At 32.7% G+C, this 57,671-nt stretch carries 52 protein-coding genes (2 of these 52 cut by a window edge); 47 read left to right on the top strand and 5 right to left on the bottom strand.

Translation table 11 applies throughout. From position 1 onward, the window contains the following. The 24 genes from L1S47_RS07660 to L1S47_RS07545 all read left to right on the top strand — a co-directional run. A protein-coding gene (locus tag L1S47_RS07660; RefSeq protein ID WP_238882988.1) for a methyl-accepting chemotaxis protein crosses the window boundary here: on the top strand, positions 1-1,479 show its 3' portion. 498 nt of this gene lie to the left of the window's left edge; the window shows 1,479 of its 1,977 coding nt (coding positions 499-1,977); its start codon lies off the left edge, out of view; its stop codon occupies positions 1,477-1,479. A gap of 138 nt (positions 1,480-1,617) precedes the next feature. Continuing rightward, the gene (locus L1S47_RS07655) at positions 1,618-5,193 is read left to right on the top strand and encodes a DNA polymerase III subunit alpha (RefSeq protein WP_238882987.1); all 3,576 of its coding nucleotides are present in this window, start codon (positions 1,618-1,620) and stop codon (positions 5,191-5,193) included. Positions 5,194-5,607: 414 nt separating this feature from the next. Then, positions 5,608-6,567 (top strand): 6-phosphofructokinase, encoded by a 960-nt coding sequence (gene pfkA, locus L1S47_RS07650; protein WP_202766943.1) that lies wholly within the window; start codon positions 5,608-5,610, stop codon positions 6,565-6,567. Positions 6,568-6,659: 92 nt separating this feature from the next. Continuing rightward, a complete protein-coding gene (gene pyk / locus L1S47_RS07645) occupies positions 6,660-8,078 on the top strand; it encodes a pyruvate kinase (RefSeq protein ID WP_238882985.1) in 1,419 nt (472 codons plus the stop codon). Positions 8,079-8,527: 449 nt separating this feature from the next. After that, a complete protein-coding gene (gene nifH, locus L1S47_RS07640; RefSeq protein ID WP_202766945.1) occupies positions 8,528-9,349 on the top strand; it encodes a nitrogenase iron protein in 822 nt (273 codons plus the stop codon). 134 nt (positions 9,350-9,483) lie between these two features. Further along, positions 9,484-9,810: a P-II family nitrogen regulator gene (locus L1S47_RS07635; RefSeq protein ID WP_238882983.1), complete on the top strand. Its 327-nt coding sequence runs from the start codon at positions 9,484-9,486 to the stop codon at positions 9,808-9,810. Positions 9,811-9,826: 16 nt separating this feature from the next. Beyond that, entirely contained in the window at positions 9,827-10,210 is a 384-nt protein-coding gene (locus L1S47_RS07630) for a P-II family nitrogen regulator (RefSeq protein WP_238882981.1), read from the top strand. Between the two features lie 23 nt (positions 10,211-10,233). Beyond that, positions 10,234-11,817 (top strand): nitrogenase molybdenum-iron protein alpha chain, encoded by a 1,584-nt coding sequence (gene nifD, locus L1S47_RS07625; protein WP_238882979.1) that lies wholly within the window; start codon positions 10,234-10,236, stop codon positions 11,815-11,817. Continuing rightward, positions 11,817-13,181, top strand: coding sequence for a nitrogenase molybdenum-iron protein subunit beta (gene nifK, locus L1S47_RS07620; protein ID WP_238882977.1), 1,365 nt, complete (start codon positions 11,817-11,819; stop codon positions 13,179-13,181). Before nifD ends, nifK begins: the two co-directional genes overlap by 1 nt. A gap of 78 nt (positions 13,182-13,259) precedes the next feature. After that, the gene (gene nifE, locus L1S47_RS07615; RefSeq protein WP_238882975.1) at positions 13,260-14,600 is read left to right on the top strand and encodes a nitrogenase iron-molybdenum cofactor biosynthesis protein NifE; all 1,341 of its coding nucleotides are present in this window, start codon (positions 13,260-13,262) and stop codon (positions 14,598-14,600) included. Between the two features lie 13 nt (positions 14,601-14,613). Further along, positions 14,614-17,313, top strand: coding sequence for a nitrogenase cofactor biosynthesis protein NifB (gene nifB, locus L1S47_RS07610; RefSeq protein ID WP_238882973.1), 2,700 nt, complete (start codon positions 14,614-14,616; stop codon positions 17,311-17,313). After that, on the top strand, positions 17,310-17,618 hold the full coding sequence (locus L1S47_RS07605) for a 2Fe-2S ferredoxin (protein ID WP_202766952.1): 309 nt from the start codon (positions 17,310-17,312) through the stop codon (positions 17,616-17,618). The genes nifB and L1S47_RS07605 overlap by 4 nt, the downstream gene beginning before the upstream one ends. 32 nt (positions 17,619-17,650) lie before the next feature. Continuing rightward, on the top strand, positions 17,651-18,682 hold the full coding sequence (locus L1S47_RS07600; protein WP_238882971.1) for a hypothetical protein: 1,032 nt from the start codon (positions 17,651-17,653) through the stop codon (positions 18,680-18,682). Continuing rightward, positions 18,667-19,470, top strand: a complete 804-nt coding sequence (locus tag L1S47_RS07595; RefSeq protein ID WP_238882969.1) for a homocitrate synthase — start codon at positions 18,667-18,669, stop codon at positions 19,468-19,470. Before L1S47_RS07600 ends, L1S47_RS07595 begins: the two co-directional genes overlap by 16 nt. Positions 19,471-19,800: 330 nt before the next feature. Beyond that, a complete protein-coding gene (locus tag L1S47_RS07590; protein ID WP_238882967.1) occupies positions 19,801-20,349 on the top strand; it encodes an RNA polymerase sigma factor in 549 nt (182 codons plus the stop codon). Continuing rightward, a complete protein-coding gene (locus L1S47_RS07585) occupies positions 20,349-21,710 on the top strand; it encodes a DUF4179 domain-containing protein (protein WP_238882965.1) in 1,362 nt (453 codons plus the stop codon). The genes L1S47_RS07590 and L1S47_RS07585 overlap by 1 nt, the downstream gene beginning before the upstream one ends. 143 nt (positions 21,711-21,853) lie before the next feature. Continuing rightward, positions 21,854-22,294: a MarR family transcriptional regulator gene (locus L1S47_RS07580; RefSeq protein ID WP_238882964.1), complete on the top strand. Its 441-nt coding sequence runs from the start codon at positions 21,854-21,856 to the stop codon at positions 22,292-22,294. 125 nt (positions 22,295-22,419) lie between these two features. Then, a complete protein-coding gene (locus tag L1S47_RS07575) occupies positions 22,420-22,785 on the top strand; it encodes a DUF1540 domain-containing protein (RefSeq protein WP_238882962.1) in 366 nt (121 codons plus the stop codon). A gap of 240 nt (positions 22,786-23,025) precedes the next feature. Next, a complete protein-coding gene (gene rlmD, locus L1S47_RS07570; RefSeq protein ID WP_238882961.1) occupies positions 23,026-24,390 on the top strand; it encodes a 23S rRNA (uracil(1939)-C(5))-methyltransferase RlmD in 1,365 nt (454 codons plus the stop codon). Positions 24,391-25,047: 657 nt separating this feature from the next. Continuing rightward, complete coding sequence (locus tag L1S47_RS07565) at positions 25,048-25,848, top strand: ABC-three component system protein (RefSeq protein ID WP_238882959.1); 801 nt, start codon at positions 25,048-25,050, stop codon at positions 25,846-25,848. Next, the gene (locus L1S47_RS07560) at positions 25,832-26,062 is read left to right on the top strand and encodes an ABC-three component system middle component 7 (RefSeq protein WP_238882957.1); all 231 of its coding nucleotides are present in this window, start codon (positions 25,832-25,834) and stop codon (positions 26,060-26,062) included. Before L1S47_RS07565 ends, L1S47_RS07560 begins: the two co-directional genes overlap by 17 nt. Next, positions 26,052-27,665, top strand: coding sequence for a DUF2326 domain-containing protein (locus L1S47_RS07555; RefSeq protein WP_238882955.1), 1,614 nt, complete (start codon positions 26,052-26,054; stop codon positions 27,663-27,665). Before L1S47_RS07560 ends, L1S47_RS07555 begins: the two co-directional genes overlap by 11 nt. Positions 27,666-28,174: 509 nt before the next feature. Next, entirely contained in the window at positions 28,175-31,282 is a 3,108-nt protein-coding gene (locus tag L1S47_RS07550; protein WP_238882953.1) for an ATP-binding protein, read from the top strand. Beyond that, entirely contained in the window at positions 31,279-32,274 is a 996-nt protein-coding gene (locus L1S47_RS07545; protein WP_238882951.1) for an RNA-binding domain-containing protein, read from the top strand. The genes L1S47_RS07550 and L1S47_RS07545 overlap by 4 nt, the downstream gene beginning before the upstream one ends. A 496-nt stretch (positions 32,275-32,770) precedes the next feature. Here the strand turns inward: L1S47_RS07545 and L1S47_RS07540 are convergent, their stop codons facing one another. Then, positions 32,771-33,511, bottom strand: coding sequence for an SDR family oxidoreductase (locus tag L1S47_RS07540; protein ID WP_238882949.1), 741 nt, complete (start codon positions 33,509-33,511; stop codon positions 32,771-32,773). 161 nt (positions 33,512-33,672) lie between these two features. Here L1S47_RS07540 and L1S47_RS07535 point away from each other — a divergent pair, with 161 nt between their 5' ends. Beyond that, the gene (locus L1S47_RS07535; protein WP_238882947.1) at positions 33,673-34,608 is read left to right on the top strand and encodes an AraC family transcriptional regulator; all 936 of its coding nucleotides are present in this window, start codon (positions 33,673-33,675) and stop codon (positions 34,606-34,608) included. A 151-nt stretch (positions 34,609-34,759) separates the two neighbouring features. Next, the gene (locus L1S47_RS07530) at positions 34,760-35,380 is read left to right on the top strand and encodes a hypothetical protein (protein ID WP_238882945.1); all 621 of its coding nucleotides are present in this window, start codon (positions 34,760-34,762) and stop codon (positions 35,378-35,380) included. 123 nt (positions 35,381-35,503) lie between these two features. On the opposite strand, the gene L1S47_RS07525 is transcribed toward L1S47_RS07530, so the two are convergent. Next, positions 35,504-36,073: a TetR/AcrR family transcriptional regulator gene (locus tag L1S47_RS07525; RefSeq protein WP_238882944.1), complete on the bottom strand. Its 570-nt coding sequence runs from the start codon at positions 36,071-36,073 to the stop codon at positions 35,504-35,506. Between the two features lie 214 nt (positions 36,074-36,287). Here L1S47_RS07525 and L1S47_RS07520 point away from each other — a divergent pair, with 214 nt between their 5' ends. After that, complete coding sequence (locus L1S47_RS07520) at positions 36,288-37,220, top strand: oxidoreductase (protein WP_238882942.1); 933 nt, start codon at positions 36,288-36,290, stop codon at positions 37,218-37,220. Between the two features lie 103 nt (positions 37,221-37,323). Here L1S47_RS07520 and L1S47_RS07515 read toward each other — a convergent pair whose 3' ends face one another. Continuing rightward, positions 37,324-37,842: a TetR/AcrR family transcriptional regulator gene (locus L1S47_RS07515; RefSeq protein WP_238882940.1), complete on the bottom strand. Its 519-nt coding sequence runs from the start codon at positions 37,840-37,842 to the stop codon at positions 37,324-37,326. Positions 37,843-37,957: 115 nt separating this feature from the next. Between L1S47_RS07515 and L1S47_RS07510 the strand changes: the two genes are divergently transcribed. The 16 genes from L1S47_RS07510 (at position 37,958) to L1S47_RS07440 (ending at position 49,779) form a co-directional block, all read left to right on the top strand. Continuing rightward, positions 37,958-38,986, top strand: a complete 1,029-nt coding sequence (locus L1S47_RS07510; RefSeq protein WP_238882938.1) for an aldehyde reductase — start codon at positions 37,958-37,960, stop codon at positions 38,984-38,986. 215 nt (positions 38,987-39,201) lie between these two features. Next, positions 39,202-39,606, top strand: a complete 405-nt coding sequence (locus L1S47_RS07505; RefSeq protein WP_238882936.1) for a hypothetical protein — start codon at positions 39,202-39,204, stop codon at positions 39,604-39,606. A gap of 345 nt (positions 39,607-39,951) precedes the next feature. After that, complete coding sequence (locus L1S47_RS07500) at positions 39,952-40,653, top strand: FTR1 family protein (protein WP_238882935.1); 702 nt, start codon at positions 39,952-39,954, stop codon at positions 40,651-40,653. A 283-nt stretch (positions 40,654-40,936) separates the two neighbouring features. Beyond that, positions 40,937-41,071 carry a hypothetical protein gene (locus tag L1S47_RS20570; RefSeq protein ID WP_275297797.1) on the top strand — a complete coding sequence of 45 codons (135 nt, stop codon included), beginning with the start codon at positions 40,937-40,939 and terminating at the stop codon, positions 41,069-41,071. 114 nt (positions 41,072-41,185) lie between these two features. Continuing rightward, entirely contained in the window at positions 41,186-41,509 is a 324-nt protein-coding gene (locus L1S47_RS07495) for a PadR family transcriptional regulator (protein WP_202766969.1), read from the top strand. Further along, entirely contained in the window at positions 41,509-41,856 is a 348-nt protein-coding gene (locus L1S47_RS07490; RefSeq protein ID WP_238882933.1) for a DUF1048 domain-containing protein, read from the top strand. The genes L1S47_RS07495 and L1S47_RS07490 overlap by 1 nt, the downstream gene beginning before the upstream one ends. 9 nt (positions 41,857-41,865) lie before the next feature. Continuing rightward, complete coding sequence (locus L1S47_RS07485) at positions 41,866-42,216, top strand: DUF1048 domain-containing protein (protein WP_238882932.1); 351 nt, start codon at positions 41,866-41,868, stop codon at positions 42,214-42,216. 39 nt (positions 42,217-42,255) lie between these two features. Further along, entirely contained in the window at positions 42,256-42,444 is a 189-nt protein-coding gene (locus tag L1S47_RS07480; RefSeq protein WP_202766972.1) for a cysteine-rich KTR domain-containing protein, read from the top strand. Between the two features lie 67 nt (positions 42,445-42,511). After that, complete coding sequence (locus tag L1S47_RS07475) at positions 42,512-43,273, top strand: ABC transporter ATP-binding protein (RefSeq protein ID WP_238882931.1); 762 nt, start codon at positions 42,512-42,514, stop codon at positions 43,271-43,273. Then, complete coding sequence (locus L1S47_RS07470) at positions 43,274-44,038, top strand: ABC transporter permease (RefSeq protein WP_238882929.1); 765 nt, start codon at positions 43,274-43,276, stop codon at positions 44,036-44,038. Between the two features lie 247 nt (positions 44,039-44,285). Beyond that, positions 44,286-45,101, top strand: coding sequence for a M55 family metallopeptidase (locus tag L1S47_RS07465; protein ID WP_238882928.1), 816 nt, complete (start codon positions 44,286-44,288; stop codon positions 45,099-45,101). A 51-nt stretch (positions 45,102-45,152) separates the two neighbouring features. Further along, positions 45,153-46,001, top strand: coding sequence for a sialate O-acetylesterase (locus L1S47_RS07460; protein ID WP_238882927.1), 849 nt, complete (start codon positions 45,153-45,155; stop codon positions 45,999-46,001). Between the two features lie 52 nt (positions 46,002-46,053). Next, entirely contained in the window at positions 46,054-46,575 is a 522-nt protein-coding gene (locus L1S47_RS07455; protein ID WP_238882926.1) for a PadR family transcriptional regulator, read from the top strand. Between the two features lie 346 nt (positions 46,576-46,921). After that, positions 46,922-47,440, top strand: a complete 519-nt coding sequence (locus L1S47_RS07450; protein ID WP_238882924.1) for a hypothetical protein — start codon at positions 46,922-46,924, stop codon at positions 47,438-47,440. Between the two features lie 234 nt (positions 47,441-47,674). Beyond that, a complete protein-coding gene (locus tag L1S47_RS07445) occupies positions 47,675-48,532 on the top strand; it encodes a chromosome condensation regulator (protein ID WP_238882923.1) in 858 nt (285 codons plus the stop codon). 122 nt (positions 48,533-48,654) lie between these two features. Then, positions 48,655-49,779 (top strand): radical SAM protein, encoded by a 1,125-nt coding sequence (locus L1S47_RS07440; RefSeq protein ID WP_238882922.1) that lies wholly within the window; start codon positions 48,655-48,657, stop codon positions 49,777-49,779. Positions 49,780-49,856: 77 nt separating this feature from the next. Here L1S47_RS07440 and L1S47_RS07435 read toward each other — a convergent pair whose 3' ends face one another. Together L1S47_RS07435 and L1S47_RS07430 are read right to left on the bottom strand one after the other, a co-directional pair. Further along, positions 49,857-51,041 carry a hypothetical protein gene (locus L1S47_RS07435; protein WP_238882921.1) on the bottom strand — a complete coding sequence of 395 codons (1,185 nt, stop codon included), beginning with the start codon at positions 51,039-51,041 and terminating at the stop codon, positions 49,857-49,859. A 189-nt stretch (positions 51,042-51,230) separates the two neighbouring features. Continuing rightward, complete coding sequence (locus tag L1S47_RS07430; protein WP_238882920.1) at positions 51,231-52,208, bottom strand: AraC family transcriptional regulator; 978 nt, start codon at positions 52,206-52,208, stop codon at positions 51,231-51,233. A gap of 230 nt (positions 52,209-52,438) precedes the next feature. On the opposite strand from L1S47_RS07430, the gene L1S47_RS07425 reads away from it, so the two are divergent. The 4 genes from L1S47_RS07425 to ppsA form a co-directional block, all read left to right on the top strand. Next, the gene (locus L1S47_RS07425) at positions 52,439-53,284 is read left to right on the top strand and encodes an SDR family oxidoreductase (RefSeq protein WP_238882919.1); all 846 of its coding nucleotides are present in this window, start codon (positions 52,439-52,441) and stop codon (positions 53,282-53,284) included. A 208-nt stretch (positions 53,285-53,492) separates the two neighbouring features. Next, positions 53,493-53,636: a hypothetical protein gene (locus tag L1S47_RS07420; protein ID WP_238882918.1), complete on the top strand. Its 144-nt coding sequence runs from the start codon at positions 53,493-53,495 to the stop codon at positions 53,634-53,636. Between the two features lie 65 nt (positions 53,637-53,701). Further along, positions 53,702-55,039, top strand: a complete 1,338-nt coding sequence (locus L1S47_RS07415; protein ID WP_238882917.1) for a sialidase family protein — start codon at positions 53,702-53,704, stop codon at positions 55,037-55,039. Positions 55,040-55,264: 225 nt separating this feature from the next. Then, positions 55,265-57,671, top strand: partial view of a phosphoenolpyruvate synthase gene (gene ppsA, locus L1S47_RS07410; RefSeq protein WP_238882915.1) — the 5' portion only. Its footprint extends 197 nt past the window's final position; only the first 2,407 of its 2,604 coding nucleotides appear in the window; the start codon lies at positions 55,265-55,267; its stop codon lies beyond the right edge, outside the window.

The raw sequence follows: 57,671 nt of genomic DNA, 5'->3' as shown, positions 1-57,671 counted from the left end.
GTTGTAAATAGATATGAACCAGAGATTGATAGAATTGTAAATAAAGATGTTATGGAGAATGGTACTGGAGTTATCATAGATTCAAAGGGAAACATTGAAGTATATAAAGATAAAAATAAAATAGGTAAAAGTTTTGGGCAAACTATTGGTAGCAGTGATTTAGTAAAAATTCAAAACAATATGATTAAAGGCAAGGAAGGTATAGAAAACTATAAGCAGGATTCAAAAACTAATATGATAGCTTACGGTTCAATAAAAGAATTAGGATGGTCTTTCGGACTATATTTAGATCAAGAAGGAATACTAAAAGAAGTAAGAAATATGACTGATAGGCTACTTATGGTAGGAGTAATTGCTTTAATATTAGCAGCAATTGTAGCAGTTATAATAATAAATGTAATATCTAAAAAACTTAAAAGAATAAAGAAGCATATTGAAAGTCTTTCAAATGGAGATTTAACCTTTAAAATTGACGAAAAGCATTTAAGAAGAAATGATGAAATTGCTGAAATTGAGAAAGCAATTGGAACTACACAAGGATATATTTCAGATATTATTACTTTAATAAAATCAAATGCTTCAATAATAGATGAAAAGTCAGAAGTGCTCTCAAACACATCTGTAGATTTTGTGGCATCAACTGAAAATGTAGCAAATTCTATTAATAATGTTGCAGAAGGAAGCAAGGGACAAGCAGATAGATTATCAGAAATAGTTGAAGTGGTTAATGAATTTAGTAATGATCTTGATGGAATAACCAGTCAATTTGAAAACATAAATAGAATGACAGTGGGGATTGATAATAAGGCCAATAATTCTAATGTCTCAATGGAAAAGGTAATAAATAGCCTTAAGGAATTGAAAAGCACATTTAATAATTTCAATGAAAAAATACAATTGATGAATAACAATATGCTAAAAGTAAATGAAATGACAGTGATGATAAAAGGAATATCTGAACAAACAAATTTACTTGCTTTAAATGCAGCAATTGAAGCAGCTTCAGCAGGAGAAGCTGGAAGAGGCTTTGCAGTTGTAGCTGATGAGGTAAGAAAGCTTGCTGAAAAGAGTAAGGTTGCTTCAGATAACATCTTTAACATAGCAAATAATATATTAAAGGATACAAATAGTATTTCAACAACCAGTGAAAAGATGAACGATGAGCTTCAAGATCAAGAGGAAGCTATCAATGGTTCCATTGAAGCATTTAGAGAGATATCTTCTTCAATTAGAGAAATAGCGCCTAGAATAAGAAAGGCAAATGAAAATGTTGAATTACTTAATTCTCAAAAAGATATTATAGTGACGAAAAGTATAGAAGTAGCAAATATTTCTCAGGAAATATCTTCTTCGGCAGAAGAAATTTCATCTGCAACCCAAGAAATGACTGCATCATCACAAGAGTTATATGCAACTTCACAAGAGCTTAATGAAATGACTGTAGTAATGAAAGAAAATGTAGATATATTTAAGGTATAATTAAATAAATCATAATAAAAATCAGCTTAGGCTGATTTTTTGCTTTATAAGTATTTTAATTAGTTCGATTTTTGTCTAAAATAGAAGATAGGGAGTTTTTAATGAAAAACTTAAAACTCTAAGAAAGGAAGTGATAGATTGGAAGAGAAGAAATTTTGTCACTTGCATCTACATACAGAATATTCCCTTTTAGACGGATCAGGGAAAATATCTAAGATGATAAATAAGGCAAAGGAATTAGGAATGGAGTCCATAGCCATAACTGACCACGGTGTTATGTATGGTTGTGTGAATTTTTATAAAGAAGCTCAAAAGGCTGGAATAAAAGCAATTATAGGTTGTGAGATATATGTAGTTCCAAAATCTATGCATATAAAAAACGTAGATAGTGAAAATAATACACATCACTTAGTACTTTTGGTAAAGAATGAAGTAGGGTACGAGAACTTAATGAAAATAGTTTCTCAAGCTTCAATTGAAGGTTTTTATTATAAACCGAGAGTAGATCATGATTTTTTAAGAGAGCACAGTGAGGGATTAATAGCTTCTAGTGCATGCTTAGGAGGGGAAGTAAGTTCAGCTTTAAATAATGGGAATTATGAAAAAGCAAAAGAAATAGCTTTAATTTATAAGGATATATTTAAAGAAGGATTCTACTTAGAACTTCAAGATCATGGATTAGAGGAACAAAAGAGAGTTAATTTGGGGTTAATTAAACTTTCTAAAGAAACTGGTATACCACTTATTGCTACAAATGATGTGCATTATATAGAGCAAAAAGACTCAAAATCTCACGACATACTTTTATGCATACAAACAGGAAAAACAGTTGATGATGAAAATAGAATGAGATATGGGTCCGACCAATTCTATTTAAAATCTCCTAAGGAGATGTGGGAGATGTTCTCATATGTTCCTGAAGCATTAGAAAATACCTTAAAGATAGCTGATGAGTGTAATTTTAATTATGAATTTCATAACTCAAAGCTCCCTAAGTTTCCATTGGAAGAAGGACAGGATGCTTTTGAATATTTAAGAGATGTTTGCTTTAAAGGACTTATTGAAAGATATGATGAATTCAATGAATACGAGAAAACATATAATTATGAGAGCTTGAAGGAATATTCTGAAGCGCATCCTAAGGCAAAAGAACTAGTGGATAGATTAGATTACGAACTTCAAGTAATAAATCAAATGGGATATGTGGATTACTTCCTTATAGTTTGGGATTTTATCAGATTTTCAAATGAAAATGGTATTCCAACAGGACCGGGTAGAGGATCAGCAGCTGGTTCCATAGTTGCCTATACTCTAGGAATTACAAAGATTGACCCAATAAAGTATGGATTGATTTTTGAAAGATTTCTTAATCCTGAGAGAGTAAGTATGCCTGATATTGACTCTGATTTCTGCTATGAAAGAAGACAGGAAGTAATTGATTATGTAGTAGAAAAGTATGGAGAGAAAAATGTATCGCAAATAATTACCTTTGGAACAATGGCTGCAAAAGCCTGCATCAGAGATGTGGGAAGGGCTATGAACTATAGCTATGCAGAGGTAGATAAAATAGCTAAGATGATTCCAACAATGCTAGGAATCACCATAGAAAAAGCACTTGATTTAAATCCTGAATTAAAAGCATTATATGAAAGTGACGAGAGAGTTAAAAATCTTATTGATGTAAGTAAAGACTTAGAAGGATTACCTAGGCACTCATCTACACATGCTGCAGGAGTTGTTATAGCATCTAAACCTCTAGTAGAGTATGTTCCATTACAGAAAAATGAAGATAATATAGTAGCCCAGTTTGATATGAATACTTTAGAGGAACTAGGACTACTTAAGATGGACTTCTTAGGACTTAGAACTCTTACTGTAATGAATGATGCAATAAAAATGATTAAAGAAAATAGAGGCGTAGATATTGATGTAGATAAAATAGACTTGGATGACAAAGAAGTTTTTAAGATGTTCGGAGAAGGTAAAACTGTAGGTGTGTTCCAATTCGAATCTCCAGGGATGATAAGCTTTTTGAAAGAATTAAAGCCAGATTCTGTGGAAGATATTATAGCGGGAAATGCTCTTTATAGACCGGGGCCTATGGCTCAAATACCTAGATATATTGAAAATAAGAAACATTCAGATAAAGTAAGCTATATAACCCCTGAATTAGAGAGTATACTTGATGTAACCTACGGCGTAATGATATATCAAGAGCAGGTTATGGAGATAGTTAGAAAGATTGGTGGATACTCTTTAGGACGTGCAGATATGGTTAGAAGAGCCATGTCGAAGAAAAAACATAGTGTTATGGAGCAGGAAAGAAAGAATTTTATATATGGAATTACAGATGAAAATGGAAATGTTGAAGTTCCTGGATGTATAAGAAATGGAATATCAGAAGAGGCTGGGAATAAGATATTTGACCAAATGATGGATTTTGCTAGTTATGCATTTAATAAGAGTCATTCAGCGGCATATTCCATTGTAGGATATCAAACAGCATACTTAATGAGGTATTATCCAGTAGAATACATTGCAGCAACATTGAACTCTATAATGGGAGCTAATGAAAAAGTTGCTTCATATATAAATCTTGCTGAAAGCTTTGGAATAGAAGTTTTACCTCCAGATATAAATGAAAGTTTTTCGAAATTTACTGTTAAGGGCCACACAATTAGATTTGGATTAGCAGCTATTAAAAATGTAGGATATAATGTCGTTGAGTCAATTGTGAAATCAAGAAAAGAAAAAGGTAATTACATTTCACTTCAAGACTTTATAAGCAAGCAAGACTTCTCAGCAATAAATAAGAGGGCAGTAGAAAGTTTGATCAAAGCAGGAGCTCTAGACGGATTTAAAGTTTATAGATCTAGATTGCTTGCAGTATATGAGAAAGTCATGGATTCTGTAGCGGGAGATAAAAAGCGAAATATAGATGGGCAAATAAATCTATTTTCTGGATTAGAAGAAAAAATCGAAAGTCCAGGAGTAACATATCCTCCAATAAATGAATTTAAGAAGAATCATATATTGGCAATGGAAAAAGAAATGACAGGCTTATACTTAAGCGGTCATCCACTAGATGATTATAAGGAGAGTCTAAATCAGCAGACTACAACCACAATAAATAAGATATTAGCCACAAATCAGACTCTAGAAGAGGGCATGGATACAGAAATAACTCCTGTTATGGAAAGTTTAAGTAATAGAGGAATAGAAGATGGGACAAGAGTAGTTATAGGCGGGATAATTAGCGAAGTAAGTAGAAAAGTAACTAGAAATAATACCATGATGGCATTTGTTAAGTTAGAGGATTTAACAGGAATTATGGAGGTTATTGTGTTCCCCAAAACTCTAGAAAAGGTAAATAAATTAATAAATACAGATTCATTAGTTATTATAAGAGGAAGAGTAAGTATTAGTGAAGAAGATGTTCCTAAGTTACTCTGTGAAGATATAACTCCTTTAGAAAAAATAAATTCAGATAAGATTTATCTGAAAGTTGAAAATATGGAAAAAGCTAGAGAAATTAATAAGATATTAAAAATTTTATTAAATGATTTTAAAGGTGAAACACCTCTTTATATATTTGCAGCAAAAGAGAGACAAAGCTATAGATTAGCTAGGGAACTTTGGGTTGATACAGAAAAAGGGGCACTAGAATATTTGAGGAAAAAGTTTGGTGAAGATAATGTAAAGTTAGTTGAATAAATAAGAGAAGGATAGATTGTATATGAATAATATAGCATCTATCCTCTTATTAACCAAAGATTACACAAGACAGAATAATATTACATTTATTGAATTAAAATAAATTTATTTAAATATTACTTATTCATAATAAAGTATAGGGTTGGATAAAATATAGTTAATGAAACTAGTGAAAAAATTTTTTTGTGTTAAAACATTTTAAATTATATGAAAATAACTTGAAAATAATTCAAACATTAAGTAAAATATATTTGACTCAGTATCTGTAGATTTTTTAGGAATTTTGGAGAAATTTATATATTAGACATTATATTGTGAAAAAAATATGATGAAATATTTTTTTGTACAATGGGTGGGCAAAATTTAACATATGTGGGACTTTGTGCGTCCCTTAAGTATAAGGAGGCAAATAAAATGAAGAAAATAGCTATATTAACAAGTGGTGGAGATGCACCAGGAATGAATGCAGCAATAAGAGCAGTAGCAAGAACAGCAATACATAACGGACTAGAAGTAGTAGGAATACAAAGAGGATATGCAGGTCTTATTAATGGAGAACTTACTCCAATGGATAGACGTTCAGTTTCAGATATAATTCAAAGAGGTGGAACAGTTTTAAGAACAGCTAGATGTTTAGAATTTAAAAAAGAGGAAGTTAGAGAAAGAGCAGCTAAAATATTAAAGACTTATGGAGTAGATGCATTAGTTGTTATAGGTGGAGATGGATCTTTCACTGGAGCAAAACTTTTATCAAAACTAGGAGTTAAAACAGTTGGACTTCCAGGAACTATAGATAACGATCTTGCTTATACAGATTTCACTATAGGTTTTGATACAGCATTAAATACAGTTTTAGATGCAATAAACAAATTAAGAGATACTTCAACTTCTCATGAAAGAGTTTCTGTTGTAGAAGTTATGGGAAGAAATTGTGGAGATCTAGCTTTATACGCTGGTGTTGCTGGTGGAGCAGAATCAATAATAATACCTGAAAAAGGATTTGACAGAGATGAACTATGCAGACAAATACTTGAAGGTAAAAAAGACGGAAAAATGCACAATTTAATTCTAGTTGCTGAAGGTGTTGGCGGAGCAGACGATCTAGCTAAATACATTGAAGAAATAACTGGAATAGAAACTAGAGCAACTATATTAGGACATATTCAAAGAGGTGGAAGTCCAACAGCATTTGATAGAGTACTAGCATCTAGACTTGGACATAGAGCTGTTGAAGTTTTACTAGAAGGAAAAACAGCAAGAGTTATTGGATTAAGAAACAATCAAGTAATCGATGATGATATAGATGAAGCATTAGCTATGGAAAGAAAGTTTGATGACCAATTATTTAAAATATCAGAAGCATTATCAAATTAATTTTGGTTTAAGAGCCTAGAGCTTTTTAAATATTTATTTTTTATTTTTATTATTTAATGCATTTTGGAAAAGAAAACGGAGGAATGTTATCTATGAGAAAAACGAAAATTATTTGTACAATTGGACCAGCTAGTGAAAGTGACGAAATACTTTCTAAAATTATCGAAGCAGGAATGAATGCTTCAAGACATAATTTTTCACATGGTGATCATGAAGAGCACGCAGGAAGAATTAATAAAGTTAAAGAATTAGCTAAGAAATACAACAAGCAAATTGCTGTATTACTTGATACTAAAGGACCAGAAATAAGAACAGGAAAATTTGAACCAAGCAAGGTTGAATTACAAGCTGGATCAAATTTCGCAATATATGCTGGTGGAGATGTAGTAGGTGATACTACTAAATGTTCTGTAACTTATGAAGGACTAGCAAATGATGTTAAACCAGGAAACATCATATTAATTGATGATGGTTTAGTTGGACTAGAAGTTAAATCTGTAGAAGGTAATAGAATTGACTGTGTTGTTAAAAATACAGGTTTAGTAGGTACTCATAAAGGAGTTAACGTTCCAGGAGTTTCAATTAAGTTACCAGCAATGACAGAAAAAGATGCAAGTGATTTAAAATTTGGTTGTGAAATAGGTGTAAACCTAATAGCTGCTTCCTTTATAAGAAAAGCTGAAGATGTTTTAGCTATAAGAAAAATATTAAAGGAAAATGGCGGAGACGACATAGAAATATATTCAAAGATAGAAAACCAAGAAGGTGTTGACAATATAGATTCAATCATCGAAGTTTCTGACGGAATAATGGTTGCTAGAGGAGACCTTGGGGTTGAAATTCCAATAGAAAAGGTACCAGCAGTTCAAAAAATGATAATTGAAAAATGTAATGCTGCTTGTAAGCCAGTTATAACTGCAACTCAAATGTTAGACTCAATGATAAGAAATCCAAGACCAACAAGAGCAGAAGTTTCAGACGTTGCAAATGCTATATTAGATGGTACAGATGCAATAATGCTTTCAGGAGAATCAGCTAACGGAAGCTGGCCAGTAGAAGCAGTTGAAACTATGGCTAAAATAGCTATAGAAGCTGAAAAGAAATTAAGCTATGAAATGGCTAGATCTACAGCTAAGAAACATATACCAGCTATAGCAGGAGTTATTTCAAGAGCTGCTTGCAATGCTGCTCATGAATTAAAAGCTGCAGCTATAATATCTTCAACTCAATCAGGTGCTACAGCAAGAAGAATTTCTCAATGTAGACCAGATTGTCCAATAATAGCAGTTACACCATGTGAAACTGTTGCTAAGAAGTTAGCATTAAGCTTTGGAGTTTATCCAATAGTTTCTGAAAAACTAACTTCAACAGATGATATAATGGATAAATCAGTTCAAGTAGTTGAACAAGCAGGAATGGTTAATAAGGGAGAAACTGTAGTGTTAGCTGCAGGAGTTCCAGCAGGAAACATAGGAACTACTAACCTATTAAAAGTTAGTGTTGTAGAATAATTGTTATAGAAAAGCTGTCACAAAATATTTGTGACAGCTTTTATTTTATGAAAAAATATGAAAGTTATATAAATGTTTACATTGGCATAAATATTATATTTGTTAACTTTAACAAAAAAACTAATAAAAAAATTAGAAAAATATCTATTGTAAATGGAAAAATTATATGTTAGCATAAAAAATATAAATAATTCTTGAGAAAAAAACAAAAATATATGACTATTGTTAATAGAATTTGCTTAAAAACTATTAATTATTATTAAAAATATAATTGGGCAAGGAAGTCTGTTTTTTAAAGACAAAGGAGTCTACAATTTTAGTATTTTACTAAATTGCGGACTTCTTTTTTATTTACTCTATTATAGAAAAAAATATAAGATATATAAATTTATTCCATATAATTGGAGGAGTTTATAGATAAATATTATTTTTAAGAGGAGGAAGGTAATATGAGACAAGTAGCTATTTATGGGAAGGGTGGAATTGGTAAATCAACAACAACACAAAACTTAACAGCAGGGCTTGCAACTATGGGAAAGAAGATAATGGTTGTTGGATGTGACCCAAAAGCAGATTCTACAAGATTACTACTAGGAGGACTTGCTCAAAAAAGTGTTCTTGATACTTTAAGAGAAGAAGGGGATGATGTTGATCTTGATTCAATATTAAAGCCAGGATTTGGTGGAATTAAGTGTGTTGAATCAGGTGGACCAGAACCAGGAGTTGGATGTGCAGGCAGAGGAATAATCACATCAATCAATATGCTAGAGCAACTAGGTGCTTATACAGATGATTTAGATTATGTATTCTATGATGTTTTAGGTGACGTTGTATGTGGTGGTTTCGCAATGCCAATTCGTGAAGGAAAAGCACAAGAAATATATATAGTTGCATCAGGTGAGATGATGGCACTATACGCAGCTAACAATATAGCTAAGGGTATTCAAAAGTATGCAAACACTGGTGGAGTTAGACTAGGGGGAATAATCTGTAACAGCAGAAAAGTTGATAGGGAGTTAGACCTATTACAAGCATTTGCTAAAGAGCTTGGAAGCCAATTAATTCATTTTGTTCCTAGAGATAATATGGTTCAAAGAGCTGAGATAAATAAGAAAACAGTAATAGAATTTGATGATACAGCAGATCAGGCAGATGAATATAGAGCTTTAGCAAAAGCAATAGACGAAAATCAGTTGTTCGTAATTCCTAAGCCAATGTCACAGGATAGATTAGAAGAGATATTAATGGAATATGGCTTAATGGATATATAAAAAAAGAAGATATGCAAAAGCCTACGAAAACTTTAAAGCATACCTACAAAATAAAATTTGCAATAAAAGTATACCATGAGTTTAGGTGAAAATTCAATATTTACAAAGTATAAATATAAGGGGGAGTACTTAATATGTTAATGGTTCGTGCTATTTTAAGACCAGAGAGGGTAGGAATTGTCCTTTCAGAACTTCTATCAGCTGGATTTCCTGAAGTTACTAAGATGGATGTGTTCGGAAGAGGTAAACAAAAGGGGATAAAAGTTGGAGATATTTATTATGATGAGCTTCCAAAAGAAATGATTTTACTTGTAGTAAAAGATGAAGATAAAGATGATGTAATAAAAATAATTATGAAAAATGCTAGAACTGGAGAAAAGGGAGCGTTTGGAGATGGAAAAATATTTGTATCTCCTGTAGAGACTGCTTTTACAATTAGCAGTGGAAAAGAAGGCTTATAAAAAGGAGAGATGTTAAATGAAAGAAGTAATGGCAATTATTCGATCAAACAAAGTGAACAAAACTAAAGAATCTCTTGCAGAAGCTGGATTTCCTTCCTTTACTTGCAGAAAGGTACTTGGAAGAGGGAAAAAATCAATTGATATAACATTAATTGAAAGTTTACTAATGCAAGTAGAAATTCCAGTTTCTCCAATGGCTGAAAATATATCTGAAGTTGGAAGGTTGATACCTAAAAGATTATTTACGCTGATAGTTAAGGATGAAGATGTAAAAAAAGTAGTAGATACAATTATAAACGTAAATTCTCAAGGTAATCCTGGAGATGGAAAGATATTTATCATACCAATTAATGAGGCATATAGAATAAGAAATGAAGAGGCTGGAGATGAAGCTATATAAATAAAATATTTGGAGGTGATTTCATGAGTACGTTAGATAAGGTTTTGGATGATTATAGTGCTAAGGTCTTTAAAAATAGAAAAGCACATTTGATAGAAATAAAAGATGACACACAAGAAATAACTGCCAATGCCAGAACTATTCCAGGAATAATGACCAATAGAGGGTGTTGTTATGCAGGTTGTAAAGGGGTTGTCCTAGGTCCACTTAAGGATGTAGCGATAATAACTCATGGACCTATTGGATGTGGGTTTTATTCTTGGGGAACAAGAAGACACAAAGGTAAGGGTGATGAAAATACTCAAAACTTCTTAGAATATTGCTTCTCAACTGATATGCAGGAAAGTGATATAGTATTTGGTGGAGAAAAAAAGCTTAGACAAGCAATTAAGGAAGTTGTAGAAATATTCAATCCTAAATCAGTTATGATATGTTCAACTTGTCCTGTTGGTCTGATAGGAGATGATATCCACGCAGTAGCAGCTGAATCAGAGAAATTGTACGGAATAAAAGTATTAGCATTCTCCTGTGAAGGATATAAAGGAGTATCACAATCTGCTGGTCACCACATTGCAAATAACGGGCTTATAAAGAATGTTATAGGAACAGGTAACTATGTACCTAAAAAATATGCAATTAATATTTTAGGTGAATACAATATAGGCGGAGATGGTTGGGAAATAAGCAGAGTTCTTAAGAAAATAGGTTATGATATAGTATCAGTTATGACTGGAGATGGAAGCTTTGAAGAACTAAGAAATGCGCATGTGGCTGATTTAAATGTGGTTCAATGCCATAGATCCATAAACTATATTGGTGAAATGCTTAAGACAAAGTATGGAACTAGCTGGATAAAGGTGAATTTCATAGGAGTAAAATCCACAATAAAATCCTTAAGAGATATGGCTAAATTCTTTGGAGATCCAGAGCTTATACAAAGAACTGAGGAAGTTATAGCTGAAGAAATTGAAGATATTAAAGATGACATGGATTATTATAAAGAAAAATTAATGGGAAGAACTGCAGCACTATTTGTAGGAGGTTCAAGATCTCACCATTATCAAAAATTATTAAAGGATTTGGGAATGAGTGTTGTACTTGCTGGTTATGAGTTTGCTCATAGAGATGATTATGAGGGGCGTGAAGTACTTCCATCAATAAAAATTGATGCGGACTCTAAAAACATTGAAGAATTGAAGGTTGAAAAAGATGAGAAGAAATTTAAGGTATATCTTTCAGAAGAACAATATGAAGAATTAAAGAAAGAAATTCCGCTAGACTACTATGAAGGTATGATGAAAGAGATGGATAAGGGTTCAGTTGTAGTAGATGATTTAAATCATTATGAAACAGAAGAATTCTTAAAACTTCTTAAGCCAGATATATTCTTCTCAGGAATCAAAGATAAATTCGTAGCACAAAAAGGTGGTATATTATCAAGACAGCTACATTCCTATGATTATAGTGGGCCATATGCTGGGTTCAAGGGTGCGGTGAATTTTGCAAAGGATATAGCAATGGGAATATATACTCCAGCATGGAATTATACAATAGCTCCATGGAAAACTGAACCAACCTTAGAGGGAACTGTAGGAGGTGAGGCGTAATGTTAGATTTAACACCAAAAGAAGTATCTGAAAGAAAAGCATTAAGAATTAATCCATCTAAAACATGTCAGCCAGTTGGAGCTATGTACGCTGCTTTAGGGGTTCATAAGTGTATGCCACATAGCCATGGTTCACAAGGCTGCTGTTCTTTTCATAGAATGTACTTAACAAGACATTTTAAGGAACCAGCAATAGCCTCAAGCTCATCATTTACAGAAGGGGCTTCAGTTTTTGGAGGAGGAAGTAATTTAAGAACTGCTGCAAAAAATATTTTTGATATTTATGATCCTGATATAATAGCAGTTCATACAACCTGTTTATCAGAAACTATTGGAGATGATTTAGGATCAATTCTTCAATCAATAACAATTCCAGAAGGCAAATACATGGTTCATACAAATACTCCAAGTTATGTAGGTTCACATGTGACAGGGTTTTCAAATATGGTTACTGGATTTATAAAATATCTTTCAGTATCAACAGGAGTATCAAATGGAAAGATAAACATCATTCCTGGATTTACAAATCCTGGTGACATGAGAGAAATGAAGAGAATATTAAAACTGTTAAAAACAGAATTTACTATGCTTCCAGATACAAGTGGGGTATTAGATGCTCCAATGACAGGGACATATGATATGTATCCAAAGGGTGGAACTAAGATAGAAGATATAATCAAGCTAGGGGACAGTGACTTAACTTTAGCTCTAGGAGATTTTGCTTCAGAGCAAGGAGCAAGTCAACTAGAAAAGAAATGCGGTGTTCCATATAAAACTTACATGTTACCTATTGGAATACAAGGGACAGATGATTTTGTTATGGAGTTATCAAAATTCTCTAAAAATGAAGTGCCATATGAGTTAGAAGAAGAAAGAGGCCAATTAGTTGATATTATAGTAGATTCACATCCATATTTACATGGAAAGAAGGTTGCTATATACGGAGATCCAGATACTGTTCTAGGATTAACTAGATTCGCATTAGAACTAGGAATGATTCCTAAATATGTTATTACAGGAACTCCAGGAACTGCATTTGAGACTTCAGCTAAAGAGCTATTTGATAAATTCAAGATAGAAGGATGTACAGTAAAAGCAGCTGCAGACCTTTTTGAATTACATCAATGGTTAAAGAATGATAAAGTAGACTTACTATTAGGGGGAACCCATGGAAAATACGTAGCGAGAGCTGAGGATATTCCATTTGTAAGAGTTGGTTTCCCAATTATAGATAGATATGTACACTCATATATGCCAATGGTAGGTTATAAGGGTGCTATGAGACTACTTGAATTAATGCTTAACGCATTAATGGATAGACAAGATAGAGATTGTTCAGATGAAGATATGGAAATGGTTATGTAATTAAGTTTTGAAGGATTTTCAAGGGAGAAAGTCAACCTTGGAGATCCTTCTTTTTATTTTAGTTAAGGGGGGAATTATATGGAGCTAAAATCATTACCCGAAGTATTGGAAGAAAGAAAAGACTTTATTTTCTGTAAAGATAAGAATCATGGAAACTCAATGAAATGCGATAGTGAGAGTGTGTCTGGAGCAGTAAGTCAAAGAGCTTGTGTATATTGTGGAGCCAGGGTTGTACTTAATCCAATAACGGATGCATTCCATATAGTTCATGGTCCAATAGGCTGTGCTAGTTACACTTGGGATATAAGAGGCAGTCTTTCTAGTGGAGATGAGTTATATCGTAATAGCTTTTCTACAGATTTAAGAGAAAAAGATATAATTTTTGGCGGTGAGAGGCGACTTACTTCAGCTATAGAAGGGATAATGGAAAAACATAATCCTAAGGTTATATTTGTATATGCAACCTGTATTGTAGGGGTTATTGGTGACGATGTAGAGGCTGTATGCAAAGGGGCTGAAAGAAAATATGGAATACCTGTAATTCCAGTAAAATCTCCAGGCTTTGCTGGACATAAATCTATGGGATATAAGGCAGCTTGCAATGCACTTATGGATCTTATTGGGAGAGAAAAGTCACCAAAAGTAAAAGGAATAAATATTCTAGGTGATTTTAATTTATCCGGCGAAATGTGGATAATAAAAGACTATCTAAAAAGTATTGGAGTAAATGTAGTTTCTCAGATAACTGGAGATGCAAAGTGTGAAGAACTTAAAAAGGCTGATGGAGCTGAGCTTAATATAGTACAATGCGCAGGCTCTATGACCTATTTAGCTAAGAGAATGGAAAACGAAATGGGAGTTCCTTATATAAAAGTAAGTTTTTTTGGAATTGAGGATACTGTAAGCTCGTTAATGAATATTGCGAATGCTTTAAAAGATGATGAAATTATAAAAAGAACAAAGGAATTCATAAAAGAAGAAGTTAGGAAAATGGATAAGGTTTTTGATAAGTATAAGAAAAACCTAGCAGGAAAAAAGGCAGCTATATATGTAGGTGGAGGCTTTAAAGCAATATCGTTAATAAAACAATTTGAAGAACTAGAAATGGAAACAGTTATAGTTGGAACTCAGACAGGTAAAAAAGAGGATTATGAAGTTATAAGCAGTTTAGTTAAGCCAGGGACAGTTATATTGGATGATGCTAATCCTTATGAATTAGAACAATTTATGAATGAAAAGGGCGCAGATGTACTGGTTGGTGGAGTAAAAGAGAGACCACTAGCTTATAAGCTTGGAGTTGCTTTTTGTGATCACAATCATGAAAGAAAACATCCTTTAGCTGGTTTTATAGGAGCTATTAATTTTGCTAAGGAGATAAATCTTACTATCAATAGTCCTGTATGGAAGTATACAAAATAGAGAGGTGATATGTATGGCAGAAGATTATGTAAATTTAACAGTTAATCCTTGTAATATGTGCATGCCTATGGGTGTGGTTAATGCATTTTATGGTATAAAAGGAGCAATGACAATACTTCATGGCTCTCAAGGGTGTAGCACATATATTAGAAGGCACATGGCAACTCATTATAATGAGCCCATAGATATTGCTTCATCTTCGCTTACAGAACAGGGTACAGTTTATGGTGGAGAAAAGAATCTTATTAAAGGCCTAGAAAACTTAATTAAGCTATATAATCCTGAAGTTATAGCAATAGCGACTACTTGTTTAGCAGAAACTATAGGAGAAGACGTAGCTAGAATATCAAAGACATTTTATGAAACTCATGATAGTTCAAAGGTTAAGTTAATACCAGTACCTTCACCAGGATATGGAGGAAGTCAGTATGAAGGATATTTTAGAGCGTTAAGAGCAATTGTAGAAAATACTGAGATGAATGAAGAGAAAAATAACAAGATTAATATAATAACTAGTCCCATTAGTCCAGCTGATACAAGAGAACTTAAAGAAATATTAGAAGCCTTTGAAATAGATTATATACTTTTACCTGATATAGCAGATAATCTAGATGCTCCACGACAAGAAAAGTATAGTAGATTGCCCTCTGGAGGAACTTCTATAAATGATATAGCACTTATGGCAGGGGCTAAGGCTACTATTGAGTTATCTACCTTAATAAAGGAAAAGTACTCAGCAGGAAAATACTTAGAAGATACTTTTGGAGTAAAAAATTATAGACTAAATATTCCTAGAGGGCTAAGGGATACAGATGAGCTTATTAATTTACTTAAAAGGATAACTGAGAAAGATATACCAAAGAAATATAAGGAACAAAGGGGAAGATATATTGATGCTATGATAGATTCTCATAAATATAATGCTGAGGCTAGGGTAGTTATATATGGAGAACCAGACTTTGTATATTCAACAGCAAGGTTATGTTTAGAGATTGGGTCAATGCCGGTATTACTAGCAACAGGAAGTAAGTGTCAAGAACTTAAGGAATTATTAAATGAAGAATTAAAGGAGCTATCTGAAAAAATATTTGCTGGAGAATATAAGATACTAGATAATACGGATTTCAAAAATATAGAAAAGTATGCACTGGAACTAAATGCAAACTTAATGATAGGAAGTTCAGATGGTAGAAGAATTGAAGAAAAGCATGGAATACCATTAGTGAGAATGTCCTTCCCTATACATGATAGGATTGGGGGACAGAGACTTATGACTTTAGGATATGAAGGGTCAATAAAGTTGATGGATAGTATAACCAATTCTATTCTAGAGGCAAAAGAAAAAAGGTATAGAAAAAGCATTTATAAAAAGTTCTACAAAGAGGAGGGGAAGGTTATGGAGAAAAAATCAAATATAGAATTTGAATTTGAAGCTGTTCAGGAGGAAACAAAAATAAGCATAGAAGAAAAGACAAAAACACATCCATGTTTTAGTTGTGGGTCAGCTCATAAATATGCAAGAATACATTTGCCTATTGCACCAAAATGTAATATTAGCTGTAACTATTGTTTGAGAAAATATGATTGTCCAAATGAAAGTAGACCGGGCGTAACAACAGAAATATTATCACCTATCGAAGCCTTAGAAAAATATAAATATGTTAAATCAAAGATGGATAATTTAACTGTAGTAGGAATAGCTGGGCCTGGAGATTCTTTAGCTAATTTTGAGCAAACTAAAAGGACACTTCAATTAATTAAGAATTACGATAAAGATGTAACTTTCTGTATGTCAACCAATGGGCTTATGCTGCCTTTTTATGCAAATGACTTAGTAGAGCTGGGAGTAACTCATGTGACTATAACAATAAATGCAGTAGATCCTAAAATAGGAGCAAAGGTTTATAAATATGTAGATTACTTAGGGACAAAATATATAGGAGAAGAAGCGGCAGAAATACTTCTAAATAATCAGCTTTTAGGACTTAAGTTTTTAACCAGTAAGGGAATTGTATGCAAGATTAACATTGTAATGTTAAAGGGTATTAATAATGAACATATAGAAGAAGTTGTTAAGAAGGTAAAAGAATGCGGAGCAACGATTACTAATATAATGCAGCTTATACCTGTAAAGGGAAGTGTATTTGAAGACATGCCTTTAGTTAGTAATGTGGAATTGATGAATTTAAGGAAAAAATGCGGTGAGCATATTGAACAAATGTATCATTGTAAGCAATGTAGAGCAGATGCAATTGGTACCTTAGAAAATGATCAATCTATTAAGTTTAGGAATTTTGCATCAAAAGAAGAAGAGAATATTGAAAAACCTGCACTAAGATTTGCAGTAGCATCCAAAAGCGGTATGTTAGTTGATAAGCATTTCGGACATGTATCCGAGTTTTATATTTATGAATACAAGGATGAAATAGTATCACTTATTGAAAAAAGGAAAGTTGATAAATACTGTAATGGAGTAGAAGAGTGTGATGATGAGGAAGATAAAATAACAAAAATAATGAGAACTATTGAGGATTGTAATGGAGTATTAGCTCTTAGAATCGGTGATATGCCATTGAATAAACTAAAAAGCAAAGGAATTGAAGTATTTATAACATATGAAAGAATTGAAAAAGCAGTTAAAAATGCAGCAAAAGAAGTTTCAATCAAAAGTAAAGAAAAAGAGATATCTAATATTAAGGAGGAGATAGTATGATAAGCCCTAAATATCACATATTTGTATGTGCTAGCTGCAGGATAAATGGAACACAAAAAGGTTTTTGCCACTCAAAGGATTCAGTGAATGTAATACAAAGATTTATGGAAGAGGTAGATGAAAGAGACTTATCATCAGAAGTAATAATAACAAATACAGGTTGCTTTGCAATATGTGATAAAGGCCCTATAGTTGTAGTATATCCAGAAGGAACTTGGTATGGTGGAGTAACACCTGATGATGTGTTTGACATTATGGAAGAGCATATTGAAGGTGGACAAAAGGTAGAAAGGCTATTAATATAATTAAAATTTAGTAATAGAAAGGGGAAATAGTCATGAAAAAGAAAAACATTAAAATTATAGATAAAACTCTAGTGACCCTTTCGGAGTTATATAGTGACAAAATAGCTAATAAATTAAATGAAATTACTGAATTAAGTGCTATTTTAAATAACATTGGAACAGATTGTCTTGAGGTAAGCCAGGAAATATTATATCTTGCATTACCATCAGTAAAAAGTAAGAATAAACATTTAATTATAAAAAATAACTTAGATATAAAAGAATATAGCGATTTCAAACTAATAGTCCATGATTATATTATGTTTTCTAATAGTAAAGAACCAGAGAGAAAGATTCATGTAGAGATTGAAATAGCAGACGCAAGAAAAATTGATTCCTTGAAAGATATAGCGGTGCTTAGAGGAAATGTAAGTGGATTTACAGTGAAAGGCTTAGATAATATTACGCTATATGACTATAAAGCAGTATATAAAAAATTAATAGAGTTCTTTGGTGAAGATTTAAATCTATGTCCAGGTAATAGCTATGGCTGTGCATCAGCTATAGCTATAGAGTGGCTAGAGTATGGTGGAAGATGTGTTAGCACAATCTATGGAGGAATTGGAGGAGGTTGTCCTCTTGAAGAAGTATTAGCTGCTAGAAGATTTATATTTAATGATAAATTTCAAGGGAACTTAACACTTTTACCTAAAGCAACAAAATTAATAGAAAGTATAACAAAGGAGAAACCTTCGAATAACAAACCGATAATTGGGAGCAGTATATTTGATTTTGAATCAGGAATACATGCAGATGGAATATTTAAGAATCCTAAAACTTATGAACCTTATAATCCTAAAAGAATAGGAACCGAAAGACATTTAATTATAGGTAAGCATTCAGGATTAGCAGCATTAAAAAAGAAATTAGGACAATTAAAAATAGAATTAAATGAAGATACACTTCCCAATATATTAGAAAACATAAGATTGGATAGTTCTACAAAAGAGAGATCTTTAAGTGATAATGAAATATTAGATATATGTAAACTAGCAGGAGGGTATATACCATGGATGAGGTATTAATTGTTGATACAACCTTAAGAGATGGAGAGCAAAAGGCAGGTATAGCATTTTCTCCTGAAGATAAAGTGAATATTGCAAAGATATTGGATAATAATAAAATTTATCAAATAGAGGCTGGTATACCTGCTATGGGGAATATTGAAAAAAAGTCTATATGCAAAATACTAGAAGATAGAAAATTTTCGAAAATATCAGTGTGGAATAGATTAAATAGAAATGATTTAGTTCATTCAGTAGAATGTAATCCTGATATTATTCATATAAGTGTTCCAGTTTCTGAAATTCAGATAAAAAGTAAGTTAAAGAAAGATAATATTTGGGTAGAAAATAGAGTTAAGGAATGTGTTGCCTTTGTTAAAGAAAAAGGATATGAGGTAACCATTGGATTTGAAGATGCTTCAAGAGCAGATATATCTTTTATGTGTCATCTGATGAAGATTTTAAAATCTATGGAAGTTAATAGAGTAAGAATTGCTGATACTGTAGGAATATTAACACCATCAAAAACAGCTTTAATCATAAATAAAATTAATAAAAATATAGAAATGGATTTGGAAATGCATGCACATAATGATTTTGGAATGGCAGTAGCTAATTCCATAGAAGCCTCAAAAAACGGAGTGAAGTATATAGATTGCACTGTTGATGGAATAGGAGAGAGGGCTGGAAACTGCTCACTTCAAAAATTTCTTAAGGTAATTAAGGAATTTAATCCACTAAATGAAGTATCTTTAGACATAATAGAAGAAGAAATTATGTTTAAAAAATTAGGCATTTATAAAAATTAACAGAATGTTAACAAATATAGTTGCCATTTTTAGGCTATAATATGAATGTTATGGGGATTTTAGAAATTAAAATATCTCATAGCGATTTAGATTATTTAAGAGTCATATGGCAACTGATTCAACTTACTTGCACCGAAAGGTGCTCTTTTTTTGTCCAAATTTAAGTGTTGATATTTATATATATGTAAACTAATAAGAAAATGTAGTTAGTGCACTAACTATATTTTCTTATTAAGTTAAATAAATTTCTATTTTTGGGAGCGTTTTATCAAATTCATGCATCTAATAGATGTAAACTTAGCTAAGGTTTTACAGATTGGAGGAAAAGTAATGCAGACAATACCTTTTTTGAAATACAAGGCAAAAAAAGAATCAAATATTGATTTGATGAAAAAAGGTAATAAAGAAGCTTTTATAAAAGTTATAAAACAGCACGAATTAACTCTATATAGGGTAGCTAAAGGTATTTTAAAGTTAGAAGAAGATACAGAGGATGCAATACAAAATACTATTATTAAGGCATATGAAAAGATATCTACTTTAAAAAATGATGAATACTTTAAAACCTGGCTTATAAGAATCTTGATAAATGAAAGTAATCTCATAATAAGAAAAAATAAAAAGCTGGTGTCTATAGAAGAAATAGAAACTGAGAAATACCACATAGATTCTTATGAAAATATTGATATAACAAGAGCTATAGAAGGATTAAGTGAAAATTTAAGAATAGTTACTTTGTTATTTTATTATGAAGACATATCTATAAAAGATATAGCAAAGATACTTGGTATACCTGAAGGGACTGTAAGGTCTAGGCTTACAAGAGCAAGAAAAGAATTATATGAAATAATGAGGGAAGATGGTGAGGTGGAATTATGATGAATGAAGATTATATTGATAATATAATCAAGCGTAAAATTAATGAAGCTAATATTAAAACACCAGATAATATAAAAAATAAAATAGATTTAACTTTGGAGACTTTACCAGAGAAAAAAAGAAAATCTAATAGAATATATAAGGTAGCAGCAAGTGTAATATTAAGCGTTGGGGTGCTTACGGCTTTTGGGTTTGCAATGCCTACTTATGCGCAAAACATTCCTATAATAGGATCAATTTTTAAATTGCTAGATAGGGGACAATACACAAATTATGATAAGTATGCTTCAGATATTAATGTAACCAAATCAGATAATGGAGTTAGTATTACAATAACCAGCATTGTATATGATGGATTGGACCTAAACATTGCATATAAGGTTGATAGCAATAAGCCTATGAAAGATGAACCTCATTTGTTAGATAAAGACCTAGCAATAAACGGAAAGATAACTACCTTTGGCTCAGGTGGAGGCGGACAATTTTCTGAAGATAAAAAGAGTTACGTAGGAGTTGAGACTTTACATGTATCAAAAAATGAAGTGCCTAAAGAAGTGCAGGACAAGATGTTCTTAGGTGGATATGTAGAGGTGCCAGATAAATTTACACTTACTTTGAATATAAAAGAGTTACTTGGAGATATAAAAGGAAAATGGGATTTTAACTTTCAGGTAACAAATGAAAAAGTTAATGGTAAAGTAAAAGAAATTACATTAAATAAAGACTTAAGTAATTTAGGTAAAGATACTAAGCTTACAAGGGTAACCTTAACTCCAATAAATACTGAAATACAACTAACATCAAAAGAAGATATTATGACCCCAATAATTCACGATGGTGATACTGCGGAAATGGGAAGTGGAATTCAATTCTTATTAATGGATAATAAAGGTAGACAATTAACAAATAAATCAGGAAGTGGCTCAGGACATGATGGAGTATATTATTATTCCTTTAAGTTTAAGGAAGTATATGATGATACAGAATCAATTACTATTATTCCATTTAAGAGTGAGATGGATAGGAAGAAAGTAAAAAGAATTCAATCACCTTTAAATTTAAAAGGAGAAACTAAAATAAATTTAGGTAAGTATGGTGATTTAATAATAGATAAAGTAGAGACAGTAGATAATAAAACAAAGGTACATTATAAATTTAATTATGGAAAATTAGCTATTCTTACTAAGATCATAGATAAGGATACTGGAAAAGAATATGGGGGATATGCAGGAGATAGCTCAGATGGAGACAACGTGGTTATATTTGAAAGTGTATTACCACAAGAGGATAATTATGTAATAGAATGTGATGACTTAGATACATCAGTAAAACTATATGAGGGGATTAAGTTAGATATATAATTTTTTTAGTGCCGTTTAGTTCTAGGGTTTTAAGTTCAATTAATAACTTATTAATGCACAAAATAAGTTTACTATAAAAGCCCTATATACTTGAAAAACTAAACGGTACATTCTATAATTAAATTAGTTCGTACACTAACTAAATGGAGAAAAAGATGGATATAGATAAGTTAATAAATAAGGCATCAAAATTAGTAAGAAACAAAATGAATAATGAGCTTGAAGGTATAGGCTTAACATACGTTCAATGGAGTATAATTAAGGATATTTATACTATTGAGGAAGTTGAAGGTGACATAGAAAAATTAACCCCTTTAGAAATAGGAAAAAGAGTAGGATTAGATAAAGCAACCATGTCTTCAGTTGTAAATAGGTTAATTCATAATGAATGGGTAGAAAAGATAAAAAATCCAATGGATAAAAGAAGTTATTATTTGTTATTAACTCAAAAAGTTAGGTATCACATAGATGAGCTTGAAAAAGTAAGTAGAGAGGTTAATATCAGAGCAACTAAAGAATTAAGTTCCCAGGAAAAAAGACTTTTAGAGAGTTATTTAAAAATTGTAATTGAAAATTTAGAATAAAAATCTCTATCTTGGTTGAAAATATAATATAGGGTTTTATGTTCAAATAACAACTAATTTATTCATGAACAAATTAAGTTGCTTATAAAAACCTATATATAAACAAGATAAGGAGATGCTATCTTATGGGGAAGTTAAGTTGTAATGCCGATAATTGTGTTAATAACGTAGGCGGACTTTGTTCAGCAGATATTATATCAATTAAAGGAAGAGATGCAATGTCCTCATCAGAAACAGTATGTGACACCTTTAAACAAAAAGGAATTATGAATGCATTAGCAAGCATGGGTAACACTAATTATGTCGGGGAAATTGAGCAGATGTTTTCAGATTTTCATGAGATATTAATGACACCAGAAGTACATTGTAACGCTAAAAAATGCATATATAATAAACAAGGTATATGCGGCGCAGATAATTTGTTTATTTATGGTCCAAGAGCCACCAGTGTTCAAAACACTGAATGTGAAACCTTCATTAGTGAAAGGTAGCCTCCTAATATGTATTTGGTGATTGGATCTTAATAAAATATAATGAAGAAGGTAAGGGCTTATATACTGGGAATTAGGCACTTACCTTTTTTATTTATATTAAGAAAGCTAAGAAAGTTAAGAAAAGTTATTGCATGAGATTTTTTTTGTTGATAAGCTATATATATTCCATGATAAATATAAGAAGGAAGAGTAGTTATATAGTGATATAAAAATTCATTATATATAAGGGTGATAGTTTTGGTAGAAAAGAATAAAGAATATATTTTAGAAGTAGTTTCACAAGGATATGAAGGAGAAGGAATTGTAAAGGTAGATGGATTCCCTATCTTTGTAGAAGGCGCGCTTAAGGGCGAAAAAATAAAAGTACTAGTTATAAAGGTTAAAAAGACCTATGCCTTTGGTAAGTTATTAGAAATATTAGAGCCATCTAAGGATAGAGAAACACCAATATGTCCTATTTATAAAAGATGTGGTGGATGTACACTTCAACATATGAAATATAGAGGTCAATTAGACTTTAAAAAGGATAGAGTTAAGGAATGTGTAAGTAAGATAGGAAAGTTATCTGAAGACTTAGTACTTGATACTATAGGCGCAGAATATCCCTATAGATATAGAAATAAGGTACAATTACCTGTAGGACTAATAGATGGAGAAATCCACATAGGATTTTATGCTCCAAGAAGTCACGATATAATTGATCTTAAGGATTGCTATATTCAAGATGAGGTAGCAGATAAGGTAGTGGCATTAACAAAAGAATGGATGAAAAAGTATAATGTTTTGCCAGCTACTATTGAAGGAAAGTATAATCCTAAGGGCGTTCTAAGACACATAATGATAAGAAAAGGCTTCAAAACTGGAGAGGTTATGATAGTTCCAGTTACTAATAGCTTAGAGCTTCCTTATAAGAAGGAATTTATTGAAGTAATGAAAAATAACATAGAAGGCCTAACTTCTATAGTTCAAAATATAAATGATAAAGAGACAAATGTGATACTTGGCATGAGAAATAATACACTATGGGGAAGAGATGTCATTACAGATTATATTGGTGATTTTAAATTCAATATATCACCATTATCATTTTTCCAAGTTAACCCTATGCAAACAGAAACCTTATATTCTAAAGCATTAGAATTTGCAGAATTAACTGGAGAAGAAGTAGTGTTTGATGCTTACTGTGGAACAGGAACCATAACTCTTTTCCTATCTCAAAAGGCTAAGAAGGTATATGGGGTAGAGATTGTTCCTCAAGCAATAGATGATGCATGGAAAAATGCAAAAGAAAATAATGTAGAGAATGTTGAATTCTTTGTAGGAGAAGCTGAAACAGTAATACCAGAGCTTATATCAAAAGGGGTAAAGGCTGATGTGGTTGTTGTTGATCCTCCAAGAAAAGGCTGCGAACAATCTCTTCTTGAAGCTATAGCTAATATATCTCCAAAGAGAATTGTTTATGTATCTTGTGACCCAAGTACGCTAGCAAGAGATTTAAGAATACTTGAGGATATGGGGTATAATTCTAAGAAGGTTCAACCAGTAGATATGTTCCCTCAGACTGCGCATGTGGAATGTGTGGCATTGATAGAGAAGAGATAGGCAAGGATAAAAAGGAGTAAAGGTTTTTTATTAGAGATTTGATTTTAAAAAGAAAATATAAATATCTTATCAAGGGATGGTGAGTTGATGCTTACCATCCTCTATTTTTTGCCTAAGAGGAAATGAATGCTTAGCACGGATTTGATGATGATTTGGTGTGCAGCTATAAATGTAGACATGCCAGAGTTTTGGTTTGAATCAGGAATAGTCACAACTGAGATATCCTTGCCAAGATGAAATTTGTTAAGGCTAAAATCCTCAGCATACTGAGGATTTTAGAACTGGCAGGTGTATGATTGATACTTAAATATTCTGCAGAGTATTGTCTAAAAATATAAGTGAATGTTGAAAAACATTAGGGAAAGATATACAATTATGGTAGTAATGTTATTGATATTGTTATTATCTTTTCGTGGATGTATAAAATGTTAATGGAATAGAATATCAAGAAGTAATCATCTATTGCTTGGTACCTTGTTTATTAATTGTTTTAATACTACAAATGATAAGGTAACCCCTACAGAAAAGACTTTTTCTGTTCAGGAAAGATATATAAAATAAGATACTAATTAGACGAATTTATTAATTACGCAAAAGAGACAGTTAGTAGTAACAAGTTGATGTCACATATTTTTATATTAGTTAGGAGGGCTTTTATTGGGAAAAGTAGAATCAAAAGATACGTATTTAATCGAACGCATTCCAATTACAAATAACATGGATAATGCATATTTATTGGAAGTTGGCGGTCTATGCCCTCTATGTGGTAAATACATGCTGGCTGCAAAGGGAAAGCGTATTAATAAACAGTATCAGATTGCACATATTTATCCCAATAGCCCTACGCCTAATGAAGTGATGGAACTTAAAGGACTTGAAAGACTTGGTGATAACTGTGAGGAGTTTGAAAATAAAATTGCATTATGCAAGGATTGCCATGGGTATTATGATGATCATAAAACTAAAGATGAGTATTTGAATTTACTCACAATCAAGAAGGAATTACTGAGTGCGACTAAAACTAAAATAGCAACTTCTAATCAGGACTTGGAGCAAGAAATAATTATTGTTATTAATGCGCTTTCGAAAGTTGATATAAATACTTTGGAAAAAATGAAACTGGATTACCAGGCATTAAAGATTTCAAATAAGATTGAAAATACATATGCTATATTAAAGGTCAAGATTGAGTCGTATGTTTGTGTTTATTTCAATTTTATAAAAGAAACATTTCAAAATTTAGATCAAGCTGGACAATTAAACTTTAATTTAGTTTCATCAGAAATAAAGACAAGCTTTTTAAAATGTGAAAAAGAAATGAATAGCAAGAATGAGATATTTGATTCCTTAGTAAAGTGGTTAAAGTCAAAATCAGTAGGCTCGTCAAATGAAGCATGCGAAGCAGTAGTTTCATATTTTGTGCAGAATTGCGAGGTGTTCCATGAAATTACCAAATAAACTATTTAGTTATAGAGAAAGCATAGTTAGTAAATTACCAATAATATTAAATGCCTTTGAGCAGGAAAAATATTTAACTATTGATCAACTATATATAAATGTAATTAACAAATTCGAGAACATCTCAGAATTTTTAGAAGCAGTAGAGTGTCTATATGCTTTAGGGAAAATAGAATATAGTTATGAGTTGAGGAGAGTTTACCATGCTACTTGAAATTATTTGTGATCAATTTAAACAGAAAAAAATCAAATTTCATGACAATCTAAATACTGTCTTAGGTGATGATATTGGAAGTAATTCTATAGGAAAGTCTACACTTTTAATGATTATAGATTTTGTATTTGGCGGGAAAGATTATATACTAAAATCTACAGATATTCAAAGAAATGTAGGGAGACATATAATTAAATTCTGTTTCATTTTTGACAATGAAAAATATTACTTCTTAAGAAATACTGATGATTTGGAGAATGTAGGAAAATGTGACGATAAATATAAGATTATCTCTAATATTTCACTTACAGATTACTGTAATTTTTTAAAGGAAAAGTATAATATAAAACTTTCTAATATTAGCTTTCGAGATATAGTTGGTAGGTTTTCCAGGATATATGGAAAGGATAATCTTAATGAAAAACGTCCATTAGATATTGTTCATAATGAATCGGCAGGGGCACCAATTAATGCGTTATTAAAATTGTTTGATATGTACAATGTAATTTCTGATTTGGAGTTATTACTAAAGCAAAAAGAATCAGAATTAAGAGCATTTAAAAATGCACAAAAGTATAAGTACGTGTCATCTATTGGAAAGCGACAATATAATGTGAATTTAAAAGAGATATATGCAATAAGTAAAGAAAAAGAAAAAATTTCTCAAGATTTGGATAACAGCCTACTGGATTTAGATTCAATTAAAGCTGATGAAGTAATGAAACTTAAGCAACGCTTATCACTTGCTAGAAGGCAAAGAAGTAGATATTATTCTGAGCTTGCAATTATAGATAATAATATCAAAGAAACTTCCAATTTGAAGTCGGAACAATTTGATGATTTATTAAGATTTTTCCCAAGTGCAAATATAAAAGGTATTTCGGAAGTAGAAAAGTTTCATCAGGAAATTAGAACTGTTTTAAAGTCTGAATTAAAGGATAAAAAGGATGAACTAAGTAGTTTAATTTCCATTTCTCAAACAGAAGTAGATGAAATTGAAAAGAATATTAAAGAAATTATTCAGATCCCTAATCTGTCAAAGGCAATATTAGCAAAATACTCAAATTTACAAAAAAGAATGGAAACTCTAGAGACTGAAAATCATGCATTCCTAAAATTGACTAGTCTCACAACTTCCAGAGATGATGCAAAACTTAGAAGAGATAGTATGAAGCTAGAACAGTTACGCCAACTAGAGAATACTATTAATTCTAAAATGTTGACAATAAATGATTACATATATTCTGAAAAAAAGAATCCACCAATTCTCAGTTTTGATAGAAATCAATATACATTTGAAACTAAGGATGATACCGGTACGGGTACATCCTATAAAAGCATGGTGGTATATGACTTAAGCGTGTTAGAGATGACAGCGTTACCTATATTAATTCATGATTCAGTTGTATTAAAGCAGATATCTGATGAAGCCATAGAAAAAATACTTTTAAAATATAAAGATGTTGGTAAACAGATTTTCATTTCATTTGATAAGAAGGCGGCGTATAGTTTGAAAAGTCAAAAAATATTGAATGAAACAAAAGTATTAGAATTATCTGCAAATGGCAATGAGCTTTTTGGAAGATCATGGAGTAGCAAATAAATCCTGAATGGTGCTCAGTATCATATTTAATTATGTGCTTATTGAAGTCCAAATAGGATTAGAGAAAGTTGGTTGGGCATATCATTTCTGTCTGAAGAGTTCAAATTAGGAACTAAGTTAGGAGATCTGAGAGTATCTGATTCGACATTAGACTAAGATATAAACTATTTTATCAATATCAAGAGACTCAAACTTACCAAAGTTCCTGAGTTTTATGAACTATAAAATAAAATCAATGAGTATTTTAGAGGGATTGGTATCTTGCACAAGTAATAAAATTTGATTAAAACGATTGCCATCAAGAAGAAATAAAAGTATGAAAAATTGAATGTGGAGTCAGTATTATGAATTTGTCCTGAGGTTTTAAAGATACATTTTAAGTTGTATAAATGATCTATTTGGTAAGACAACTACTAAAATTAAATACGTAATTATGATAGAAAATATAGATTTTAATTTGAAAGCTCATATCGATTTGTTTTAATATGACTTTCTTAGTGGGAGAAAAGATGGATAGAGAACAATTGCAAAGAAGTATAGAGGAAGCAGATAATACTTCATTAAGAGTAGGTGCGGCAAATCGTATTGTTCAATTGCTACAGAAACTTCGATATAGTAATAATGAGAATAGTGCCAAGCGATGGATATGGGAACTATGCCAAAATGCAAAAGATGTGTGCAATAGTACTGGCAAAGTGAAAATCAGCATCGACTACAATAGAGAAAACAGAAGTGCTATCTTTAAGCATAATGGTAAAGCTTTTTCTATGATGAATGTGATGTCGCTCATTAATCAAACTTCTTCCAAGGACAGAAATGATGAAACTGACAGAAAAAGTGGAAAGTTTGGAACAGGATTTATTACAACGCATTTGCTGTCTGAAATTGTTAATGTGTCGGGAATTTTAGAAACTGAAACAGGCAAATATTCAAGATTTCGTATCACTTTGGATCGAACTGGACATGAAAGAAATGAAATTATCGAAGCATTGGAAAGATCTGTTGAACAACTTCAGGAATGCCAAGCGATATTAGTGGATGAGTTGGATATCGATGAGTACAATACCATATTTGAGTATGAATTGGATGAGGATGGTATAGAAGTAGCACGGCAGGGAATTGAAAACTTAAGAGTATCAGCCCCATATATTTTGTCCATGCTTGGAGATATTGAAGAAATTACACTTGAATCTACAGGCGAAGTATATAGATATGTAAAAAAATATACATGTGAATTGGAAAATGCCTTTATACATGAAATTATATATGAATCAGATATGGAGAAAAAGAGCATTTTTGTTTTGAATTTAGCGGAGGATGATACTACAGTATCTATTGCATTGGAACGTTGCGGTAAAAAAGTGAACATTATGCCATTTTCAGATGAACAATCTAAGTTGTTTTGTGATTTCCCACTGATTGGAACAGAAGATTTCCCCTTTCCAGTATTAGTATGTTCAAGAGATTTTAATCCGACAGAACCAAGAGATGGTATTTTTCTTACGTGCAAATCAAAAATGAAGATTGACAATGAAATAGAGCAAAATCGAAATATCCTTAAAAAAGCGTGTGAATTGTATGTGAAATTATTAGGTTATGTTGCAAGAAAAGAATGGAGTGGAATATATAATATAACTTGTATCAATTCATATTTAAAAAAAGACTGGTACGATCAGGAATGGTTGGAGGAAATCATCGATAATTGCAAAAATACTATTCTTCATACACCAATTATCCGAACGAGTAGTAATTCTATGATGGAATTGATGGATTACTTTGATGAAGAGCAAGTATTCATCATTTCTGAACGCGATGACGAAATACGTGAAAAAGTATGGGATTTGTTGAATAGAATAATGCCAGAACGCATTCCGTGTAGGGAAGATATTCATAATTGGTATCATTCTTTATGGGGGGATTGTAACAGATACACTTTCAAAACCTTAACGAAGCAACTACAGGACTATGGAAATGTAGAGCAGTTGCAGAATAATATAGTAGAAGACCAATGGAAAACATGGTTATTAGATTATTATGATCTGATAAGTGAAAATAAAACCTTGCTGACATATATTAACTCAAATAAGATTAAAGTAATACCAAATCAAAATGGAGTATTTTGTGGTATTGAAGAGTTGAAATTTGACAATGGTATTTTGGCAGAGTATAAAAATATACTAAATATTCTTGATGATGATTGTAGAGAGTGGCTACTTGCATTGGATTTTAGAAATAGAGAGTGGTTTTATTTTAAAGAATATGATAATGAGCAGACTCTAAAACTTATTGAGAGTAAGTTAGAAGATGCTGATATACAGCAAAAAACAGCTATTTTGCGGCAAGTGGTTTATATGTATAAAAATAATTATGAACATCTTGTTGTGCAGAAGAGAATTTGTCAATATGCAAATGATATACTTAAAACTGATAATCAAATGATAGAGATACCTGTGATTTCGGAAAAATTATTGCAGGATGCTTTAAAATATACAATAACTAGTGTGGCAGACAAAATTAGTGAATTCGGAAATGTTGATAAGTTTGCACGATACATGGATTTAACTAATGATGATGCTATAGAATTACTAAAGGAGTTTGTTGAATTTGCAGTAAAACAGGGATATGACAACCTTATTAATAAGTCAACGAAACCTATTCTTCCAAATCAGAATGGAAAATTCATGATAAAAGATGACATCTTCCTTGATGTGGAGATGGATGAAATATTGAAGGAATTAGCAGTCAGCGCAGGATATGATATTAAGGCAGTCTTGCTGATAAGTGATATCTGCCTGGATTTACCAAAAAGCAGATGGAAAAAGGACAGCGATGTATCACAAGCCATTGTACAATATGTGAATAAAAATAGAATTTCAAAAGAAACTGAAGTTAGAAACAATTTTAAGAAGTTATTGCTATGGTTATGTGATCATGAGGAAAAGGCAAAAAACATTTTTCCGGATTTATATATAAATAAACATTATTTATATGATGATGATGAAATTGCTATTAATATTAAGCAGGCTGAGACATTTCATAACATCATGGAGAAATTTGACATTTCTAGTCCGGAAAAACTAGAGGAGATCATACGTAAAAGTCAAGTGCTCAAAAGTGAGGATACTGATGAAAGAATTGAGGTTACAGAAGACATACTGTTACAGTATGGTATCGACTCAGAAGAGGCATTAGAAACCGCTTTTACTAATGCTGACTTTGCAAGCCAGTTTATAAGGCCATCGAAACACAAAGTCGAGTCATTTGAGTATGTAAAATCTATACTTGATAGATCAAAAAAAAGAATTCTTTCATATTTGGAGAAGAGAGAGGAGTATGATCTTTCTGATATTCAACCTTTAGTCAACTCTACATTTTCAATTAGCACAATATTTGTAATAAAGAAAGAGGGAAAAGAGATATATTTGCTGGCAAGACCATCTGACGGTGGAGAAGTGCGCATACATTATAGTGCTGAAAAGGATATTCTTGATTATACAATGGATTGGGAATTGTGGGTAGAGGATGGAAAAAGTGAACCACAGAAACTTACATTTGGAAAAATAATTAAGTTGACTAGACTCAATAGGATACCATTGAAGGGAATGATGACTGAATGAAATTAAATGAAAAGGAAATTGTAGACATTATAAATAAAAACAAGTTAGATAATTTAATATGCAAGCCTTTGGAGTCACGTCCTGGAGAATTAGCAAAATACATATGCGGATTAGCCAATAAAGAAGGAGGCTATATTCTTATCGGAGTTGAAAAAGATAATGGAATACTGAGACCAGTAGAATTCCAACTTGCATTTGATATGAGTAGTATTATGGAGTCAACATATAAAAAATTGACTGGCGAAACCCATAGCATGTATGAATACATTAGTGTAGCAGGAAAAAATGTTTTTACTATTAAAGTTGAAAAATCTGAAAGAAAAATTTTAGTGGATGACACATATTATTGTTATAAGAATAATGGCGTAGAGATAATTGGTGCAAAGGTATCAAACGAGCCTTCGACTCTGTTTATTTCATATGCTGAGTGTGATACACCAATAGTGAATATTATTGAAAAGGGAATTCGTGAGAAACTCAAGGACAAAATAGAAGTTTCACGTTATACCGGATTGAGGTACAAAGATAGCTTCAAGGCATTTATGGATAAGTTGCAGGATCATGATTACGTATTAATAGTTGTGAGTGATACATATCTGAAAAGACAGGCATGTATGTATGAGGTTGGTGAAACCTTAAAAGATCACCACTATAAGGACAAGCTTTTGTTTGTTGTATTAAGCGAAAATGAAAGAGGATATTATGGGGAGAATGCTCCGGAAAAGATAGGAACAGATATATATGATGGAGCACAGGCAAAACTTGAATACATCGGGTTCTGGAAAGATAAGTATGATAAACTGAAGAAAACTATTAGTAAGATTGGGGATTATGAAGCGACGAGTGAGGCAGCCAAAGATCTTCAGATAATTGGTCAGATATACAGAAAAGATATGGGAGAATTTTTGCAGTTCTTGTCTGATGAAAATGGGAAAAGTTTTGAGAAAATCTATGAAAATGGATTTATAGATATTGTAGAGTGGATTGTGTAAAAGTAATTTAATAAGTAATTCAGATAGTATTTTAAGAAAAATTATAAATACATTCTTTTTAATTACAAAATAAAAGTGTAGGTGGAGTGGCAGTGCCAAAATGTTATCTTGTTAATAGTTAAAGTTGATAGTTTCCTAATGAATTTGTATGTTCGAGAAGCATATTTTTTGGTTAAGATGAAGTTTATTCTTATCATGTGGGAGTAACTGTAAGAATGAAGACTAATTTTACGAAGATATATCATTCCTATAATACCCGGAATCTTTCTTGATCATTCAAGGTATGTGGGATTTATAGCATCGATAGAGAAAAGATAGCTTTAGTTTATTACCTTAAGCTTAGCACTTTTCCCATAAGTAAATAAGGAAAATATAAAGATTTAATTAAAACATATATAATGAAACCCCTCTTTAGTAGATATGATATATTCATCTCTGCTAAAGAGGGGTTTCTAAATTATTAATCAAACATTGCAAGGATTAAACTGCTTAATTTCTAAACCATACCCCCATTAACATAAATGGTTTGACCATTAATCCATCTAGCTGGACCTGCTAAGAAGGAAATTACTTCTGCAATGTCTTCAGGTTTTCCTAAACGTTCAATAGGGTTCATTTTAGCCATGCGATCAATTGTCTCCTCATCCTTGCCTTCAAAAAATAGTTCTGTTGCTGTTGGTCCAGGAGCTACTGCATTTACAGTAATATCTCTTCCGCGGAGTTCTTTTGCTAGTACAAGATTGATTGCATCAACAGCTCCCTTGCTAGCAGAATAGGCTGCATAAGTAGGTAATGCAAGCTTCTTTACTGAAGTTGAAAGATTTATAATAGCGCCTCCAGATCTTACACGACGGGCAGCTTGTTGATCGACAACGAAGGTACCACGGATATTTGTACGAATTATTTGATCAAGCTTATTAAGATCGAAATTAGCAATTGTATTAAGTCCCATAATTCCAGCTGAGTTAACTACAACATCTACTCCACCAAAATTTTTCACTGTCATATCAAAAAGGTTGCTAACTGCAACTTCATCACTAATATCAGCTTTAATAGCAATTGCCTTTCCTCCTTTTTCTACTATGGATTGCACAGTTTTATCAGCTTCAACAGAATTATTTGCATATGCTATAACTACTGTTTGACCATCAGAAGCTAGACGTTCTGAAATTGCGCGACCAATTCCACGAGAGCCCCCTGTAACAATTGCAACTCTATCCTTTTTAGTTATATTCATAATAAAATCCTCCTTTAAACTTTCATTTAAATATCTTGTATCTAAGTTAATTATATAAACATGGTGCGTTAGGTAGGTAGCCTATTTTAATAAGATTATTGCCTAATCCTACACAGAATAATATAATTTGTATATCAATTAAAAGTAGAAAGGAGTTAGAAATGGATAAGGAATTAGTGAATGACAAGATTGCAATTTACAAAAAAGAATTAGTTTCAATGATTAATGGACTTGTAGATATGGATGGAATACATAATACAGCTATACCTTCTTTGCAGTTATTCCGAGCATCAAATGTTTCTGAGCCTTTACATACTATTTATGAACCAGCATTATTGATAATTGTACAGGGGTCAAAAATTGTAACCTTGGCTGATGAAAGTTATCAATATGATCCAACATCATATTTGGTTACATCTGTTCACCTTCCTATTACAGGTCAAATCATTCAAGCTACGCCTGAAGAACCATATTTATGTGTGCAAATAAACTTTAACATGGAGCAAATACTTGATATTATTAAGGAATCAAACGAAGCCTGGAGCGGTAAGATGGATTCAGGCCGTGGAATAGTAGTTAATAGAATTAATTCTGATTTACTTGATGCTGTATTAAGACTTGTTCGTCTTTTATATACACCTAAGGATATTCCAATCCTTTCACCTTTGATAATCCGTGAAATTCTTTATAGAATTCTGCAAGATAAGCAAGGAGAGCTCATTAAGCAATTTGCAATGATTGGGAGTCATGCACATTGTATTGCGAAAGTTATTCAGATTATAAATAATAATTTTTCAAAACCCTTGAGAATTGAGGAATTAGCAAGGAGAGTTAACATGAGTACATCGTCATTGCATAATCAGTTTAAAAAAGTAACAGCAATGAGTCCTTTGCAATATCAAAAGATGATTAGATTACAAGAGGCAAGGAGGTTGCTATTTTCAGAGTCATCTGAAGCTGCAAATGTTGGGTTTCAAGTGGGTTATGAAAGCCCATCTCAATTTAGCAGAGAATATGCACGTATGTTTGGATTGCCTCCTATAAGCGATATAAATCGTCTTAGAGCTTCATTAACTTCAGGCACTGTATTAATTTAATTTAAGTTTGTTATTTGAGGGATATTTTTAAAATTGTGTAATATTATGTTATAATATTTTGTGAGAAATGAGCTATTGTAATTTATGACGTACAATAAAAAGATATTATATAAATTTTAGAAATATAGATTATAAAAAGGGGTTATGGGAAATGGAATTGTTGTTTCAAGCAGTTTATCCAGTAATTTATGTTATTGAACTTATTGCACTTATTCTCATTCTGTATATTTTATATAGGGTAGTAAGAAAAATAGATTATATGCGTAATGGCAAGATTAAGAAGATATTTAATAGCTGGAGAAATATGAGCAAAACAAAAAAGAGGATTAGCTATTTACTTATACTTATATTCTTAGTTGGATACTTTGGTTATGATATGATTTACTTGCCTAATAAAAATTATAAGTTCGCTCTATATGAGGTTAAAGACATGGGCGGAAACAGTTTAGATGGGAGTACGCTATATAAAAAGCCATTTCTCACAGAGGATGATATAAAATCATATAACTGGAGTAATCATACTTTTGAGTTAAAAAATCATATTAGGAACTATACAAAAGAAGCAAAGGGACTAGGAAAGAATTATAGAGCTTTTGTACTAGTAGCTAATGGGGAAAAAATATATATGGGGGGCTTTTACAAAGGTGGACCTAACATATATTTATCACTAGATAATAAGAGTGGTTCTTTATTTTATACTGGTACTCCGGGTTATGATAAAAGAGCAGATGATCGTATATATAATGCTCTCAAGTCATCAGGCAAGCTATGAAGATAAGGTTTTAGTTATTGATTACTGAAAATGAGTGAGTGTGTTTTCTGTCTTAAGTCGTATAGGCAGACAGGAAACGCACTCTTTTTTTATGTTATACTGATTAAACACGTCAATAGATATTCAGCTCTCGCAACTTCTATCTGATGGAATTACAGTAAATATTTTTGTAAATATAGCAGTCATTTCTTCGGAACTCTTCCCAAAGTCATTCTCTATCCAAACATTCAGCATATTCCATAATCCACCTGCAACGAAAACGGCATCGTAATATTGTAATTCACTGTCCGTAAAACGTCGATTTTTTATTATAGGAAGTGAGTTCATATTCCTCAGAAATTCCTCAAAAACTTTAATAAGAATAGGAAGATTGTTCTTTTTTAAGAGGAGAAGCAGATTTTTATGGGAGAACCAATAACTGAAATATTCATTAGCTATATCATTGGGTGTCAAACATTCATATGTCTGCAATATCTCAATATATTCATTTACTAATGTATCAAAATGATATTTAAGTATGTCTTCTTTTGTTTCAAAATTTGTATAAAATGTACGTCTGGAAAGTTTCGCTCTGTCTGTAAGCTCTTTGATTGATATAGTATCATAACTCTTTTCATCCATAAGTTTTAGTAAAGCTTCAACTAAATACATTTTCGAACGAATAGATGCTGGATTCTCACTAGTATTTATCATAGTAGTACCTACTTTCACATATTTCAAATTGTGTATAACTTATGCTTGTCGTATTGATTTGCTATTTAAGGTATATTATAATTCAAATCATAAACTTGCACAAGTGTGCAAGTTTTAACACTAGTAAAAGAATTGGTGTTGCTATGATTTAAATTAGGAATACCACGCGATATAGGTATTTAAAATAATTATAAAATAATAAGGAGTTGTTATTATGTCTGAAAGAATGAAACCTAATTGGACTGCAGCAGATATTTCTTCACAAAAAGGTCGCTCAGTAGTTATAACAGGAACTGGTGGAATAGGATATGAAATAGCGTTGGAGATGACTAGAGCAGGAGCAGAAGTTATAATGGCGGGCCGAAATAGAGATAAAGGGGAAGAAGCAATAAGAAGGATTAAAAAAATGATTCCTTCTGGAAATATACATTTTGAAAAACTCGACCTAGCAGATCTTTCATCTATAAAGAACTTTGGACAAAGGATAAGGGCACAACGAAAAAGTTTAGATATTCTTGTTAATAATGCTGCAGTAATGAATCCTCCTAAGCGTATAGTTACAAAGGATGGATTTGAATTGCAAATGGGTACAAACTATCTAGGACATTTTGCATTATCAGCTCAGATGCTTTCACTTTTGAAAAGAGGGAATAAGCCTCGAGTGATCACCATGAGTAGTGTTGCACATCTTTCAGGAGTTATAAATTTTGATGATTTACAATCAGAACATAATTACAAACCAATGGTAACTTATTCTCAATCAAAGCTTGCATGTCTGATGTTTGCACTTGAGTTACAACGCCGAAGTGATGAAGAAGGATGGGGAATTAGCAGTATGGGTGCACACCCAGGAATCTCAAGGACAGAATTGATTCCTAATGGAGCAGGGAAAAATAGCCCGGCGGGAATTGTGCGTCGTTTATTTGGGCCATTCTTATTTCAACCAGCAGCTCATGGAGCGTGGCCAGCACTTTATGCAGCTACAGCTGAAGAGGCAAAAGGTGGTACGTATTACGGTCCTTCCAAGATGAATGAGGTGAGAGGATATCCTAAAATAGCTAAAATTGCACCACAAGCAAAGGATAGTCAGGTTGCTTCTAAGCTTTGGGAAGAATCTGAAAAGTTGACAAATGTAAAGTTTATTTAATAAAACATAACGGTGAGTAAATACCTAAAGGCATTTTACTAATAGCAGTTAAATTATTAAAGCAAGGCATCCCACGTTAAACTTCGTAGAGAGCCTTGCTATCTTATTTCAGCGGGAACATATCAAATTGCTTCAAAAATTCCATTATCTCTTTGAGCGGTTTTTGACTCCCATCAAGTAACCATTTTCTCCAAATGGCATAAACACCGGCTGACATGAAAGTTGTCCAGTATCCATCGCTATCTTCAGCATAAAATTTCTGTATTTCTTCTATGAAAATCCTCTGAATAATTGGTTCAAATCCACGGTCATTAGACAGTAGTAAATCATCACCAAAGGTGTTGAAAAAGTTCAACTGGCTATCAAATTTGATAGAGAATTTTGGGTTTTCATGAATTATATCAAAGACAGCTGAAATCTTTGGTTGGTAATATTCATATAAAATCTGTTCAAGTCCGTCAAAATTTCGGTAAAAAGCCATGCGGCTTACTCCTGCTCTTTTACAAACCTGAGAAACTGTAAGTGTCGACAATTTTTCTTTTGCTAGCATTTGTAGCAGCGCTGTTGTGATGAAATCTTTTGTATCTTTTTTGATGGCTTGTGCGTGATTAGTAGCTGCCATTACAATACCTCCTTCACTGTCACAGATGATCATTTCTGAATTGAATTCGTTCTGATGATAGTATATACTAATGGCACAGAGGTTACAAGTGAAACCTCAGTTCAAGGAGGAAATTATGATGGGAAAAGAATTGGTATTAGTAACAGGAGGAAGTGGCTTTATAGCCGTACACATAATTTTGAAACTTTTAAGTCAAGGATATCGAGTTAGGACAACGCTTCGTACTTTATCACGCCAGGATGAAGTCAAGTCAATGCTCGCTCAAGGGGGGGTAACTGATTTTGAAAACCTGGAGTTCATCCACACAGATTTAACAAGTGATAAGAATTGGATGGAAGCTGTAACTGGCGCTACTTATGTCATTCATGTAGCATCACCAACACCAGCCACCCGTCCTGATGATGGAGATGAAATGGTGAAAATGGCTGTTGATGGCACATTGCGTGTGATGAAGGTTGCGAAGGCAGCTGGAGTTAAACGTGTAGTCTTAACTTCTGCTTCTGGGGCAGTGCTTGCAGGGCATAAATCTCATCCAGAGATTTTTACTGAGGAAGATTGGACAAACTTGTCCGCCGATATTGATGCATATCAACGTTCAAAAACTATGGCAGAACTTGCAGCTTGGGAGTTTGCCAAGAAAGAAAATATGGAGCTTTCAGCTATCAATCCGACAGCTGTCATGGGGCCTATACTTGGACAGGACTTTTCGCACTCCAATCAAATTATTCGTGCCATGTTAAATGGTAAAATGCCATTCCTTTTAAAAGCTGGCTTTGATTGTGTTGATGCGCGTGACGTGGCAGACTTACATTTACTTGCGATGACACGTTCAGAAGCCGTAGGAGAGAGATTTCTTGCTACCACAGGTGAAAATTTGACATATAAAGAAGAAGCCAAAATGCTGAAAAGATGCTTAGGAAGTACAGCAGAAAAAGTCTCCACGAAAGAAATGCCTAATTTTGTAGTGAAATTTCTAGCAACTTTCAATAAAGATTTACGTATGCCAGCAACGTTCTTAGGAAAAAACACAGCTTGTAGCAATGCAAAAGCAAAAAAATTGCTTGGCTGGCAGCCAAGGTCAGCAGAAGAAGCAATCATAGCAACCGCGAAAAGCATGGTTGAGCTCGGATTGATTGATAAGTAAGTATTTAAATTTAGTATTTAATTATTCTAAATTGCCTGTTTTCAAAATTTGATTATAGCAGTTTTTGAAAGCGTGTTTTAAATGCACACTTTTGAAAACTGTTTTTATTTTGCCCCCTTTATGAAATCAGTGAATTTTGAGAAAAAAATACACCATAATATATGGTATAATTTTGTCAATAAGTGATAGATTCAAATTGCAAAGGAGTGATTATTTTGAAAAAACTATTTGATGAAACCTATGGAAACAACAGATCTATTTGGTATCTGTTTGAAGAATGTGATAATTCCATCCAATGTATTTTTAGTGAACCAGATGAATATGGCGGAAGGATGATTATTTCAAATGATTATTCAATACTGGCTGACAGCTTAAAAGAGTTGATTGATGAGGATTTGAAAAATGTTAATGAAAACAATCCAGGCGAAACACACTGGATTTTTTACACAAGTAAAGTTGATGGTGACGCAATCGGTGACAAAGTTAGATTTTCTATATTAGTTAGGTTGAAAAACGGAAGATACTCTTGTAACATCAACATAAGTGATTATATATTTGCAACTTCATTTGACGAAGTTATAAAGATTAAAGATATAATTGAGGCATCTTTAAATCAATAAAAGAGTATAAACTCACGCTCACATAAAGAGTTAGTGAAATATACTAGATAAAATTACGTATCTGTATCATCTAATTGACAAAAGGTATGTGTAGTTGATAGAGAAGAAATAGCTATAATTAAAGGATTTTAAGTAAATAATGAAGTGTGTTCTATGTTCCCTCAGATTGGTAGTTTGGGGGAATTTTCTTTTAGTCTTTCTACTGAAAATTGCAAAATATCAGGGGAAGGTATATTGCATGGGCTTAATTCTTTTATCTGTGAGTATTTATTAGATGGTGTTGATTATTTTATAACAAAGTGATATGCTATAAATGATAATAAATTTCAATTGGGAGTGGTAATCATGTTATCTAGTTTAGTGCTTTCTTTCAGAGAAGGTTTTGAGGCCGTTTTAGTAATAGGAATTATTTTAACTTATCTTAAGCAAACAAATAAAGAAAAGTTAGCTAAGTTTGTATACTATGGTACAATACTTGGTATTTTGGTCGGAGTTATCGGCGGATACATAGGATTTAAGGAAGCACAGGAACTTGAAGAAGAGGGAGATGCGTTATTTGAAGCTATCATGATGCTTGTGGCATCTGGGCTTATTGGCTACTTTGTAGTATGGATGTCTAATCAAAACAAAAACATATCTCAAAGTATCAAAAGTAGTGTAGATAAAACATCAACAGGATTTGGACTTTTTATACTTGCTTTTTTATCTGTTTTTAGAGAAGGAATAGAGCTTATAGCTTTTATTTTGACTAAGGTTAGTGAAAAAGCCTCAAGTGTTGCGGCAGGAACAGGAATTGGTATCATACTAGCTGTACTTTTAGGTTATGCTTTATTTAAGACATCAGTAAAGTTTAATATTAAAATTGTATTTAAGGTATTAGGAATTATACTAATCTTCGTTGGAGCTGAATTGTTTGGGGAAGGTTTTTCAAAACTTATACCTACAGCTGGAGAGTTTCTTGAAGAAGGTGGAGCAATATTATTTGGAGGAGCTTCATTAATATATTTTTTGAAAGAAGATTTTAAGAGATTATTTAGTAGAAATTAATTTGTTAAAAAAAATAATAAGAACAGGCTAACCATAGTACTTATAATGGTTAGCCTGTTTTTATTTGAGGTTATCAATATTTAATTAGATTATTAGAACTTGTAATACGAAAAATATAACGGAGATAGATTTCTCGCAGCAATATTACCTCTTACCTATATCTTTTTTACCTCTTGCTTCACCTAAGCAACCTGTGAATGATAAAGTCTTCAAAAGCAAATTATAACTTTATATAATCAAAGTAAGGCAGTTGATATGGGGAAGATACATAAGTGGATAATAAATGATTTATACTAGAGACCCAATTGATTCTAATTCTATAAGCCTTACGGATAGTCATAAACATGTATATGCTTCACGTTCTTATTATAGAGAATTTAAGTATTTTTTTAAAAGAAGAAGAAACTATGAAAAATAAACATAAAAAAATATAAAAAGAGTATATTGACATCACTACTACCTAGTGTTACTATATAGTGGTAGTAAGTAATACTTAATACCAGTAATACTAGATAGTGAAGAGGTGATTTAATTGGAAAACATCACAGAAATGTTAAAAGGAGTACTAGAAGGCTGTGTTCTTGAGATCATCAGTCATGAGGAAATATACGGTTACGAGATTACGAAGAGGTTGAATGCCCTGGGATTTTCGGATGTTGTAGATGGGACAGTGTATACAATCTTAGTGAGACTAGAAAAAAACAAACTTGTAGAAACTACGAAAAAGCCATCCGATATGGGACCACCACGAAAGTTTTTCACTCTCAACGATGCAGGGCGAGAGGAACTAAAAAAATTCTGGGAAAAATGGGAGTTCGTATCATCAAAAATTAACGAGTTAAAGGAGAAGATATAATGAATTTTTGGGAAAAGGTCACAGGGAGTGACATGACTAAAGAAATGAAAACTTTTGAATCGAGAGCTAAAAAACTGCCAGCGGATTATCAAGCAGCCTGGGAGAAAATTAAGTCTAATATTTGGCCGCATTCAGATTTAACTGGTCGTAACCTTATGCCAATTCTTGATGGGGTACTTGGTATGCTAGAAGAAACAGCAGCGGATGGGCAGAGTATTCAAGAAGTTCTAGGTGACGATATCAAAGGTTTCTGCGCAGCACTTGTAGGCGAAGAAGGGGCAAAGTCTTATCGTGACAAATGGCGTGAACAACTAAATAGTAATATCGCTAAAAAATTAGGTAAATAGGAGGATAAAATGAGAATACAAGATATAATTGAAGGCAAAAAAGAATGGCGAGCACATGTAGCGCGTGTCAAAGCACTACCAAAAGATTATCAAATTGTTTATAAGGAGATTCAAAAATATCTTTTCAAGGTTGGCCCTGTTGAATTAACCGAAGGGACAGGATTACTATCGGGGATTATCGATCTTTTTGAAGAGGGTGCAGCAGTAGGAAAAGGTGTACTTGAAGTAACTGGCAATGATGTTGCAGCTTTCTGCGATGATTTAATCAAAGATTCAAAAACTTATGCTGACATCTATCAAGAGTCTGTTGATCAAAAAGTTAGCGATGCTATGAAAAAGGCTATGGATAAAACAAAATAAATAGTGGTGAGCAAAAGCATCAAGTAGGGGGATGGTATGATGAGTAAATATGAGTGGATATTATGCCCAGTCTGTGGCAATAAAACACGGGTCAAAATAGGTGTTGATACGGTACTTGAAAACTTCCCATTATTTTGTCCCAAGTGCAAGCAGGAAACCATAATTAATGTAAAACAACTAAATATATCCGTTATCAAAGAGCCAGATGCAAAGACACAGAGCCGATAACCGTGAATGAAATCACAGTTATCGGCTCTTTTTTTATATTAAATTCTGTAGAGGAGGAAAAGGAAAAATGAGAAAAAATATAATACAAATTAAAGGGGTAAAGAAAGCTTACAAAGATGTAGAAGTTCTCAAAGGGGTAGATTTTGAGGTAGAGCAGGGAGGTATCTTTGCATTACTAGGTTCCAATGGAGCTGGAAAAACAACCATGATTAAAATCATGGCTACCTTACTTAAAGCAGATGCTGGAAGTATTGTTATCAATGGTTTTGATGTTGAAAAAAATCCAGGAGATATTAGAGCTGATATCAGTCTTACAGGACAGTTTGCGGCTATTGATGAAATTTTGACTGGACGTGAAAATCTTCAAATGATAGCAAAGCTAAGACATCTTAAAAATCCAAATCAAGTAGCAGATGAGTTAATTAATCGCTTTGGAATGTCAGAGGCAGCAGACCGCAGAGTGGGTACTTATTCTGGAGGAATGAAAAGAAGAATTGATATCGCAATGAGTCTTGCAGGTAATCCTAAGATAATCTTCCTAGATGAGCCAAGTACAGGTCTTGATCCAGAAGCACGTCTAGAAGTTTGGAAGATTGTAAAAGAATTATCAGATGCAGGAACTACAGTATTCTTAACCACTCAATACTTAGAGGAAGCAGAACAACTTGCAGATAAAATTGCTATTCTTCATGGTGGAAAAATTATTGCATTAGATACACTTGAAGGATTGAAAAAATTATTCCCACCTGCAAAAGTTGAATATGTTGAAAAACAACCTACATTAGAAGAGATATTCTTAACAATCATAGGTAAAGAGGGGGAGAAATAAATGGAATCTACAAATAAATATTTTTTCAAAGACATGAGTGTCATGTTTGGACGTTCTATGCGTCATATTTTTAGAAGTATGGATACAATTATTACAGTTTGTATCACACCAATTGCGATGATGTTATTATTCGTTTATGTATTTGGTGGTGCAATCCAAACAGGTACAGGAAAATATGTTAATTATCTATTACCAGGCATAATGTTAATGGCTATTGGTAGTGGGATTGCATATGTATCTTACCGTTTGTTTATAGATAAAGAGCGTGGTATATTTGAGCGTTTTCACTCTATGCCTATTGCTCGTTCTACAGTATTATGGGGACATGTATTAACCTCATTAATCTCAAATGGTATTTCTGTAGTAGTCATTATAATTGTTGCACTATTAATGGGCTTCCGATCTTCAGCAGGAATATTAGAATGGTTAGCGGTATTTGGAATCCTCGGAATCTTTACACTTGCTTTAACTTGGGTTGCAGTAATTGCGGGACTTGCTGCTAAGACACCTGATGGTGCTGGTGCATTCGCTTACCCAATAATATTTCTACCATTTATCAGTTCGGCCTTTGTACCAACAGCTACTATGCCATCAGCAGTACGTGTCTTTGCAGAAAATCAGCCTGTAACGCCTATCGTAGAAGCTATTCGTAACCTATTAGGAAACCAACCAGTAGGAAATAATATTTGGGTTGCCCTTGCTTGGTGTATAGCAATAATAATTGTTGCTTATATCTTTGCAATGAGGAGCTATAAAAAGTTATAATCTATCTTTTATAAATACGTTATTGATAGAGAAGAGTTAGAGGGAGAGAAGAATCTTCCTCTTTTTTTTATATTACATTATATAAATAGTTTAAGGGATTTACCATTTAGTTATGAATCCACAAAAATACATTTGACAATTAGTCTAATTAGACTATAATATTTAAGTGTCATTAGTCTAATTAGACTAAAAGTAAATTAAGTGAGTTTTAATCTTTTTTAGATATTAATATGAAGGGTGTGATAATGTGAAAATTTATATTTCAGCTGATATTGAAGGAATAAGTGGAATTGTTGCAATTAATCAGGTAATACCTGGGGAGAGAGATTACCAAAGAGCAAGAGAACTTATGACTAATGAGGTTAATGCAGTAATCGAAGGAGCTATTGAGATTGGTGCAACAGAAATTATTGTTAATGATCTACATGGTGCTGGAACTAATATACTTATAGAATCTTTAAACAATAAAGCACAATTAATTACAGGTGCATCACGTAAGGGTGCTATGATGGAGGGATTAGATTCATCCTTTGACGCAGTAATATTAATAGGATATCATCCCAGAATGAATGTAAGTGGGGTTTTGAGTCACTCTTTTCATGGGGGTGTAATTTCAAACATAAATATAAATAATAAGAATGTTGGAGAGTTTTATATGAACGCATGTGTTGCAGGTCACTTTAATGTTCCAGTTGTTTTGGTTTCCGGTGACAACATTCTAGAGGAGGAAGTAAAAGAGGTGAACGCTGCAATAGAAACAGTTGTAGTTAAAACGTCATATGGAAGATATGCAGCAAAATGTTTAGCACCATCTGTAGTATTTGAAAAATTAAAAGAAAAAGTAAAAGTTGCTTTAATAAATGCCAAGAATATAAATCCTATAAAATTACAAGAGTCGCCTGAAATGAAGGTTACTTTTTTAAATAGCGGCCAAGCCGAATATGCATCAATAATGCCTGGAACAGAATTGATTGAGCCCAATATAGTATCATATAGTGGAAAATCAATTATTGAGATTTATAGAGCATTAACAGCAATGATAAAAATTGCAAGTAGTAATTAATATAGTAACATTTCCTCGTAAATATTAAATAACAAAGAAAGGATGAAAAAAATGGTTAAATCATTTTTAATGTTAGGACAATCAAATATGGCTGGAAGAGGGTTTATTCACGAAGTAACCCCAATTTATAATGAAAGAATACAAATGTTACGTAATGGTAGATGGCAAATGATGACTGAGCCAATCAATTATGACCGTCCAGTTTCTGGAGTAAGTCTAGCAGGTTCATTTGCTGATGCATGGTGTCGTCAAAATCAAGAAGATATTATTGGCTTAATTCCTTGTGCCGAAGGTGGAAGTACTTTAGATGAGTGGGCAATAGATGGAATGCTTTTTAGACATGCAATAGCTGAAGCCAAGTTTGCTATGGAAAGTAGTGAGTTAACAGGAATTCTATGGCATCAAGGAGAAAGCGATAGTCTTAATGGAAACTACAAAGTATATTATAAAAAGTTACTTGAAATTATTGAGACTCTTAGAAAGGAGTTGAATGCTCCTGAGATTCCAATTATTATTGGTGGGTTAGGAGACTTTTTAGGCAAAGAAGGATTCGGGAAAAGCTGCACTGAATATAATTTCATAAATGAAGAGTTACAGAAGTTTGCCTTTGAACAAGATAATTGTTATTTTGTCACAGCAGAAGGATTAACTTCTAATCCTGATGGTATACATATAGATGCGATTTCTCAAAGAAAATTTGGGTTAAGATATTTTGAAGCCTTTTCTAAAAGACAACATGTGCTTAAGTCATTAATCAATGAAAATGAACTTATAAATATAAATGGATCTAGAACACATACCAAAACAGAAAAGATATATATAGAAAGTATGAATTTTGCATTAGGAAAAACATCATATGATGAATTCATGTCTCAAGTTATGCAAATTAACAATGATTAAATCTTATAGCTATTAATATAATTTTAACTGAGAGCATAAAGGAGATGTTTATTTGATACCATTACTAATTTTAGGTCTATTAAAACAAAACCCAGGTTCTTACGGATACGAATTATTAGCCTTAATGGAAGAGAGACATTATAAATATATAGTAAATTTCACTAAAGGATCATTCTATTATAATCTTCAGCAATTAGAAGAGAAACAACTAATTGAAAGAGTTGACCAATCAGACAATTCTAGAGAGACACGTAACTATGTCATCACTGAACTAGGTGATAAAGAATTTGAAAAATTGATGTATAAGTATGGCTCTAAGACAGATTATATAAATTTATCATTTTATGCAGCTATGTTATTTGCTAACGAATATAATGGCAAAGAGTTAGCAAAGCTAATAGAAACACAAATTGAGCAAACTAAAAAGAAGATCTCTTTATTAGAACAATCTATTGAGCATAATGAAACCCTACCTACTTATTTTAGAAAGATGCTAGAAAATTCTATTTCTCATCACATAGTAAATGTTGAGTGGTTTGAAGGATTGTTAAAAGATATGAGAGTAGAAAATTAATTAAAGTTGTTTTCATTTATATTCCCTCAGACTTAGGTTTGGGGGAATTGTTTTAGGTTGTTTAACTTTCACACAGTGCTAGGAATATCTATGTTAAGGCATGTTTATTGAGATAGAAGATAAATATATTTTAGTTTGGAATAGAAAACTTATGGGTGAAAGTAATATAGCTTTAGAGAACATGGAAAGAACACCATTAGCTGCAATTGGATAAAAATTATTGTTATCGCCTATAAAATGTTCTCCACATTTCCCCCATATTTGTAATATATAATTTAATTAAAGAATCAGAAATTTAGATAAATATATAAATATCTTTTTCTGATAAAAACAAGGAGGAAATATTATGAAGAACAAACTAATAGCTATATTAGGTTCAGCAGTAATTCTAGTAAGTGCAATTGGTGGAGTAGCTTTTGCAAGTGGCATTGATAGAAATTCTAAAGTTAATCAACCAATTTTTATGAATGGTGGTAGTGTAAAAGCAAGTCCATTAGCAGCTCAAAATGGTGATACAAAAGTGCAGGATTTAGTAGAGACTATTAATGCAAATAATTCTAGTCTTAATGAAAATAGTAATAATATAAATCAAACATATAAGAATATGGCAAAAATAATGAAAGACAATGGATTTGAAGATGCAGCCAGATATATGCAGACCAGTAATTATACTGCTATGTCAGATTATATGAATAAACTATCACAAGAGGATTATGACAAAATGATTAGTATCATGAAGGATAACGGTTATGGATATATGGCACAAATGATGGAATCTATAGGTAAAGAAGGAATGGTCGAGATGCACAATTCAATGATTGGGAATGGGAGTAATTCTAATAATATGATGAGAAATTTCAGGTAGTATATAAAATTCATTCTTTTACAATAGAGATTAGGAGTCCTACTACTCCCTAGAATATATTTAAACAAAATCAATATTAAAGTATGTTTTACGCTCCCTCAGACTAAGGTTTGGGGGAATTTTGACTTACACTTACAAACCCTCCATTATCGCACCAGTGTTTTAGTTGCATGCTATACTGAAAGTAGGGGATACATAACCCCTATGAGAGGGAAAATTTAAAGAGGTGTAATTATGGAGAATAAGAAAAATAGATATATAGGAAATAGAATATCTGCGGGTCGTCGTCATACAGTTGGCCTTAAATCAGATGGCACGGTGATATGTGTAGGTGATAATAAATGTGGACAATGCGATGTAAGTGAATGGAATAATATTGTGGAAGTTGAAGCTAGTAATGTTCATATGGCTACGAACACAGGAAATGCACATACAATCGGTCTTAAGTCTGACGGCACAGTGGTTGCTGTTGGCTGGAATAAGTATGACCAATGCGATGTAAGTAGTTGGCGAGATATTGAGGCAGTTACTACTGGTTGGCGTCGTACAATAGGTCTTAAATCGGATGGCACTGTAGTTGCAGTAGGGCGAAATAATGAAGGGCAATGTAATGTAAATGATTGGAGTGATATTGTGGCAGTTGCAGCAGGTGACTGGCATACTATAGGTCTTAAAGCTGATGGCAAAGTTACAGCAGTTGGGAATAATAGATATGGCCAATGTAATATAGGTGATTGGCACGACATAGTGGCAGTTGATGCTGGTTACCTTCATAACATTGGGCTTAAATCCGATGGTACACTGGTTGCTGTCGGGAGAAATAGTGAAGGTCAATGTGACATAAGTAATTGGAGCGATATAGTAGCCATCGCAGTGGGGAGTAGTCATACAATTGGTCTTAAATCTGATGGTACTGTGGAGGCCGTGGGGTGGAATGAGTATGGCCAGTGCAATGTAAGTGACTGGTGTGATATTGTTGCGGTTGCTGCAGGTTGTGCTCATACTGTAGGTATTAAATCAGATGGCACACTGGTTGCAGTAGGTGATAACGAATATGGCCAATGTGATGTAGGTGACTGGTGCTGCCTTTAAGTGTTGTATTTTATAGAAATTAATACGCCCTCTTGAAATAAATTGATTTATAGAGGCGCCAACTATATAATAAGTTGAGTAGTATGTGTTTGTATGTAGGCACTGCAAGAGGAGGATAATTTATGAAAATTTCAAAGAAAGATGCTTTAATGTGGTTTGAATTTTTTTCAATTCTACCAGAAGATGAGGAGCCGATGATAAAACAACAAGAAATCATTTATGCTACCTTTGCGCAAATTGAAGCAGCTATTGATCATAGAAATGAAATGTTAATGTCAGAAATTAAGAATTTAAAAACTTTAGAGAATAGAACATTTTTTGTAGGAGAGGAAAGTAATTTCCCAAGGGGATGTAGTTCTTGTCTATTTGGAACTGGTTTAAGTGCTATTAGAAAAACTAACAAATGTAATATAGAATGTAAGTTTTGCTACAACTATGGAGAACTAGATTTTATTCCTCCAATTGGTGAAGGTATGTGGCAAATTGGGGACACAAAATTTTATGAGAAGGATATTGATCTACTTCTTTCCATCCATAAAAAACCTACTGGTGTAGCTTACGTTTATTTAGAACCATTTATGGAAATTGAAAAATACTATTCCGTAGTAAAGAAATTTAGAGATGCTAAGATTCATCAACATTTATATACAAATGGTATTTTAGCTACAGAAGAGACACTTAAAGCATTAGGTGAAGCTGGTCTTGATGAGATACGTTTTAATCTTGGGGCTTCTAAGTGTTCAGACAAAGTTATTGAAAATATCAGAATAGCTAAAAAATATATTAAAAAAGTGGGTATTGAAACTCCAATGACGCCTGAGTTTTTTGAAGCCTTCTTTGAGAAAAAGCAAGCAATCTTAGATACTAAGCTAGATTTTATCAATTGTGCAGAGTTACATTTAAATGAGAATAACATAGATAATTATTATGGTGAAAATATGTACATCTCAAGACAGGGCTACATATCTCCAACTTGGAGTAGAGAGTTAACTCTAAAGTTTATGAAAATAGCTGATGAAGAAAAGTGGGATTTAGTAGTTCATGATTGTTCAAACCACACAAAATTTGCGAGAGATTTAAATCTAAGTAGCAAAGAGGGCAAGTGGTTCGGAGCAAGTAGTTATGGCTGTGAGTTTTCAAAAATTCCATATGAAGTATTCTTACCAATACTACGTGATGAAGAATTTAAATTTTTAAGTGAAGAAGAATTGCCTAGTGGATATAAACCTGGAGAGCTTATTTTCTAAAGGGGCTTTTCATTATAAAGTGAGGAATTTTAAATAAAATTCCTCACTTTTTTATTATTCTGTAAATATTCTAGGAATTAACAAGAGTATTTATTCATGTCATTTTTATTCTTGCAATCACAAGAACATGAATTAAAATAGAGAGGATCCACATATTTACCGCAAGGGTAGTATTCTCTCATGACTTCTGGTGGAACGATTTGACCCTCTGGTACATCTTTTGCTGTATAAGGGAAACTTGAGGATATCTGATTGTTTCTGTAGAAAAGGGTAAGTGGAACTAAAGGTAAATTACTGGCATCAACCCAAGTAAAACCATTTTCAGTCGTTACACAAGATGGACGTGAAGCGCCAAAACTTATAACAAGATTGACGTATCCCTTTCTATCTATAGTAGTCTGAAAGTCACCAAGGGTAGAAAGCCCTAATAAGCCCACTCGTGTTATAAAAGACATACTCCAGTATCGCATATCCTCATTTCCTAAGATGCCCATATTATGATAGGTGTTAGGAAATGTTGGAGCTTTCCAGCGAATAAATAGCAGCTTACCTGGATCCCTTTTAATTTGATAGGAGAGTATATAGACTGTATTTAGATCAGGTTGTAAAAGCCTTGTTGCTATGACACCTATACGACTCCAGATTAAATCACAGTTTTGTTCAGCTATATCATTACAACCTTGGAATAAAGAATCCTTGCTAAAAACATATGCTGGGTTTTGTAGATTCTTAGTTTGAGTAGTTTGAGCAAAAGTTTCGGAAAACATTGTATTTCTGCAATACTTTTTCGCAGCACAGTAAGTGATTTTAGGAAGTCCAACACCACCTGTCTTATCATAGCCAATGCTAGGAACATAAATTCGAATTCCAATAAATCCAATTTTATTGGGTGTGCCATCTTTTAAAGTTCCTGCATAAAAGGTGTTGTTTCCTGCCTCTGGAACAAAATGTTCGGAGCCTTGAGGTGGGGGATTAGAACTGATTTTTATAGTGTAATTACGATTTTCTGCATTCCAATTAGCACCGGGTAAAAAGGGATTAGTACTTCCGGGATCAGGAATCAACGCTTTATCAGGAGCAGTAGCTATTACATTGTCCAGTTGACCAGCTAAAGTAAAAGACATATATCTTGCATATGGAAATTGCCCTTTGATAACAATCTCAATATCGGGATTCACTTCATATGGAAATATATGGTAAGTTGCATTGAAGTCGCCCAACATTAATAAAGAATTACTAGGTTGGTTAATCCATTTTTGCATAAAAAACACTCCTCAAAATAATATCTTTTTGCTATATAATATGTAAAGAATGAGGGTTTGTGATTCTAGAGAAGATGACAATATAAAAAAGCCGCCAATAAGGCAGCTTTTTTGAATATGTATTTCTGAACAAACAGATTCCAAGTCATATTAAAATTATATAAGTTATACGGGGAACCAGAATCAACGTTATATAATACCTTCTATTGCTCCCGATATATAACTTTTTCGTAAAGTTCTTATATCTTTAAGCGGCGGTTGTCCAAAAAGCCGCTTATATTCCCTAGTAAATTGAGATGAGCTTTCATAACCAACTTCCATAGCTGCAGTAGTGGCATCCATCGAATCACTTAACATAAGGCGCCTTGCCTCACGAAGTCGAAGTTCCTTCTGATACTGTATCGGTCCCATAGATGTTACTGACTTAAACTTATGATGAAGTCCTGAAACACTCATGTTATTTTTTTTTGCTAAATCCTCCACTGTAAAAGCTCGAGTATAATTTTCTCTTATCCATTCTATTACTTTACCGACTCCATCTGATTGCTGATAAATGAGTATTTGTTGATAAAATAAATATCCATAATCTCCAGTTAAAAGATGATAAAGCATTTCATATTTAATAAGCTTTGCTAAAAAGTAAGCGTCTTTTGGCCTATCAAGCAGATTAAGAAGCCTTATAAATAATTCTAGAAGTTCTTCATCAGATTTTCTTACAAATAATCCTAAAGAAAGATTTTTATTTTTTGTATTAAAGTTAATATTTGCATCCATTACCACAGCGGCAACTTCACTTGCAGTAAAATTAATGCAAAGACTGATATTTGGGAATTCTTTTGAAGCACCTTCCACTTGTATAAATGTAGGTATATCGATTATAGAAGCTATAAAGTCTCCTGTATTAAAATAAAAAGGTTCCTTTCCTAAATGAAACTCCTTTGTCCCTTGAAGCATAATTCCGAATCCAGGCTTCATAATACCTGGAGTTAAGGGGATATCTTGGGTATGTCTGCTAATACGTAAGAATGGTATGATCGTTTCAGTAATTCCTTCTAATTTAGTAATTTTCTCTGTCAGTTCTATCAAAGTGTACAATGACTTTTGCTTGATCGAGTTACAGTCATTATCTAATAAATTTTTTTCAAAAAGTTCCTTTTGTTCTAACATTATTTTCTCACCCCATTTCGCACTAACTGTATGATGATATTTACTTCAATTATTATACCTATTGTATCAATTAACAAGATATTTTTCATCTGTACTTTTTAACAAATTTGCAGGATTGAGCAACTTTTATGCATTATCGTTATATTATATTTTTGCTTTACATGTGATAATATCATCAGTTAGATTTTAAATCTAAACTGCTAAGGTTTAATGTAAGGAGGTATATAGTAATGAAGAAAAGAACCTGGTTTATTACAGGTATTAACAGTGGTTTTGGAAGACATATGGCTGAACAGCTCCTTGAAAAAGGTGATAAGGTTGCTGGTACTGTACGCAATATGAATTCAGTGGATGATCTTAAGGAAAAATACGGAGATCTTTTATGGGTATCTCATTTAGATGTTACTGATATAACAGAAATTTATGAGGTTGTGGACAAAGCTTTTCAGCAACTTGGAATGATTGATGTTATTATCAGTAATGCTGGTTATGGTCTCTTTGGTGCAGCGGAGGAATTGACAAATGATCAAGTTATTCATCAGATAAATACAAATCTCATGGGACCTATCCAATTAATACGAGCAGCCTTACCCCATTTGCGAACTCAAAATAGTGGACGAATTATACAACTTTCCAGCGTAGCCGGTCAAGTTGCATCAGCAGGAGGTTCTTTATATAATGCAACGAAGTGGGGGATTGAAGGCTTTATTGAAGCATTAATGCAAGAATTGGCACCTTTTAACATTGGTCTTACACTTGTGGAACCAGGTGGAGCTAGAACAAATTTTAGCAAAGTTAGCTTGAAATTAGGTCCTAAGTTAGATGCTTATGAAATTTCCCCAGCATCATATGTAAGGCGTGCTTTGGAAAGTAATGCAATCGTACCGTTAGGAGATCCTATGAAGATGGTAAAAATCATAATTGATAGCGTCGATCAGCATCCAGCTCCTAAGAGAATTATTCTAGGAAGCGACTCATATAACGCAATTCGTCAGGCACTCTTAAGTCGTATTGAGGAACTAGAATCACAGAAAGAGCAGGCCTTTTCCACTGACTTCACTAATAATAAAAAATAGGCTTATACTCAAGGATTTGAAGATTTTTAAGTAAATATTGAAGTATATTTTATATTCCCGGAGACTTTGGTTTTCGGGAATTTTACTTTAGAGCACTACCTTTTTAGTTAATACTGGTATAATTAAATTAAGTATTTATAGCTAATTTTAGTAGAATAGGTACCCAAAGGCACTGAGAATACTAGGTAAAAGTAGGAGAGTGGTAAAATTGGAGTGGAATGAAAAAGCTGAGATATTCATTATCTGTATTTATATAGTAATTCCAATATTGGTATCAGTACTCGTGCTAACTGGATTAATTATAGTATTAAGGAATTTTATAAAATCTAGAAGAGAGAGAAAGAAAAAATAAATGTCTGTATTTCATTAGGCTAGAGTATAATTATAATTGATACAGTTCTTAAGGAGAATAGATACGTGTTTATAGATAATATTAAAGAACAAAAAAAGAAAATATTTAAGATAGGGGCAATGATTTTTATAATTACTTTAATTCTATTTGCTTGCTATTTCGGTTATTATAAATACCAGCAAAGTAAGATTAAGTTTCAATCACCAGAAGGCTTCCAAGTTGAAGTTAATACCAAGGATCTTACTATAGTGGGGGAAAAGTGGCTTGAAGCATATACGGAGCAATACAGAGGGAAATATGTGCCGAAAGATCAAAAGTTAATGGAGTATTCTATTGATAGTATTGAGATTAAAGAAACTAATGTAATTCAAGTTGACTTTTCTGTTGTCACAAAGAAGATAGATGATAGGAGTGCCTATAGCTGGAATGGGGTATTAGAGAAAAATAAAGTTAAAGTTCAATGGGTTTTATGGTTTAATGAAGCAACAAACTCAGATGGAACTATAACATATACAGTAAATAAATTGCAAAGACCAGCTGGATATGATTTAGAAAGATACCAAGTTAGTGGTGTGAAAGAAAGTGACGAGTATAGAAATGAACACGAAGCCGAAGTTCCCTATGAAGATAAGCAGTATACCTATAAGATAGAAAATAGAATTTTATATATAAGCTATGACAAGGGAAGTTCATGGAGAAAAGTCCCAATTCCACTAGAAACCTTGGTAGCAGTTGGAGATGGAAGACCTTATTCCAATAAGTTGCAGGAAAAAAGCTATGTAATAACTCCCGAGAAAACTGCCTTTGTCTATGGAGGAACTAGGGAAAATCCGCTTATGATGATTCACTCAGAGGATAGTGGAATCACTTGGAAAACATCTGAAATAAGTAAAACCATAGATAGTGCAAGGGTGAGATTTTGTAGTTTCCCAACTGATACAGTAGGTTATGTTATTGCAACAAACGGAAGGACTATGTCTCAAGAAGGGCAAATAATCTATAAAACAACAAATGGAGGCGACACATGGAAAGAGGTGGGGGATGGTCCTAGCACCTGGCTTTTGCAGTCAGCAGGTTTTATAGATGAAAATATAGGCTTTATGTGTTATCCAAAGGTGGAAGGAGCAGTGACAAATTTTTATAGAACACAAGATGGAGGTAGAACTTTCGAGCCAATAAAGCTACCTGTTCATAGCGAAGAATGGAATGGTGTCGCCCTCGAACCTTTTATTCAACCAGAGACTCCTTATATTGAAAATGGACAATTGTTTCTTTTTGTAGGACAGGGGGAACAAGGTGATTTCAAAGGTGGGAATGTTATGGCAAAATATAAATCAGAGGATAGGGGAGCAACTTGGAGTTTTGTGGAATTGGTGGAACCACCATCTAAAGAAATAGGGTAATGAAAGTAAATATTTTATATTCCCTCAGACTAAAAGGTTTGGGGGAATTTTGATTTAAGGAGTGTGAAATTTGCAGTTAACTATTCCTCCCAGTTTAATTATATCATATGCAATTTTTAAATAACAGGCTTATAATTTCTTCTTATTTGGGATAGTATAGGAGCAGATATCACTTCACAGAGAACTGCGTAGACCATACCTATAATAGTAGGAAGGAGAATATGTATGAATTCATATGTGCTTAGCTTTAAGGAAATTGATAAAACAAAGCTATTCCTGGCGGGAGGTAAAGGAGCAAACCTAGGGGAATTATCCAAAGTTAAAGGAATTCTAGTCCCAGAAGGGTTTTGTGTTACTACAGAAGCTTATAAAAAAGTGACTGAAAATAATCAGGAGCTTAACGGGTTATTAGATGAATTATCTCAGCTTAAAATAAAAGATAGAGAAAAGATTAAAGAAATTAGTAGGAAAGTTCGCATGGTTATAGAAGAAACATCTATTCCTAGGGAGTTAGTAGAAGAGATAGAAAGTTATCTCACAAAGTTTGGAGAAGGTGATGCTTATGCCGTGCGTTCTAGTGCAACAGCAGAAGACTTACCAATGGCATCCTTTGCAGGCCAGCAGGATACGTATTTGAATATTATCGGAAAAGGTGAAATTTTAAAGCATATAAGTAAGTGCTGGGCATCGCTATTTACTGAAAGAGCAGTAACTTATCGCATCCAAAATAGTTTCGATCATAGTAAAGTTCAACTGTCTGTAGTTGTTCAGAAGATGGTTTTCCCAAAGGCTTCAGGAATTTTATTTACTGCTGATCCAGTAACTTCTAATAGGAAGGTTATATCTATCGATGCCAGCTTTGGACTTGGTGAGGCATTGGTTTCAGGACTAGTGAATGCTGATAATTATAAAGTGAGCAACGGCCGCATTATTGATAAGAAGGTATCCACTAAGAAGTTAGGGATTTATGCCTTAAAGGATGGTGGTACAGAAGAGCAGGAGATTGAACCTGAGAAGCAAAATATGCAAGTGTTAACTGATGAACAGATTTTACAGCTGGAGTGCATGGGTAGAAAATTAGAAGAATACTTTGGGAATCCGCAAGACATAGAATGGTGTTTGGCTCAAGATACATTTTATATAGTTCAAAGTCGTCCAATAACTACTTTATATCCTATCCCTGAAGCAAAGGATAAGGAAAAACATGTTTACTTATCTGTTGGTCATCAACAAATGATGACAGACCCCTTGAAACCATTGGGAATGTCCATATATGAGTTAATATCTATGGGACATAGGTTTAAAGCAGGAGGAAGAATGTTTGTTGATGTTACTCAAATGCTAGCCGCACCTGAGAGTAGAGAAATTTTATTAAATAATATGGGACAGCATGATCCACTTATGAAAGATGCACTTGCTACCATAATAGAGCGAGACTATATAAAATCTATACCCAATGATAAAGAAAAACAGAATCCTGGTAAAAGTGTTCCACCTTCAGATTCAAATACGCAAATGGAAAGTAATCCAGAGATCGTTTCAGAGTTGATTAGAAGTACTCAAGAGTCTATAGAAGAATTAAAGAAAAACATCCAAACCAAATCAGGATTGGATTTATTTAATTTTATTCTAGAAGATATTAATGAATTAAAGAAGATTTTATTTAATCCACAAAGTACAGCTGTATTTATGGCTGCAATAAATGCTTCATATTGGATTAATGAAAAAATGAATGAGTGGTTAGGCGAAAAAAACGTAGCAGACATACTTTCTCAATCTGTACCAAACAACATTACTTCAGAAATGGGACTGGCGCTAATGGATGTAGCGGATGTGATTCGCCCATACCCAGAAATAATTAATTATTTAGAGAATGAAAAGAATGATAACTTTTTAGATGAATTGGCTAAGTTTAATGGTGGATGGGAAACTAAAGAAGCAATCTTATCGTATCTAAACAAATACGGAATGCGATGCAGTGGCGAAATCGATATTACTAAACCTCGATGGAGTGAAAAACCAATTATCTTAGTTCCTATGATTCTTAATAATATAAAAAACTTTGAGCCAAATGCTGGCAGTAGAAAATTTGAGCAAGGAAGGCAGGAAGCCTTAAAAAAAGAACAAGAGTTATTAGAAAGATTGAAAGAATTACCTGATGGTGAACAAAAGGTAAAAGAGACAAAACGAATGATTGACTTAATCAGAAACTTCATAGGTTATCGTGAGTATCCAAAGTATGGTATGGTAAGTCGTTTCTTCATCTATAAGAAGGCTTTACTTAATGAAGCTGAACAGCTCTTCCATAAGGGAATTATTCATAAAAAAGAAGATATATATTATCTAACTTTTGATGAGTTTCAGGAAGTGGTACACACGAGTAAATTAGATTACAATATTATAAATATTCGAAAAGACGAGTTCAAATTATATGAAAGACTAACTCCTCCAAGAGTTATTACCTCTGATGGTGAAATCGGTATAGGTAAGTATAAACTAGTAAACATACCAGAGGGTACTATGGCAGGTCTACCTGTTTCTTCTGGGGTTATAGAGGGAAGAGCACGTGTCATTTTAAATATGGAAGAGGCTGATTTAGAAGAGGGAGATATATTAGTTACAGCCTTTACTG

The sequence above is a fragment of the Clostridium sp. YIM B02551 genome (genome assembly GCF_022324735.1).
GTDB lineage: Bacteria > Bacillota > Clostridia > Clostridiales > Clostridiaceae > Clostridium_T > Clostridium_T paridis.
Note: the sequence above shows the minus strand (reverse complement) of the source record. Positions and strands in the feature narration are given on the sequence as shown.

What these genes read in the sequence shown, in the direction of transcription:
- L1S47_RS20570 (WP_275297797.1), top strand. Translation starts at nt 40,937, where the DNA reads ATGATTTATACTAGAGACCCAATTGATTCTAATTCTATAAGCCTTACG.
- L1S47_RS07425 (WP_238882919.1), top strand. Translation starts at nt 52,439, where the DNA reads ATGAAGAAAAGAACCTGGTTTATTACAGGTATTAACAGTGGTTTTGGA.
- L1S47_RS07550 (WP_238882953.1), top strand. Translation starts at nt 28,175, where the DNA reads ATGGATAGAGAACAATTGCAAAGAAGTATAGAGGAAGCAGATAATACT.
- L1S47_RS07445 (WP_238882923.1), top strand. Translation starts at nt 47,675, where the DNA reads ATGGAGAATAAGAAAAATAGATATATAGGAAATAGAATATCTGCGGGT.
- L1S47_RS07450 (WP_238882924.1), top strand. Translation starts at nt 46,922, where the DNA reads ATGAAGAACAAACTAATAGCTATATTAGGTTCAGCAGTAATTCTAGTA.
- nifB (WP_238882973.1), top strand. Translation starts at nt 14,614, where the DNA reads ATGGCAGAAGATTATGTAAATTTAACAGTTAATCCTTGTAATATGTGC.
- nifD (WP_238882979.1), top strand. Translation starts at nt 10,234, where the DNA reads ATGAGTACGTTAGATAAGGTTTTGGATGATTATAGTGCTAAGGTCTTT.
- L1S47_RS07515 (WP_238882940.1), bottom strand. Translation starts at nt 37,842, where the DNA reads ATGGCAGCTACTAATCACGCACAAGCCATCAAAAAAGATACAAAAGAT.
- L1S47_RS07595 (WP_238882969.1), top strand. Translation starts at nt 18,667, where the DNA reads ATGGATGAGGTATTAATTGTTGATACAACCTTAAGAGATGGAGAGCAA.
- L1S47_RS07535 (WP_238882947.1), top strand. Translation starts at nt 33,673, where the DNA reads ATGGATAAGGAATTAGTGAATGACAAGATTGCAATTTACAAAAAAGAA.
- L1S47_RS07600 (WP_238882971.1), top strand. Translation starts at nt 17,651, where the DNA reads ATGAAAAAGAAAAACATTAAAATTATAGATAAAACTCTAGTGACCCTT.
- L1S47_RS07555 (WP_238882955.1), top strand. Translation starts at nt 26,052, where the DNA reads ATGCTACTTGAAATTATTTGTGATCAATTTAAACAGAAAAAAATCAAA.
- pyk (WP_238882985.1), top strand. Translation starts at nt 6,660, where the DNA reads ATGAGAAAAACGAAAATTATTTGTACAATTGGACCAGCTAGTGAAAGT.
- nifE (WP_238882975.1), top strand. Translation starts at nt 13,260, where the DNA reads ATGGAGCTAAAATCATTACCCGAAGTATTGGAAGAAAGAAAAGACTTT.
- L1S47_RS07490 (WP_238882933.1), top strand. Translation starts at nt 41,509, where the DNA reads ATGAATTTTTGGGAAAAGGTCACAGGGAGTGACATGACTAAAGAAATG.
- L1S47_RS07460 (WP_238882927.1), top strand. Translation starts at nt 45,153, where the DNA reads ATGGTTAAATCATTTTTAATGTTAGGACAATCAAATATGGCTGGAAGA.
- L1S47_RS07500 (WP_238882935.1), top strand. Translation starts at nt 39,952, where the DNA reads ATGTTATCTAGTTTAGTGCTTTCTTTCAGAGAAGGTTTTGAGGCCGTT.
- L1S47_RS07630 (WP_238882981.1), top strand. Translation starts at nt 9,827, where the DNA reads ATGAAAGAAGTAATGGCAATTATTCGATCAAACAAAGTGAACAAAACT.
- L1S47_RS07480 (WP_202766972.1), top strand. Translation starts at nt 42,256, where the DNA reads ATGAGTAAATATGAGTGGATATTATGCCCAGTCTGTGGCAATAAAACA.
- L1S47_RS07475 (WP_238882931.1), top strand. Translation starts at nt 42,512, where the DNA reads ATGAGAAAAAATATAATACAAATTAAAGGGGTAAAGAAAGCTTACAAA.
- L1S47_RS07485 (WP_238882932.1), top strand. Translation starts at nt 41,866, where the DNA reads ATGAGAATACAAGATATAATTGAAGGCAAAAAAGAATGGCGAGCACAT.
- L1S47_RS07530 (WP_238882945.1), top strand. Translation starts at nt 34,760, where the DNA reads ATGGAATTGTTGTTTCAAGCAGTTTATCCAGTAATTTATGTTATTGAA.
- L1S47_RS07635 (WP_238882983.1), top strand. Translation starts at nt 9,484, where the DNA reads ATGTTAATGGTTCGTGCTATTTTAAGACCAGAGAGGGTAGGAATTGTC.
- L1S47_RS07540 (WP_238882949.1), bottom strand. Translation starts at nt 33,511, where the DNA reads ATGAATATAACTAAAAAGGATAGAGTTGCAATTGTTACAGGGGGCTCT.
- L1S47_RS07440 (WP_238882922.1), top strand. Translation starts at nt 48,655, where the DNA reads ATGAAAATTTCAAAGAAAGATGCTTTAATGTGGTTTGAATTTTTTTCA.
- L1S47_RS07525 (WP_238882944.1), bottom strand. Translation starts at nt 36,073, where the DNA reads ATGATAAATACTAGTGAGAATCCAGCATCTATTCGTTCGAAAATGTAT.
- L1S47_RS07585 (WP_238882965.1), top strand. Translation starts at nt 20,349, where the DNA reads ATGAATGAAGATTATATTGATAATATAATCAAGCGTAAAATTAATGAA.
- nifK (WP_238882977.1), top strand. Translation starts at nt 11,817, where the DNA reads ATGTTAGATTTAACACCAAAAGAAGTATCTGAAAGAAAAGCATTAAGA.
- L1S47_RS07590 (WP_238882967.1), top strand. Translation starts at nt 19,801, where the DNA reads ATGCAGACAATACCTTTTTTGAAATACAAGGCAAAAAAAGAATCAAAT.
- L1S47_RS07560 (WP_238882957.1), top strand. Translation starts at nt 25,832, where the DNA reads ATGAAATTACCAAATAAACTATTTAGTTATAGAGAAAGCATAGTTAGT.
- L1S47_RS07520 (WP_238882942.1), top strand. Translation starts at nt 36,288, where the DNA reads ATGTCTGAAAGAATGAAACCTAATTGGACTGCAGCAGATATTTCTTCA.
- L1S47_RS07575 (WP_238882962.1), top strand. Translation starts at nt 22,420, where the DNA reads ATGGGGAAGTTAAGTTGTAATGCCGATAATTGTGTTAATAACGTAGGC.
- L1S47_RS07545 (WP_238882951.1), top strand. Translation starts at nt 31,279, where the DNA reads ATGAAATTAAATGAAAAGGAAATTGTAGACATTATAAATAAAAACAAG.
- L1S47_RS07510 (WP_238882938.1), top strand. Translation starts at nt 37,958, where the DNA reads ATGATGGGAAAAGAATTGGTATTAGTAACAGGAGGAAGTGGCTTTATA.
- L1S47_RS07435 (WP_238882921.1), bottom strand. Translation starts at nt 51,041, where the DNA reads ATGCAAAAATGGATTAACCAACCTAGTAATTCTTTATTAATGTTGGGC.
- pfkA (WP_202766943.1), top strand. Translation starts at nt 5,608, where the DNA reads ATGAAGAAAATAGCTATATTAACAAGTGGTGGAGATGCACCAGGAATG.
- L1S47_RS07470 (WP_238882929.1), top strand. Translation starts at nt 43,274, where the DNA reads ATGGAATCTACAAATAAATATTTTTTCAAAGACATGAGTGTCATGTTT.
- L1S47_RS07430 (WP_238882920.1), bottom strand. Translation starts at nt 52,208, where the DNA reads ATGTTAGAACAAAAGGAACTTTTTGAAAAAAATTTATTAGATAATGAC.
- L1S47_RS07580 (WP_238882964.1), top strand. Translation starts at nt 21,854, where the DNA reads ATGGAGAAAAAGATGGATATAGATAAGTTAATAAATAAGGCATCAAAA.
- L1S47_RS07605 (WP_202766952.1), top strand. Translation starts at nt 17,310, where the DNA reads ATGATAAGCCCTAAATATCACATATTTGTATGTGCTAGCTGCAGGATA.
- nifH (WP_202766945.1), top strand. Translation starts at nt 8,528, where the DNA reads ATGAGACAAGTAGCTATTTATGGGAAGGGTGGAATTGGTAAATCAACA.